The organism is Halanaerobium saccharolyticum (genome assembly GCF_003259895.1).
GTDB lineage: Bacteria > Bacillota > Halanaerobiia > Halanaerobiales > Halanaerobiaceae > Halanaerobium > Halanaerobium saccharolyticum_A.
In genome coordinates this window covers 276,490-334,160 of sequence record NZ_QLME01000001.1, presented here as the reverse complement: position 1 = coordinate 334,160, position 57,671 = coordinate 276,490, and the positions used below count along the sequence as shown (strand labels likewise).

General features: G+C 37.3%; 51 protein-coding genes and 1 pseudogene (2 of these 52 only partly in view). 51 read left to right on the top strand and 1 reads right to left on the bottom strand.

The features are described 5' to 3' along the window. The 27 genes from larA to C7958_RS01395 all read left to right on the top strand — a co-directional run. On the top strand, positions 1-1,020 hold the 3' portion of the coding sequence (gene larA, locus C7958_RS01520) for a nickel-dependent lactate racemase (protein ID WP_111570892.1). 231 nt of this gene lie to the left of the window's left edge; 1,020 of the gene's 1,251 nt are visible here — the last part of the coding sequence; the start codon falls outside the window, past its left edge; it ends in the stop codon at positions 1,018-1,020. Positions 1,021-1,105: 85 nt separating this feature from the next. After that, positions 1,106-2,044: an AAA family ATPase gene (locus C7958_RS01515; protein WP_220084768.1), complete on the top strand. Its 939-nt coding sequence runs from the start codon at positions 1,106-1,108 to the stop codon at positions 2,042-2,044. Further along, positions 2,037-3,383, top strand: a complete 1,347-nt coding sequence (locus C7958_RS01510) for a DUF58 domain-containing protein (protein WP_111570891.1) — start codon at positions 2,037-2,039, stop codon at positions 3,381-3,383. The genes C7958_RS01515 and C7958_RS01510 overlap by 8 nt, the downstream gene beginning before the upstream one ends. Beyond that, positions 3,364-4,197 carry a hypothetical protein gene (locus tag C7958_RS01505; protein ID WP_111570890.1) on the top strand — a complete coding sequence of 278 codons (834 nt, stop codon included), beginning with the start codon at positions 3,364-3,366 and terminating at the stop codon, positions 4,195-4,197. Before C7958_RS01510 ends, C7958_RS01505 begins: the two co-directional genes overlap by 20 nt. Before the next feature lie 9 nt (positions 4,198-4,206). Beyond that, positions 4,207-4,818, top strand: coding sequence for a DUF4129 domain-containing protein (locus C7958_RS01500; protein WP_111570889.1), 612 nt, complete (start codon positions 4,207-4,209; stop codon positions 4,816-4,818). 102 nt (positions 4,819-4,920) lie between these two features. Continuing rightward, entirely contained in the window at positions 4,921-5,439 is a 519-nt protein-coding gene (locus tag C7958_RS01495; protein WP_111570888.1) for an alpha/beta hydrolase family protein, read from the top strand. Positions 5,440-5,638: 199 nt separating this feature from the next. Further along, positions 5,639-6,571, top strand: a complete 933-nt coding sequence (locus C7958_RS01490) for an ArsR/SmtB family transcription factor (protein ID WP_111570887.1) — start codon at positions 5,639-5,641, stop codon at positions 6,569-6,571. 240 nt (positions 6,572-6,811) lie between these two features. Then, positions 6,812-8,053: an ABC transporter substrate-binding protein gene (locus C7958_RS01485; protein ID WP_111570886.1), complete on the top strand. Its 1,242-nt coding sequence runs from the start codon at positions 6,812-6,814 to the stop codon at positions 8,051-8,053. A gap of 86 nt (positions 8,054-8,139) precedes the next feature. After that, positions 8,140-8,553 carry a carbohydrate ABC transporter permease gene (locus C7958_RS15845; protein ID WP_243834252.1) on the top strand — a complete coding sequence of 138 codons (414 nt, stop codon included), beginning with the start codon at positions 8,140-8,142 and terminating at the stop codon, positions 8,551-8,553. Next, positions 8,442-9,026: a carbohydrate ABC transporter permease gene (locus C7958_RS01480; RefSeq protein ID WP_243835890.1), complete on the top strand. Its 585-nt coding sequence runs from the start codon at positions 8,442-8,444 to the stop codon at positions 9,024-9,026. Before C7958_RS15845 ends, C7958_RS01480 begins: the two co-directional genes overlap by 112 nt. A gap of 1 nt (position 9,027) precedes the next feature. Then, on the top strand, positions 9,028-9,858 hold the full coding sequence (locus C7958_RS01475) for a carbohydrate ABC transporter permease (RefSeq protein ID WP_111570885.1): 831 nt from the start codon (positions 9,028-9,030) through the stop codon (positions 9,856-9,858). A gap of 80 nt (positions 9,859-9,938) precedes the next feature. Next, a complete protein-coding gene (locus tag C7958_RS01470) occupies positions 9,939-11,720 on the top strand; it encodes a sugar-binding domain-containing protein (RefSeq protein ID WP_111570884.1) in 1,782 nt (593 codons plus the stop codon). A gap of 260 nt (positions 11,721-11,980) precedes the next feature. Beyond that, entirely contained in the window at positions 11,981-12,901 is a 921-nt protein-coding gene (locus tag C7958_RS01465; protein ID WP_111570883.1) for an ArsR/SmtB family transcription factor, read from the top strand. A gap of 226 nt (positions 12,902-13,127) precedes the next feature. Next, complete coding sequence (locus tag C7958_RS01460) at positions 13,128-14,408, top strand: ABC transporter substrate-binding protein (RefSeq protein WP_111570882.1); 1,281 nt, start codon at positions 13,128-13,130, stop codon at positions 14,406-14,408. Between the two features lie 63 nt (positions 14,409-14,471). Then, positions 14,472-15,362 carry a carbohydrate ABC transporter permease gene (locus C7958_RS01455; RefSeq protein ID WP_111570881.1) on the top strand — a complete coding sequence of 297 codons (891 nt, stop codon included), beginning with the start codon at positions 14,472-14,474 and terminating at the stop codon, positions 15,360-15,362. A 12-nt stretch (positions 15,363-15,374) separates the two neighbouring features. Beyond that, positions 15,375-16,208 carry a carbohydrate ABC transporter permease gene (locus C7958_RS01450; RefSeq protein ID WP_243834239.1) on the top strand — a complete coding sequence of 278 codons (834 nt, stop codon included), beginning with the start codon at positions 15,375-15,377 and terminating at the stop codon, positions 16,206-16,208. Positions 16,209-16,221: 13 nt separating this feature from the next. Then, entirely contained in the window at positions 16,222-18,912 is a 2,691-nt protein-coding gene (locus C7958_RS01445; protein WP_111570880.1) for a glycoside hydrolase family 2 protein, read from the top strand. Between the two features lie 64 nt (positions 18,913-18,976). Further along, the gene (locus C7958_RS01440; protein WP_111570928.1) at positions 18,977-19,912 is read left to right on the top strand and encodes a glycoside hydrolase family 43 protein; all 936 of its coding nucleotides are present in this window, start codon (positions 18,977-18,979) and stop codon (positions 19,910-19,912) included. 298 nt (positions 19,913-20,210) lie between these two features. Further along, on the top strand, positions 20,211-21,473 hold the full coding sequence (locus C7958_RS01435) for an ABC transporter substrate-binding protein (protein WP_111570879.1): 1,263 nt from the start codon (positions 20,211-20,213) through the stop codon (positions 21,471-21,473). An 84-nt stretch (positions 21,474-21,557) separates the two neighbouring features. Next, the gene (locus C7958_RS01430; protein WP_111570878.1) at positions 21,558-22,448 is read left to right on the top strand and encodes a carbohydrate ABC transporter permease; all 891 of its coding nucleotides are present in this window, start codon (positions 21,558-21,560) and stop codon (positions 22,446-22,448) included. Between the two features lie 3 nt (positions 22,449-22,451). Next, on the top strand, positions 22,452-23,285 hold the full coding sequence (locus C7958_RS01425; RefSeq protein WP_111570877.1) for a carbohydrate ABC transporter permease: 834 nt from the start codon (positions 22,452-22,454) through the stop codon (positions 23,283-23,285). A 215-nt stretch (positions 23,286-23,500) separates the two neighbouring features. Beyond that, positions 23,501-25,735: a beta-glucosidase gene (locus C7958_RS01420; protein WP_111570876.1), complete on the top strand. Its 2,235-nt coding sequence runs from the start codon at positions 23,501-23,503 to the stop codon at positions 25,733-25,735. 105 nt (positions 25,736-25,840) lie between these two features. After that, on the top strand, positions 25,841-28,915 hold the full coding sequence (locus C7958_RS01415) for a glycoside hydrolase family 2 TIM barrel-domain containing protein (protein WP_111570875.1): 3,075 nt from the start codon (positions 25,841-25,843) through the stop codon (positions 28,913-28,915). Between the two features lie 106 nt (positions 28,916-29,021). Continuing rightward, complete coding sequence (locus C7958_RS01410; RefSeq protein WP_111570874.1) at positions 29,022-30,026, top strand: LacI family DNA-binding transcriptional regulator; 1,005 nt, start codon at positions 29,022-29,024, stop codon at positions 30,024-30,026. A gap of 159 nt (positions 30,027-30,185) precedes the next feature. Further along, positions 30,186-31,316: an aminotransferase gene (locus C7958_RS01405; protein WP_111570873.1), complete on the top strand. Its 1,131-nt coding sequence runs from the start codon at positions 30,186-30,188 to the stop codon at positions 31,314-31,316. Continuing rightward, entirely contained in the window at positions 31,300-32,400 is a 1,101-nt protein-coding gene (locus C7958_RS01400; protein WP_111570872.1) for a Gfo/Idh/MocA family protein, read from the top strand. The genes C7958_RS01405 and C7958_RS01400 overlap by 17 nt, the downstream gene beginning before the upstream one ends. Before the next feature lie 61 nt (positions 32,401-32,461). Then, positions 32,462-33,562 carry a DUF362 domain-containing protein gene (locus C7958_RS01395; protein ID WP_111570871.1) on the top strand — a complete coding sequence of 367 codons (1,101 nt, stop codon included), beginning with the start codon at positions 32,462-32,464 and terminating at the stop codon, positions 33,560-33,562. Between the two features lie 73 nt (positions 33,563-33,635). On the opposite strand, the gene C7958_RS01390 is transcribed toward C7958_RS01395, so the two are convergent. Beyond that, positions 33,636-34,535, bottom strand: a complete 900-nt coding sequence (locus tag C7958_RS01390; RefSeq protein ID WP_208320718.1) for a prenyltransferase — start codon at positions 34,533-34,535, stop codon at positions 33,636-33,638. 240 nt (positions 34,536-34,775) lie between these two features. Between C7958_RS01390 and C7958_RS01385 the strand changes: the two genes are divergently transcribed. The 24 genes and pseudogenes from C7958_RS01385 to C7958_RS01275 all read left to right on the top strand — a co-directional run. Beyond that, on the top strand, positions 34,776-35,681 hold the full coding sequence (locus C7958_RS01385; protein WP_111570870.1) for an ABC transporter substrate-binding protein: 906 nt from the start codon (positions 34,776-34,778) through the stop codon (positions 35,679-35,681). Beyond that, positions 35,678-36,439, top strand: coding sequence for an ABC transporter ATP-binding protein (locus C7958_RS01380; RefSeq protein ID WP_111570869.1), 762 nt, complete (start codon positions 35,678-35,680; stop codon positions 36,437-36,439). Before C7958_RS01385 ends, C7958_RS01380 begins: the two co-directional genes overlap by 4 nt. Continuing rightward, on the top strand, positions 36,420-37,172 hold the full coding sequence (locus C7958_RS01375) for an ABC transporter permease (protein WP_111570868.1): 753 nt from the start codon (positions 36,420-36,422) through the stop codon (positions 37,170-37,172). The genes C7958_RS01380 and C7958_RS01375 overlap by 20 nt, the downstream gene beginning before the upstream one ends. Before the next feature lie 160 nt (positions 37,173-37,332). Next, positions 37,333-37,524, top strand: coding sequence for a YgaP family membrane protein (locus C7958_RS01370; RefSeq protein WP_111570867.1), 192 nt, complete (start codon positions 37,333-37,335; stop codon positions 37,522-37,524). Positions 37,525-37,689: 165 nt separating this feature from the next. After that, positions 37,690-38,316: an NAD(P)H:quinone oxidoreductase gene (gene wrbA / locus C7958_RS01365; protein WP_111570866.1), complete on the top strand. Its 627-nt coding sequence runs from the start codon at positions 37,690-37,692 to the stop codon at positions 38,314-38,316. A gap of 169 nt (positions 38,317-38,485) precedes the next feature. Beyond that, positions 38,486-39,085: a nitroreductase family protein gene (locus C7958_RS01360; protein ID WP_111570865.1), complete on the top strand. Its 600-nt coding sequence runs from the start codon at positions 38,486-38,488 to the stop codon at positions 39,083-39,085. A gap of 139 nt (positions 39,086-39,224) precedes the next feature. Then, a complete protein-coding gene (locus tag C7958_RS01355) occupies positions 39,225-39,458 on the top strand; it encodes an AbrB/MazE/SpoVT family DNA-binding domain-containing protein (protein ID WP_111570864.1) in 234 nt (77 codons plus the stop codon). Next, positions 39,442-39,912, top strand: coding sequence for a type II toxin-antitoxin system VapC family toxin (locus C7958_RS01350; RefSeq protein WP_111570863.1), 471 nt, complete (start codon positions 39,442-39,444; stop codon positions 39,910-39,912). Before C7958_RS01355 ends, C7958_RS01350 begins: the two co-directional genes overlap by 17 nt. A gap of 151 nt (positions 39,913-40,063) precedes the next feature. Then, positions 40,064-41,071 (top strand): LacI family DNA-binding transcriptional regulator, encoded by a 1,008-nt coding sequence (locus tag C7958_RS01345; protein WP_111570862.1) that lies wholly within the window; start codon positions 40,064-40,066, stop codon positions 41,069-41,071. Positions 41,072-41,324: 253 nt separating this feature from the next. Next, a complete protein-coding gene (locus tag C7958_RS01340; RefSeq protein ID WP_111570861.1) occupies positions 41,325-42,107 on the top strand; it encodes an IclR family transcriptional regulator in 783 nt (260 codons plus the stop codon). Between the two features lie 327 nt (positions 42,108-42,434). Continuing rightward, the gene (locus tag C7958_RS15565; RefSeq protein WP_166668449.1) at positions 42,435-42,602 is read left to right on the top strand and encodes a hypothetical protein; all 168 of its coding nucleotides are present in this window, start codon (positions 42,435-42,437) and stop codon (positions 42,600-42,602) included. A 12-nt stretch (positions 42,603-42,614) separates the two neighbouring features. Then, positions 42,615-43,424: pseudogene (locus tag C7958_RS01335) on the top strand (TRAP transporter substrate-binding protein); the annotation flags it as partial. A 75-nt stretch (positions 43,425-43,499) separates the two neighbouring features. Then, entirely contained in the window at positions 43,500-43,979 is a 480-nt protein-coding gene (locus tag C7958_RS01330) for a TRAP transporter small permease (protein ID WP_111570859.1), read from the top strand. A gap of 20 nt (positions 43,980-43,999) precedes the next feature. Next, entirely contained in the window at positions 44,000-45,280 is a 1,281-nt protein-coding gene (locus tag C7958_RS01325) for a TRAP transporter large permease (protein WP_111570858.1), read from the top strand. A gap of 27 nt (positions 45,281-45,307) precedes the next feature. Next, positions 45,308-46,138 carry a 5-dehydro-4-deoxy-D-glucuronate isomerase gene (gene kduI, locus C7958_RS01320; protein WP_111570857.1) on the top strand — a complete coding sequence of 277 codons (831 nt, stop codon included), beginning with the start codon at positions 45,308-45,310 and terminating at the stop codon, positions 46,136-46,138. 95 nt (positions 46,139-46,233) lie between these two features. Next, positions 46,234-46,998 carry a 2-dehydro-3-deoxy-D-gluconate 5-dehydrogenase KduD gene (gene kduD / locus C7958_RS01315; protein WP_111570856.1) on the top strand — a complete coding sequence of 255 codons (765 nt, stop codon included), beginning with the start codon at positions 46,234-46,236 and terminating at the stop codon, positions 46,996-46,998. A 154-nt stretch (positions 46,999-47,152) separates the two neighbouring features. After that, on the top strand, positions 47,153-48,046 hold the full coding sequence (locus C7958_RS01310; RefSeq protein WP_111570855.1) for a dihydrodipicolinate synthase family protein: 894 nt from the start codon (positions 47,153-47,155) through the stop codon (positions 48,044-48,046). A 25-nt stretch (positions 48,047-48,071) separates the two neighbouring features. Continuing rightward, entirely contained in the window at positions 48,072-49,058 is a 987-nt protein-coding gene (gene yiaK, locus C7958_RS01305) for a 3-dehydro-L-gulonate 2-dehydrogenase (RefSeq protein WP_111570854.1), read from the top strand. Positions 49,059-49,146: 88 nt separating this feature from the next. After that, positions 49,147-49,536: a type VII toxin-antitoxin system MntA family adenylyltransferase antitoxin gene (mntA, locus tag C7958_RS01300; protein WP_111570853.1), complete on the top strand. Its 390-nt coding sequence runs from the start codon at positions 49,147-49,149 to the stop codon at positions 49,534-49,536. After that, a complete protein-coding gene (hepT, locus tag C7958_RS01295; protein ID WP_111570852.1) occupies positions 49,536-49,943 on the top strand; it encodes a type VII toxin-antitoxin system HepT family RNase toxin in 408 nt (135 codons plus the stop codon). Before mntA ends, hepT begins: the two co-directional genes overlap by 1 nt. A 123-nt stretch (positions 49,944-50,066) precedes the next feature. Beyond that, positions 50,067-51,557, top strand: coding sequence for a hypothetical protein (locus C7958_RS01290; RefSeq protein WP_111570851.1), 1,491 nt, complete (start codon positions 50,067-50,069; stop codon positions 51,555-51,557). A gap of 1 nt (position 51,558) precedes the next feature. After that, positions 51,559-52,338, top strand: coding sequence for a DUF6063 family protein (locus C7958_RS01285; RefSeq protein ID WP_111570850.1), 780 nt, complete (start codon positions 51,559-51,561; stop codon positions 52,336-52,338). Further along, positions 52,322-56,800 (top strand): hypothetical protein, encoded by a 4,479-nt coding sequence (locus C7958_RS01280; protein ID WP_111570849.1) that lies wholly within the window; start codon positions 52,322-52,324, stop codon positions 56,798-56,800. The genes C7958_RS01285 and C7958_RS01280 overlap by 17 nt, the downstream gene beginning before the upstream one ends. After that, on the top strand, positions 56,775-57,671 hold the 5' portion of the coding sequence (locus C7958_RS01275) for a Wadjet anti-phage system protein JetD domain-containing protein (protein ID WP_166668450.1). Its footprint extends 216 nt past the window's final position; 897 of the gene's 1,113 nt are visible here — the first part of the coding sequence; its start codon is at positions 56,775-56,777; its stop codon lies beyond the right edge, outside the window. The genes C7958_RS01280 and C7958_RS01275 overlap by 26 nt, the downstream gene beginning before the upstream one ends.

Genomic DNA, 57,671 nt, shown 5'->3' with positions numbered 1-57,671 from the left:
TATCTGCTGCCACCACTGCTAAAAACTATTTCTGAGGCCGGGATTAAAAATGAGCAGGTAACATTCATTGTTGCCACCGGGGTGCACAGTCCCCATTCTGATGAGCAGAACAGAGAAATTTTTGGGGAAGAGATAGATGACAATTATAATTTTATTCATCATGACTGTGATCAGGACTTAGTTGACTTAGGCCAACTGAGTACCGGCAATCAGCTTCAGATTAATAAAAAAGTGGCAGATGCAGATTTTTTAATTACTACTGGGGTTATTTTACCCCATTATATGGCCGGGTTTTCTGGAGGCAGGAAATCAATTTTGCCGGGAGTTGCCGGCAGGGAAAGTATTGAAAACAATCATGCAATGATGGTTGAGGTAACAGAAGAACAGCCTGCTTTAGAGGCCAACCCAATCAGCAGAGAAATGTTTGAGGCGGCAGAAAAAGTTGGAGTAGACTTTATTCTCAATGTAGTCACCAACAGCAGCCGGGAAATAGTTCAGGTTGTCGCCGGTGATTACCGACAGGCCTGGGAGGCCAGAATTGCTCAATCTGCAGAAATGTATCATCTACCTCTGGCAGAAAAAGCTGAGGCAGCAGTAGTTAGCTCAGGAGGATTTCCCCGGGATATCAATCTTTATCAGGCCCAGAAAGCGCTGGACCATGCAGATCATGCTGTCAAAAAAGGTGGGACAATTATCTGGGTTGCAGAATGTTCAGAAGGCTATGGAGAAGAACGTTTTCAAAACTGGATGGACGAGGCTCAAAAACCTGAGGACAATATAACTCGAATTAAAAAGAAATTTTTAATCGGCGGCCATAAAGCTTTTGCGATTTCTAAAGTAGCTGCCGAAAAGGAAATTATTTTAATTTCAAGTTTAAGTCAGGAACAGACAGAAAATATATTTGCAAAGAAAAAAGACACTATTCAGGCGGCAGTTGATTATCTGGAAGAAAAATATCAGGGGGATTATTCAGCCTATATAATGCCCCAGGGTAGTTTAACAGTTCCGGTTGTAAAATAATTCACTTGTACCAGGTACCATAAAACGTTTTAGGTACCTGGTACCTATAATGGTGCCTATAAATAAAACATAAGAGGTGTATTAATTGCAGAATATCGAAAAAGTGCAGAAAATCATTGACAATGTGGAAGAAGTAATTTTAGGTAAAAATCGGGTGATTAAGCTTGCGCTGGCAGCAATGATGGCTGAGGGACATATTCTATTTGAAGATGTACCGGGAGTTGGAAAAACAATTCTGGTGCGTTCTCTGGCCCAATCAATTGGCTGTTCATTTAAACGAGTCCAGTTTACTCCTGATCTTTTACCTTCAGATATTACAGGTGTTTCAATTTATAATCAAAAGAACAATGAATTTGAATTTAGAGAGGGTCCGATTTTATCACAGGTTGTGCTGGCAGATGAGATAAATAGAGCTACACCCAGAACTCAGTCAGCACTTTTAGAGAGTATGGCTGAAAAACAGATTACTGTGGAAGGAATAAGCCGCCGACTTGCTGATCCTTTTATAGTAATGGCCACTCAAAATCCAATTGAGTATGATGGAACCTTTCCCCTGCCGGAAGCACAGCTTGACCGCTTTTTAATCAGGCTGGAAATTGGTTATCCGGAATCAGTAGATGAACAGCAGATTTTAGAAAATTTACAGCTGCAGCACCCGGTGGAAACACTGGAGGCAGTGATGACTGACCAGGAATTTATTGAGCTGCAGGATGATGTTAAAAAAGTCCATGTTGATCAGAAGCTGAGAAAATATATAGTAGAACTGGTTAATCAGAGCCGTAATCATAGTGATCTGGAACTGGGAGCCAGCCCCAGAGGAAGTATTGCCTTAATGAAGATGGCTCAGGCCTGGGCGGTAGTTAATGAGCGGGACTATATTATTCCGGATGACATTAAAGAAATTGCCCCTGCTGTTCTGGCTCACCGCTTAATTATTAAGTCCAAAAGTCGTTTGAGGGGTGCGGATAAAGAAAAAATCATTGATGAGATTGTTAGAAGAACAGAGGTGCCGGTAATTGATTAATTTTTTAGCACTGGGTTTAGTAACCTATCTGGGAGGAGCAGTTTTACAGCGCACAATTTTATTTAAGCTGGCCTATTTTTTCCTCCTCTTTCATTTTATAATTAAATATTATCATTATAATATTTCTAAAAACTTAAAAATTTCTCATCAGCTTAAAAATGATCATCTATTTTTCAATGAACAGATTGAGACAATCATTGAGGTTGAAAACAACAGTTTTCTGCCCATTCTCTGGTTAAAATTAGAAGAATTTCTTCCCGGGGAGCTGAGCACTTTAGAAGAACAGCACTTAAGTTATTTTAAAGCAGGTGAAAAAAAGGAATGGCGTTTTCAGCTGAGGGCAAAAAAGAGGGGCCTTTATAAGATTGGTCCTTTGAGATGGGAAATGGGAGATTTTCTGGGATATGAGCTGACAAAAGGCGAGCTGGAGGAACTTGAAGTTTATATTTATCCAAAAATTATGGATTTAGAAGAGCTGGGACTTGCCTCCAGAATACCATTTGGTAATTCTAAGTGGCCACAGCCTATCTACAAGGATCCCTATCGCAATGCAGGGATTAGAGAATATCAGCCTTCTGATCGGTTAAACAAAATCCACTGGAAGGCTACAGCAAAAACCGGTGAGCTTAAATCACGCAAAAATGAATCAACTGTTTCAATTGATACTGCTCTGGTTTTAAATATGTCACAGAATGACTATGGACTTAAATTTTTAGAAAGAAAAACGGAGCTGGCTGTAACTGCAGCTGCTTCGATGGCTTATTATTTAAACCGGGCCGGCCACAGCTATAAATTTTTGAGCAATGCAGTTATCGAAGGCAGAGATAAGCAAGAGTTTAATGCCTACCAGGCTCAGATTGCAGAAAATGAAGCCGCTGAAGGTAAGCAGGATTCTACTGCCAAAGCTGAGGCCAACTCTAAGCTTGAGCTGGATAAAAGCGATCAGGAGCAGCAGGATCAGCAAAATTCAGCTGCAGAGATAAGTGCTGATTTTGAAAGTTATTTAAAACTACCTTCTGGAAGTGGGGATGCTCACCTGCAGGAACTTTTAGAACTGCTGGCCAGAGCTGAAATTTCAAAAGCTGATAATTTTCTCAATCTGCTGACAGAAGAGCTCGATCTGGGCTGGGGTGGAACCCTAATTATTTTTACAGAAAAAGATGACCAGGAATTAATGCAGGTTGTGCAAAATCTGCTGCGTCGGGGATATAACATCAAAATAATGATTATGGGTGATGAGCTGGTTCACAGAGAATATCAGCACAAACCATATACAGCGCCACTTTCTATCCATCACCTCAGGCGGGAGCGTGACCTCAATGAAAGCAAAAGAATATAATTTTAAATACAGATATCTCTATCCGATGCTGGGAGTTCTGCTGTATTTTATACTTTCACTAATGTCTTTTTATTTAATCGAAGTTGAATTCGAATTGATGCAGCTGAACAATTCTTTATATCTGCTGTTTTTTCTATTTTTAGTTGAAGCTGTTTTGCATTCTAATGCAGCCCTGGAAGTTAAAATCCCGGCTTTAACCTTTGTGGTAGAATTTGCAGTTTATCTGCTGGCTGTAATTATTTTTAGTGGGCGTTATCAGGGGCTTACTGCTATTTTTACCCTTGCCAATCTTGATCTATTTTTATTCTGGCTGTTTAGCATTTTCATCTGGTATCAGGCAGCAGAATTGTGCCGGATTTTTGAATATTTTCGTAAAGATTTTGATAAAATTTATGACCGTTCAAGTGAAAATTGGAATCTGGAAGAATTTCGCCGCTTACTTGACTATCCAATAATCTGGCCCAGGCTGACCCGTAAGATAAGCTGGCTTAATCTACCGCTTTTTATAATCTGGGCTGCTGTAGGAGAAATGAATTCGACTATTATTTTTCTCACAATTATTTTTTTAGTAATTGAAGTTTTTCTGCTGGCACTGACCTATCTGGATAAAAAAACAGTTGACTGGCGGGTTAACCGGATTAAAGAACCGGCTGCAATCAAAAGCGGCTGGCGGAAGTTTCTATTACTTTTTATTATTTCTGCTCTCCTGTTAGCTTTTCTGCTGCCGGCAAATTATCAGCCACTGCCGATGGATCGGATCAACAGCTTTATAGTTCAGAGGCTGGCTTTAACAGAAATGCCGGAAATAAATTAGGGAGCAAATTTGTCGGAAAATTTGAATTCCGGTGAAGTGCCGGCTGAAGTAGAAGAGGAAGAATCGCCCCTGATAGAAATCTTATTTATTCTAATTCAGATTGCACTGGCTCTGCTTCTGGGTTTTGTTTTGCTGGCTTTAACCCTATTTTTAATCAAATCTGAACTGACAAAAATTAAAAACTTGCCTCAGTTTTTTAAGGCCTTTTACAGTTTTTTAATTGGAGCAATTAAAGATATTTTTACAACAGTTAAGGAAATAAACTTTAATTTAAGTTCCAGCTGGAAGAAGAGACGAGAGAAAAAGAAGGATAAAAAATCGAATAAAAAAGAAGTAAAAGACATAAAAAATATTGACTTAAGTGGAGAGAGTAACTCAATTATTATTAGAATTTACAATTCACTTTTAAAACTCCTCTCACTTAAAGGTATGGGCAAAGATCCTGCGGCAACCCCCTATGAGTACAGTTCTTATCTGCAGGATAAATATCAGGATTTAAAAGAGGAAATTAATAATCTGACCGATATTTTTGTAGAAAGTGCCTACAGTAATCATTCTCTGGGGGAAAATGCGGTCAAGGCAGCAAAATCAATCTGGAAAATCTTGAAAAAGAAGATTTAAACAGTCGGTTTTAAATACTCCAGAAAAAGTGATATTAATCTAGTAATTATGATCTGCTAATTAGATATTTTTTCAAAGATTAAGAAGTTAGGTAGTGCTTGGATGTATAAATATAGAGAAAAAGAAGATCTTGGTGCAATAATTGATCATTTTCAGGGCAGGGAAAATATAAATACAAATAATATATTTCTCTTTGGAGCAAGTCAGGGTGGTCTGGTTTCTGCTCTGACAGCTGAAGAGCGTCGAGAAGATATCAAAGGACTCCTGCTCTTATTTCCGGCATTCTGTATAGCGGATAACTGGAATCAAAAATTTCCGGACTCTGAAGATATTCCCGAAACTCATGAATTCTGGGGAATGAGACTGGGGAGAAATTTTTTTGAGACAATTCAGGGTTATGATGTTTATAAAAATATAGGTAAATACAATAAAAATGTGCAGATATTTGTAGGAGATCAGGATTCGATTGCCACAGCTGCTTCCTGTAAAAAGGCGGAAAAATTGTATTCAAATGTCGAACTTGAAATATTTGCAGGTGAAGGACATGGATTTTCGGAGGCAGCTAACAGAAAAGTTGCAGAGATGACTTATCAATTTGTGCAGCGCAATAAAGACAGCTAAAACAGACTAAAATTAGTGATTTCTAGTCAGTGAAATAAAATATTATAGTATTTCTAAATTCTCCCTGGTATTAATTTATTGGGGAGTTATTTTATTTATAATAAAAAACAGAATTATAGATTTAGATTTTATAATTGCTTTTTACTTTAATAATTGTTAAAATAAAGACAGAAAATGTAAGATGAGTGGAGGTATCAATATGAAGGGTAATATAATGGAACTAAAAGATGAGGAACAGATAATTGAGGTTCTGAAAGCTCTGGGATCAGAATCCAGAATGAAAATTATTGAAGTTTTACAGAATGAAGATATGAATTTAAATCAGATTTCTGAATTTATAAATATGCCGGCTTCCTCAGTCACAGTAAATATTAAAAAGCTGGAAGAGGCAGGTTTAATTGAAACTGAATATAAGCCGGGAAATCATGGTTCGCAAAAAATATGCAGTTTAAACTATGATAAGATATTAATTAATCTACCCGGAAATAGAGAATTAAAAGATAAAAATTTAATTGAAACATCGATGCCGATTGGTAATTATAAGGATTTTGATGTCAGCCCAACCTGTGGTCTGGCCTCCGAAAAAGCAGTAATTGGAGAATTAGATGATGTTAAGTCTTTTCTGCATCCAGAACATATCCATGCTCAGATTCTCTGGTTTGGCAAAGGTTATGTCAAATATGTTTTTCCAAATAATCTGCCTAAAAACTCTCAGGCAACAAAACTGGAATTGAGTATGGAAATCTGCTCAGAAACTTCGGATTATAATGAAGACTGGCCCTCTGATATTTCTCTCTGGATTAATGGTGTGGAAATTGGTGTCTGGACTTCTCCAGGAGATTTTGGTGAGAATAGAGGAATTTTAAATCCGGACTGGTGGTATTTTGATCAGACTCAGCATGGATTATTAAAAATCTGGAAAGTTACAGAAGAAGGTACTTATGTAGATGGCAATAAAATTTCGAATGTGACTTTAAATGAGCTAAATCTTGAAAAAGAGGATTTTATCGATGTAAAGATTGGTGTAAAAGAAGACGCTCGCAATGTAGGTGGAGTCAATCTTTTCGGCCGCAAATTTGGTAATTATAGACAGGATATTATGCTCAGATATCGATATAAATTCAATGATTAATGAATTAAATCAAAAAAATATAAAATAAAAGCAGGAATTTCAGATTTTGTGTTGAATAGTAATAATAGAGCCAAATAGTCAGGTAAATTTTTTATGTGCTTTAATTCAACTTTTATTAAACTAAAGCAGTAATACATGAATTAAAAAAGGAGGGGGGTATTTTTTTAGCAGTTAATATTCGCAATATTGTTAATTGAAAAAGTAGTTGGGCAATCTTAAAATTCTTAAGGGGGATTTATAATGAAGAAAAAGATTTTGTTTTTAGTTTTAGCTGCTGTATTGGTTGGATTTACTTCAAATGCTCTGGCTGAAACAGTAACTGTTGAGTACTGGAATCTCTTTGGTGGTGGAGATGCTGAATTTATGGATGCAATTGTAGAAGAATTTAATGCCGCTCATCAAAACATAGAAGTAGATGTAACCAGATTGGAATGGGAAGAATATTATACTAAATTGAAAACTGCAACTGCCAGTGGTAATGGACCTGATATTGCAATCAGTCATGTTACCAGAGTTAAAGAACTGGCAGATGAGGGCTTAATTGTTTCTTTAAATGAGCTGGGGAAAAATGTTGGAATTAATTGGAATGAGTATAATGAGAATATTTTGAGTGGAGCCGAAATTGATGGTCAGATTTATGCAGTTCCACTGGATACCCACCCCCTAGTTTTATATTATAATAAAGAATTATTAGCAGAGGCAGATTTGCTGACTGAAGATGGAAAGCCAGAGATGGACGGTACATTTAAGGATTTTCTGGCAAAATTGAAGTCTGATTCTTCTGCAAAATATCCGATGACCAACTGGACAAAATTAACTGCAGAAGGTCACTACAGAGTCTGGTGGAGTCTTTACAATCAGCTCGGAGGAAGTCCGGTAGTAACAGAGGGTACACTGACCTTAGATAAAGCAAAAGCTGTAGAAGCAATTGAATATATGCAGGATCTATATGATAAGGAATATTCACCACTTCATTCTGAGTATATGGAAAATGTAAATTTATTTAGAAATGGAGAAGCAGCTTCCTTATTAACTGGTGTCTGGATCACCGGGACTTTAGAAGCCACAGAAGACTTAGATTTTGGTGTTATTCCGATGCCGCAGATTTTTGATAATAGATCTGTCTGGGGTGATTCTCATACTTTAGTTCTTCCTTTTGCCAGAAATGTTGATGAAACAAAAAGAGAAGCAGCTTTAACTTTTGCTAAGTGGGCTACTGATAATGGAGAACTCTGGGCAAAAGCCGGTCATATACCAAGTAAAAAGACTATTACAGAAAAAGAATCATTTAGAAATATGCCTTATAGAATGGATTATGTTAAGGCAGCAGATTATGTAACTTTTGATAGTGCTGGTTCTGACACCTGGGGAATTAGAACTGAAATGACTACAGCTTTAAGTAAAGTATGGAATGGTCAAATAACTCCAGCAGAAGCGGTAGAAGAGGCAGGTCAGGGAATCGAAAGGTTATTGAGTAGATAAGAACCCAGAAATAAAGACTTAATTGTGCACAGGTGCTGTAGCTGCACCTGTGCCTGATTAAGTATATTATACGAGGAGGTATTATTTTGAAAAGTTATAATCAGTTATCAGATAGCTATCCATTTTTAAAGGCCTTACCTTTTATGCTGCCCTTTGCTCTAGTTTATGCGATATTTTTAATTTATCCAATTTTCAGAGGGTTTTGGATGAGTTTACACCGCTGGACTATGGTTCGTAATATGGGTTTTGTGGGACTTGATAATTATCTTTATATGATTAAGGATCCCGCATTCTGGGGATCTCTGGGGAACACTCTACTTTTTGTAATTATTTCGACGCCGACAATTGTTATCGGAGGTTTGTCTTGGCATTACTGGCAAATCAAAAAATTAGAGGGCAATTATTTATCAAAATTTCTTTTTTCCTTCCTTATGTTTTATCAGTGGCAGTTATTTCTTCAATCATGGTTTATTTTTTTCAGCCCCACAGTGGACTTTTAAATGGGATTTTAGCAAATTTTGGGGTAGAGGAAACTATTTTCTGGCTGGGAGAAACCAGACTTGCCTGGTTTGTAATTGTTTTTGCAACTCTCTGGTGGACAGTCGGTTTTAATATGGTCTTATATCTGGCAGCACTGCAGGATATACCGGAGTCTTTTTATGAAGCAGCAGAAGTTGATGGGGCAACCAAGTTTCAGCAGCTTTTATATATTACTCTGCCTTCATTAAAACCAATAACCTGGGTAGTAACTTTACTGCAGATTATATTTTCATTTAAGATTTTTTCACAGGTCTGGTTAATCACCGGTGGTGGTCCGGGCACAGATACCCGTCCCATAGTTCAGTATATTTATGAAACAAGTTTTAAACAAAATAGTATGGGTTATGGTGCAGCAATGGCCTTTGCCTTTTTTATCATTTTAGTCTTAGTCTCTATGGCACAGATTTACTTACGTAAAAGAAAGGAAGGATAATATGGAAAATAAAACTTCACCAACCGCTAAAGTTTTAAAATATTCATTTTCATATCTGCTGGCGATATTATTTATTTTTCCTATTTTATGGATGCTTTTTGCTTCTCTTAAACCGTCTGGCTATCATGTTTCACAGATTATTGAGTGGTTTTTACCACCTTATTCTTTTGCTAATTATTTTGAAGTAATTGCGAGTGCGCCTGTACTAAAATGGATGTTAAACAGTTTTATAGTTTCCGCAAGTGTAACATTTATTGTGATTATTTTTGATTCACTGGCAGCTTTTGCTTTATCTGTCATTGACTTTAAACATAAAAATTTAGTCTTTATCTTATTTACAATTGGTTTAATGGTCCCTACAGAAGCGAATATAGTAGCCCTGTTTGATATTATTCAAAAATTAGGTTTAGTCAACAGCTATCCGGGACTTATTCTACCGCGAATAGCGATTCCACTGGGGATAATAATCTTAAAAGAATTTTTTGATGCTATACCTAGAGACTTAATTGACAGTGCCCGGATTGATGGCTGCGGTTTATTTAGAATCTACTTTTCTATTTTTATGCCGCTGTCTAAGGCAGCAATTGCTTCTATTGGAATTTTTACTTTTATTCAGGCCTGGAATGCTTTCTTATGGCCCTTTATAGCGATTATGTCCAAAGAAATGTTTACTTTACCGGTTGGAGTTCCAACTTTTACAGACGCCTATACCCCTGATTATTCAATACCGATGACAGTTAACATGATTGCTTCTCTACCGGCAATAGCAGCCTTCCTGTTATTTCAGAAACAAATTATTCAGGGGATTAAATTTACAGGAATTAAGGGATAAGGCTTTTAGAAAAGTTATAAACAGGATAATTTTCGCCTAGATATTTTTTAAATTGAACGAATTATTTTAGGAGGTAGCATATGGAGAATAAAATACCCAGGCCCGAACATCCGAACCCCCAGTTTAAAAGGGAAAACTGGCAGAGTCTAAATGGTGAATGGAATTTTGCTTTTGATGACCAGAATCAGGGAGAAAAAAATAAATGGTATCAAAAAAAGAAACTTGAAAATAAAATAATCGTTCCCTTTACCTTCGAAACTGAAGCAAGCGGAATTGCTGACAGGAGAGAACATAATTATATCTGGTATCAGAGGAGTTTTGATATTGAGGCAGAAGCCAGGCAAAAAGTAATTTTGAATTTCGGTGCTGTAGATTATCTGACTAAAGTCTGGATTAACGGTAGTTTTGTCGGCAGTCATATCGGAGGCTATGATTCTTTCAGTTTTGACATCAGTGACTTTGTCAGTTATCAGGGGAAAAATAAGATTATAGTTAAAGTTGAAGATTCACGCTCAAAAACTCAGCCCAGAGGTAAACAGACTTACAAAAAAGATAATTTTCTCTGCTGGTATACCAGAACTACAGGGATCTGGCAGACTGTCTGGCTGGAATTTATGGATCAGAAGCTTCAATTTGAAAAGATTAAAATCACACCAGATATAGATCAAAAAGAAGTTGAGCTGGAATATAATTTTAAAGCAGCTGACTTTAAAACCGGAGAATATAAACTTTTGACAGAAATAAAATTTGAGGGTAAGCTGATCAATAAATTTGAGTTTAAAATAAATAAAAATAATCATAAATATAAGGTCAATCTTGATGATGATAATCAGATGAAACTCTGGTCTCCGGAGCAGCCAGACTTATATGATCTGAAAATGACTCTTTACAAGGGGATGAAAGCAGTAGACCAGGTTAATTCCTATTTTGGAATGAGAAAAATTTCAATTGAGAAAGATAAAATATATTTGAATAATCAACCACTTTATCAAAAATTAATACTCGATCAGGGTTACTGGCCGGAAAGTTTAATGACCCCTCCTTCTGATCAGGCCTTAAAAAAAGACGTGGAATTAATTAAAAAAATGGGCTTTAATGGAGCCCGTAAACATCAAAAAATAGAAGCTGATCGCTTTTATTACTGGGCTGATAAATTAGGGATTTTAGTCTGGGCAGAAATTGGATCAACATATGAGTATAATGATCAGGCTGTAGAAAATTTCAGCACTCAGTGGCTTAAGGTTGTCCAGGAATTATATAATCATCCTTCAATAATCACCTGGGTCCCCTTTAATGAATCCTGGGGAATTGAAGATGTTGCCAGAGATAAAAAACAGCAGAGTTTTACCGAGAGTATCTATTATCTAACCAGAAGTATTGATCCTCATAGGCCAATTATTGCCAATGATGGCTGGGAACATACTATTTCTGATATAATTACCTTTCATGATTATGTTGAAAATACAGATAAGCTCAGAAAGACTTATGTTGAGAGTATAGATCAACTGCTTCAGAATAAAGAAGTTTTTAATGACCAGAAATATATTGAAGGTGGTAAGTTTATAATGGCTGATAATTATTGCTATCAGGGGCAGCCGATTATTTTCAGTGAGTTTGGTGGTATAGCTTTCCAGAACAAAGAAGGCTGGGGCTATGGTGAGCAGGTTGAAAGCAAAGAAGAACTGAGCCGGAAAATGAAGAAGCTGATGGAAATAATTAAAGAGGCTGATTATTTTAAAGGTTACTGTTATACTCAATTGACCGATGTTGAGCAGGAGAAAAATGGTCTCTTAGATGAAAACCGAGAATTCAAACTCGATTTAGAAAAAATTATTGAGTTTAATCAAATTGTTGAGCGGTAAAGCTCTTTCCCCAAACAAGAATCTTAACTGGAGTTTATTTAATACTTTCGGTAAAAGAATAAAATAGTGTAGTTACTTAACCCTTCTAAACTCAGGTTGTTTGCTTGAGTTTGGAGGGGGTTTTAATTATTTTTGTAGAAAAAGCGGCATAAGTTTTCCGGGTTAATCGTTTTAGATGAGAAATAATATTGCATTTCAATTTAATAATTGTTAAAATAAAATAAATAATGTTAATAAAAGTTGATTAAGAGGTGTAAATTATGTACGGTAAAATTTTTGAAATAGATAGTAATGAAAGTGTAGAAATAATGAAAGCTTTAGCTTCAGAGCCGAGAATGATGATTCTTGATTTATTAAATAGTTCAGAAATGACTTTAACTGAAATTTCTGAAGTTCTTGATATGCCGGCACCTTCAGTAACGGTTAATATCAAAAAATTAGAAGAGGCCGGTTTGATTGAAACTGAATATGAATCAGGCAGCCATGGTTCCCGCAAAATATGCCGTCGAACCTATGACAGTATAGTTGTTAAGTTTCCCGGTGCTAATATTGATTTTGATAATAATTTAGTTGAGATATCTATGCCGATTGGTAATTATAAAGAGTTTGAAGTTGAGCCAACCTGTGGTCTGGCAACTGAAAAAGATTACATAGGTATTTTAGATGATGAGAGAGCATTTTTAGAACCTGAGCATATCTATGCCCAATTATTATGGTTTAAAAAAGGTTATGTTAAATATAAATTTCCAAATAATCTTGCCAGCAATTCTAAACTGACATCTTTAGAAATTAGTATGGAAATCTGTTCTGAAGCTCCTCATTATAATAAGGAATTTCCTTCAGATATAACAGTCTGGATTAATGGGACAGAGATTGGAACCTGGACTTCACCTGGAGATTTTGGCGGACAGCAGGGTAAACTTAATCCAGAGTGGTGGAATCCTGATCAGACCCAGTATGGACTTTTAAAGCTGTGGAGTGTCCGGAGTGACGGTTCTTATATTGATGGCAAAAAGATATCAGAAATTAATTTAGATGATTTAGATGTTATGAATCAAAAGTTTATTGATCTTAAAATAGGAATTAAAGACGATGCCAAAAATGTAGGTGGACTCAATCTTTTTGGGAAAAAATTTGGTAATTATGAGCAGGATTTACTGCTGAGGCTGCGGCATGAATAAAAATTACAGCTTAAAATAAAAAAACTTAAATTAAAAGAAGGAATTTTAAACTGAATGACGAAATAGACTAATAACAGCATAATAAAATCAGTTAATAAGCCTGTTGATAAGTTTATTTTTATATTTATTCGGCCGAAGTAATTTTTTTAAGCGCTAGTTTAATAATTCTTTTTTTAATATAAGATTTATTAAACTAAGTCTCAAACAAAACTAGAGGAGGAAAAAAATGAGAAAACGTGTCAAAGTTTCAGTTTTTCTGGTGGTTATATTACTTTTAACAACAGGTAGTGTTTTGGCAGAAGAAATCACTCTTGATTTTTGGAATGGCTTTACCGGACCTGATGGAACAGGTATGGGAAAAATGGTAGAAGAATTTAACAAAGAAAATGAGGGTGAAATTGAAGTCGAAATGCAGGTTATGCAGTGGGGAACATATTATCAAAAGGTAGTTACTGCTTTAAGTACCCGCAGTGATTCTTCTCCTGATATCGGAATTATGCATGTTGACCGGGTACCGGAATTTGCTTCTAAAGGTGTTTTATTGGATCTGGATCAGGTTGTTGCTGATTTGGGCTGGAGTAAAGACGATTTTTCAAATTCAGTCTGGGATGCAGGTATTTACGAAGGAAATAGATATGGAATTCCTTTAGATGTCCATCCACTTACAATGTATATTAATAAAGATCTATTTGAAGAAGCGGGATTAGATCCCGAAGATCCTCCTAAAACTCCAGCAGAATTTATGGATGCAGCTGCAAAAATGACTAAAGATACTGATGGTGATGGAGAGATTGATCAGTGGGGAACAGCATTTCCACCACTCTGGCCTGGACCAGAATTTATTTTACCAACATTACTTAGACAATTTGGTGGATCATTCTTAAATGAAGATGGAACCGAGGTTGTTGTTGATAGTGAAGAGTCTATTGCAGCTTTAGAATATGCTGTGGATTTAGTTCATAACAAAGGTTATTCTCCAACAGATATTCAGCAGGATGGTGAGGTAACATTATTCAGACAGGGAAGACTTGGTATGCATTTAAATGGTATCTGGATGATCAGCGGTTTTAAAGATCAGGAAGGTTTAAACTTTATGTCATATCCGGTACCGAGAATGGGACAAGAGCTGGCTATTGCCGGGAACTCACATAATTTTGTTTTCTTCCGCAAAGCTGGAAATTCAGAAGCAGAATTTGAGGCAGCTGCTAAATTTGTAAAATATATTTCAAATAACAGTGATAAGTGGGCTACCTTTGGTCAAATTCCTGCCAGAAATTCAGTTCGCGATACTCAGGCCTTTAAATCATTAGAACATCAAGCTTCTATTGCTCAGGAAGTTGACAGTGTGGTTTTCCCACCTAAACATCCAATTGCAAGCAGTATTTTAACTCCGTACTACGAAGCGGTTAATCTAGCTATTTTAGGTCAGGAAGAACCTGCAGCAGCATTAAAAGATGCAGCAGAAGCTGGACAAATGGCCCTGGATGAATATTTACAGACTCAGTAAAAGCAATTAAATGGGCGGGGATTTACCCCGCCTTTTATAAACCTTTTGTAAAGGAGCATAAAAATGTTTAAAAAGTATTTAAGAAAGTTAACTCCTTATTTATTTATAACCCCACATTTAATTTTTTTCACTGCTTTTTTGGCTTTCCCTGCTTTCTATGGTATTTATATCAGTCTACATAAATGGGAACCCTTAAGTTTTAATAAGCCTTTTATTGGTCTGGCAAACTATCAAAAATTATTTACCTCAGGTACTTTACAGAACCGTTATTTCTGGAATGCTTTAGTTAATACCTTACAGTTTGTAATTTTTAGTGTACCGGCACTTGTTTTAATCGGTTTATTACTTGCAATTTTAGTTGATAGTAAAATTAAATATAAAGGTCTTTTTAGAAGTATTTTCTACACTCCAGTAATTCTTTCGGTTACAAGTGTTACGCTGATCTGGATGTGGATGCTTGACAGCCAGACCGGTTTAATAAATTATTTCTTTAATCAGCTGGGGCTTGAGTCTGTAGCCTGGCTTTCCCGGGAAACACCAGCCTGGATTTCACTGGTGGTGACAACTGTCTGGTGGACTGCAGGTCATAATATGCTTCTTTTTTTAGCCGGTTTACAGGATATACCACAGCATTTATACGAAGCAGCTAAAATTGATGGAGCCAGTATATTTGAACAGTTCTGGTATATAACTCTCCCATCATTAAAACCAACTACACTTTTTGTGACAGTTATGACCACAGTTGCTTCTTTTAATGTTTTTGGTCAGCCTTTTATGATGACCCAGGGAGGTCCCGGTCGTTCAACCCAGGTAGCAATAATGTATATCCAGCAGGAGGCATTTACTAATTATAAGATGGGAAGTGCAGCAGCAATGGCAATTGTTGTCTCTTTATTTATTATTATAATTGGAATTTTTCAATTTAAAATCATGTCATCAGATGTTAAATATTAGGAGTTGGTTTAAGTGCAAAGAGAAAAGAATCTAAGAATATTAACCTATATTATTGTTATTTCTTTCGCGGCTATCTGGATTTTACCCTTATTATGGATGCTGAGTACTGCTTTAAAACCAGAATCACAGGTTATTGCCTGGCCGATTGAAATAATTCCAAAAGAAGTAACCTTTGATAATTTTTATGATATAATTTTTGATTCACCGCGAACACCAATTTTACGCTGGTTTTTTAATAGTTTTTTTGTTTCAACAGCGACAACTTTTTTAGTTCTGGCAGTTGATTCATTAGCAGCTTATGCCTATGCCCGCCTCGAATTTAAAGGCAAAAATGTTTTATTCTGGCTTCTAATGGCGACAATGATGGTGCCACCGGTTACCAATCTAATTCCAAATTATTTAATCATGGATCGGCTGGGCTGGATTGACAGCTATCAGGCGCTGATTTTTCCTCAGGTAGCAGCAGTTTTTGGAGTCTTTTTAATGCGTCAATTTTTTATCGGCCTACCTTCTGAATTAGAGGATGCTGCCTATATTGACGGCTGTAATAGGTTCCAGATTTTCTATATCATTGCTCTGCCAATGGCAAAACCGGCTCTGATAGCCCTCGGCTTATTTACTTTTAGAGCTTCCTGGAATGCATTTTTGTGGCCCTTAATTATTACAAATTCAGCCAAAATGCGTCCGCTGACACCAGGACTAAGACTGCTGCAGTCAAATTTCATGACCGAATTTGGAAAATTGATGGCAGGTGCATTTATCTCTGCTGTTCCAGTAATTATAATTTTTATAATCGCCCAAAAATATTTTGTTAAGGGAATTGCCCTGACAGGTATGAAGGGCTGATGGAGGTTTAATAATGAAAAAAAATATAATAAATTTAAATGGAGAATGGTTTTTCAAAAAAGATAAAAATAATGTTGGGGAGCAAGAAGAATGGTACTCCCATCAATTCAAATCAAAAAAAGCAACTGTACCTGCAGCCTGGCAGAGCTACAGTCAGGAGCTCTATAGCTACTGTGGTTATGCCTGGTATAATAAGAATTTCAAATTAGAAAAAGAAGAAAACAAAAGATATTTTATCGAATTTAAAGCAGTAGATTATCAGGCAGAGCTTTATTGTAATGGCAGCTATATTGGTTCTCATACCGGTGGCTATACTCCTTTTAGCTTTGAGCTGACAGATGATTTATTAACTGGGCAAAATATGATCCACTTAAAAGTCCATGACCCCGAGGATAATGATGAGATACCCCATGGGAAACAGGGGAGCTGGTACAGCCGGGTCAGTGGAATCTGGCAGGATGTTGAGCTGATAGAAGCACCGCAATCTTTTATAAAAAATGTAGAATATCAGACAGATTATAAGCAAAAAATTGTGAAATTTAAAGCAGAAGTAGATAATTTGACAGAGCTGCAGAGCCCAATGTTGGAAGTCGAAATCTTTTCACCTGAAAATAAATCTAATAAAATTAGAGAAAAGACTTTTGCTTTAAAAGATGATCTGAAATTTCAACTCGAGGAAATCCAGAGCTGGTCACCAGAATCTCCATCTTTATATGATTTCAAGATTACTTTAAAAGAAGGAGCCAAAATAATAGATCAGCACAGAGATTATTTTGCCTTCAGGAAAATTGAAATTAGAGGGGATAAGTTTTATTTAAATGATCAGCCGCTATATATTAGAGGAGCACTTGATCAGGCGTTCTGGACTCACTCTCGCTATAAACTGGATAATTATGAGCAGATTGAAGCAGAAATAAAAAAGGTTAAAGAACTTGGCTTTAATCTGCTGCGAAAACATATAAAAATTGCAGACCCCGACTATTTAGAGGCAGCAGATAGAATGGGACTTTTAATCTGGGAAGAACCACCTAATTATGCAAAGTGGACAAAAGAAGCCCGAAATTTATTTAAAGATGAATATACGGAAATGATAAAAAGGGATAAAAAGCATCCTTCAATTATTATCTGGAGTATTTATAATGAAGAGTGGGGATTAGAATGGGATCTGGCAGAGGATGAAGCAAAACAGCAGTGGTTGGCTGAATTTTACGATTATGCGAAAAAGTTAGATCCAACTCGTCCGATCTGTGATAACTCTGGCTGGGCTCATGTAAAAACCGATATTAATGATATCCACCGCTATTTTGCTGTGCCCGAAGATGCTTCAAGCTGGCAGGATGATCTGGATAATTATGTGGTTGGAAATCCTGAAAAAAATTATGTTAACCCTGAGTATCACAATGATGAAATCAAAGTGCTTTCCGAATTTGGAATGTGGGGGCTGCCCGAACCTTCTAAAATTAAAGATCGTTACCAAAAAATACCGCAGTGGTATAATAATAGTTCTAAATTATTTGACGAAGAATTTAAAGTCCCTGTTACAGCAGAAATTAATTTCGAAAAATATCAACTTGATAAAATCTTTTCCAGCCTTGATGATCTGGCTCTGGCAACACAAAAAAGAGAGTCAGAAGGGATGAAATTTTTAATTGAAGAAATAAGAAAAAGAGAAGAAATTGGTGGATATGTTGTTACAGAATTGAGTGATATTGAGTGGGAAACAAATGGTTTTTTAGATTTCTTTAGAGAAGAAAAACCCAACTTTGATTATGAACTGAGTTATAACCAGGCAGTTTTGCTCAGTCTCAATCTTAAAAAAAGAAATCTTTATGCAGGAGAAAAATTGAGAATTGAACCACTGATTATCAATAATACTTTAACTAAAATTGAGGGAGAATTATTCTATCAAATTGATAAAGGCAGAGAAATAAAAGTCGGTGAAATCAACGTTAGTGGCAGTTCTCAACTCAAATTGGGGGAAAAATTAATTGAGCTGGTCGAAGTTAATAAAGCTCAAAGCAGAGAGCTTAAATTAAAATTGTATTTAAATGGAAAAAACGAAAAGCCTGTTCTGGATAAGGCAGAAATCAGATTATATCCCGGCCTGCAGAAATCGGAAAAGTTAAGAAATAAAATTGAGCTTGATTTAAGAGTTAAGAAGCCGGAATTTAGAGATAATTTAGTTAAGAGGGGCTATAAATTAAGAAGTGAAGCAAGCCCCGGAAAGCAGGGCTTAATAGTTAGTGATTATCTGGATCAGGAAATAAAAGAAGCCGTTAAAAAGGGAGCCAGACTATTATTTCTGGCAGAGGCGGGTTCAGAAATAGCAGAGAAAAATCATTTAAACTTCATTAACCAGCCAGCCGGGGAAAGCTGGGATAAAGCTGCTTCTTTTAACTTTTTTGCTGCAGCAGATTATCCGGGACTCCCCTTTAATAGAATTACTGACTGGGAGCTTGATTTCATTTATCCCGAATATTATCTAAAGAACATTTCTGATCTCGGCAGTTATAATGTTAAGGCCGGTGTTTTTAAGGGCTGGCTTGGTGATTTTGCACTTTCACTGGTTGAAATCGAGTCCGGGCAGGGGAAAATCCTGGTCAACACTTTCAAAGTAATTGAGAATTATGGGAATAAAGTTCAGGCTGATTTCTTATTTGATTCCCTGGTCAGAGATTTAGCTGCGGCTGGTCAGCATGATTAAAAAGATATTCTTATTAACAATACTAATTCTAATCTTAATAGTTAATCCGGGGGGAGCGGAAGAAATGAAATATACAAATCCGGTTGGAGATATAACTGACATTGGAGATCCTTTTGTTATTCTGGTTGATGATACTTATTATCTTTATGCTACCTCGATGCCCGGGCTAGGTTTTAAGGTCTGGGAGTCAAATGATTTAGTTGACTGGGAAGAAAAGGGGCTTGCTCTTGATTCTTCCAATCCTGAAAACCGCTGGGGTGAGGGAGATTTTTGGGCTCCGGAAGTCATTGAATATAATGAGCAGTTTTATATGACTTATAGTGCCAGAGATAGGGATGGCCACCTTAAAATTGCAGTAGCAAAAGCCGATAATCCTCTGGGACCATTTATCAATATAGCGGCACCACTTTTTGAGAGGGAGATGTCATTTATTGATGGACATATATTTATTGAGGATGACAAGAAATATCTATATTATGTTAAAGATTGCTCGGAAAATATTGTAGATGGTATCCATATGAGTCAGATTTATGTCCAGAAGATGAGTGATGATTTTAAATCACTTAAAGGTGAGCCTAAAAAAATCTTAGAACCCAGTCAGGAATGGGAAGGACTTGAAAATGACTGGCAGTGGAATGAAGGACCCTATGTATTAAAACATAAAAACAAATATTATCTGACATATTCGGCCAATGTTTACAGTTCTTCAGATTACTCGATTGGTTATGCGACCGCTGATAATCCTCTGGGACCCTGGACTAAGGCAGCTGAAAATCCGATTCTGGAAAAAGATCTGGATCGAGGAATTTCTGGCCCGGGTCACAATAGTTTTATCCACTCTAAAAATGGAGAAAGACTGTATATAGTTTATCATACTCACACCTATCCGGATTTTCCGGGTGGTAACAGAAATGTTAATCTTGATCGTGCCTATTTTGAAGCTGGAAAACTTAAAGTTGATGGACCCAGCAGAGAAAAACAACCATATCCCAATCAATAAATTTTAGCCTCCCTTATAAAACCTCTTAGAGTATTAGGGTTACTTACCTAATTTTTAAGAGGTTTTATTATCTCTTAATCATAATTTTGAGAATATTATTGAAAAGTCTAATAATTTATGCTAAACTATATTTGTAAGATATTTTTTTAAACTTATTTAAAACCTTTTAAAAGGTCTTAAATAAGAAAAATTTAATATTATTAAAACGTTTGAATTATATCCTTTTAAGGGGAGGTGAAGTCTAGCTCTACTGAGTCTGTTGATTTGAAAAAAATAAAAATATCAGGAGGGAATTATTTTGAAAAAAACTTTAGTAATAACTTTAACGTTGATTTTTGCTTTATCACTGACAATGGGTGCAGCTGCAGAAGAAATAACTGTCTGGGGCTGGGGAGTATATCCTGACACCTTAGAAAAACTTGCTGATCGCTATGAAGAAGACAATCCTGAGCACACAATTAATATTGAATTGATTGGTTGGGGAGATATGGTTCCAAGACTGCAGGCTGCAATGTCAGCTGGTAGTGGTGGACCAGATCTAGCAACTGTAAACTTAGGTACACATATTGCCAGTTTTGCTGAACTCGGTGGACTGACAGATATTTCCGAATATGTTGATCCAATGGCTGATCAGTTTACAGCAGCAGCTTATGCAGGGGCGAGATACAAAGATACCACATATGGTATTCCTGCAGATATTGGTCCTTACACAATGTTTTATCGGAAAGATATTTTCGAAGAAGCTGGAGTAGATCCAGAAAGTATTGAAACCTGGGAAGACTATATTGAAGCTGGTAAAACAATTATGGAAGAGACAGGAACTAAAATGCTGCCCTGGCCTACAACTCACTATGAGTTAGGAAACTGGAACTTTGAACCTGCTTTAAGAGCAGCAGGAGGTAACTTCTTTGACAAACAGGGTGATCCAATTGTAGATAAGCTTTCTATCAACTATAAAGTTATAGAAGTTATGCAGGAAATTACAGACTCGGGTATTGGATTAGAAGCAACTCCATGGACAACTCCCTGGAATGCTGCTATTCAGAATGGTGATGTAGCAACTATACTTGCAGGTGGCTGGTTTATTGGTAATATTACCGAAATCGCACCTGAAACTTCAGGTAACTGGAGAGTTATGCAGGCTCCTAACTTCACTCCTAAAGCAACAGGTTCAATGGGTGGAACAGCAATGGTTGTTCCTTCAAATTCAGAAAATGTAGAACTTGCTGTTGACTTTGCTAAATATGTATTAGCTACTGAAGAAGGTACAGAATTCTTATTCCAGGATGCTGGAGTAATGCCCGCTTATAGACCTATCTTCGAATCAGAAGCATTTAACAAAGAAGTAGAGTTCTTTGGTGGACAGCAGGTATGGAACAAACTTGCAGAAATCAGTGAGAAAGAGTTAGCTACCTGGAATGCCACTCCTTATTCTACCCAGGCTTTTGGTGCTGAAGGTGCTCCAGTTAACCTGCAGTTAACCAGAATTTTAACTGATAATGTAAGTCTGGAAAAAGGATTGGAAGAAGCACAAGACTCAATTGAAGATTTAATGGAATAACTAGATAACAGATTGAAGATAAATAAGTAATTATAGAGCAGGGTCAATTTGGCCCTGCTTTATTAAAAGGATGGTGAATAATCATTGAAAATTAAAGATACCTGGCAGGAGATGAAGGAGAATCGGCATTTTTATTATTTTTTAGTACCTTTTCTTTTATTTTTTTCTGTCTTTATGCTATTTCCAATTCTTTTTTCTTTTTATATGAGTTTACATCGTTGGGGAGGTCTGGGGGAGGCTACTTTTACTGGATTAAAAAATTACAGCCGGATACTGACCGATTCAACTTTCCACACTGCCTTATATAATACTACTTTTATGTGGCTGACAAGCACACCTTTAATTTTGGGTTTTGCCCTGATTTTAGCAGTTATGCTTAATAAAAAAGAGGTTAAATTTTTAAAATATTTTAGAGTCGGTTATTTTATGCCTTTTGTTACTTCTACAGTTGTAGTCGGCGTTATTTTTACAATTTTATTAGATGGAAGTTTTGGTCTGGTTAACTTTTTTATTGAAAGTATTGGCTTTGACAAAATAAGATTTTTGACAAGTACTACCTGGTCTAAAATTTCAATAGTGATCGTGCTTACCTGGCGCTGGGTTGGTTACAATACAATTATTATGCTGGCCGGGCTGCAGAACATACCTGAAGATTTATATGAAGCCGCAGAGATAGATGGGGGAAGCACCTTACAGAAATTTTTCTATATTACGGTTCCCATGATGCGTCCAATTATACTATTTACTTTTATCTTATCAACAATTGGCTCCTTCCAGATCTTTACCGAGCCCTACATTATGACCGGTGGAGGACCAATGCAGTCTTCTTTATCTGTTGTCCAGTATTTATATAATTCTGGTTTTCAGCAGTTTAGAATGGGCTATGCTTCAGCTTTATCCTATGTATTATTTGCTATTATTTTTGTAGCTTCATATTTTCAGATTAAAATTGGTTCTGGCGAGGAGGGAATTTAAGTAATGTTTAAAAAAGATAATATAACAACAATTGTGTTTTATATTTTACTGATCACAGGAGTTATCATCTCTTTATTCCCTTTTTTCTGGATGATTTCTTCGTCCTTTAAAACGCTGGCTGAAATCTCAGCCTATCCTCCCGGTTTATTTCCGGATAGCATAATGTGGAATAATTATGTAGATGTGTTTGACACTTTACCTTACGGCAGAAACCTCTTTAATTCATTTTTTGTTGCCTTTATGTATACTTTTTTTGGAGTCTTTATTTCGGCAACAGGTGGTTATGCTCTCTCAAAATACAGGGAAGCTCCGGGGAGAAAATTATTTTTTGCTCTAATTTTATCAACGATGATGATTCCGATGCAGGTGCTGGCAATTCCATTATATATTTTAATGGCCCAGGTTGGCTGGATTAACTCCTATCCGGCACTGATTTTGCCATTTGCTGCTCAGGGTTTTGGACTCTTTATGCTCAAACAGTATATTGACGGAATTCCGGATGATTTAATCGAAGCAGCCCGGATAGATGGCTGTGGAGAATTCAGGATTTTCTTTCAGATTATTTTACCTGTTATCAAACCGGCAGTGGCAGCACTGGGAACAATTTATTTTATGAACAATTATAACCTATTTTTCTGGCCTTTAATTGTCACCAACAAAACAATTATGTATACTGTTCCGGTGGCTATTGCTCAGCTGCAGGGCCAGCAGTTTGGAATACCTCTACATCACATTATGGCAGCTGCAACAATGTCAACTGTGCCTCTGATAATTATTTTCTTATATTTCCAGAAATATATTATTTCAGGTATTACAATGGGTGCTTTAAAAGGCTAAGAATTATGGCTTCAGCTGCAGAGTAAAATAGGCTGGAGCTTTAATTATCTAATCAGATAGTAATAATTTAATTAAGGAAACTGATTAATTAATAATTAGGACTCTCAAAAGATGATAAAAAGTTAAAAATATCATATAATAAGATTAGTGATTAAAAGCGCTTTCGAAAAAATATTACGATTAATTGAGTAGTGATCAGAGGAAGGAGTGTAAAAATGGAAAAAAATATAGATAAAATTCTAAAAGAACTAACTTTAAAAGAAAAAGCGTCCTTACTTTCCGGTGGAGACTTCTGGCAGACAGAAGCGGTTGAGCGGCTTGATATTCCCTCGATTTTTCTGGTTGACGGACCACATGGAGTCCGCTATGTTGCTGACCGTCATCATGCTGATCCGGCTAAAAAAGCTACCTGTTTTCCGACTGCGGTTAATCTGGCAGCAAGCTGGGATCTGGCTATTATCGAAAAAGTTGCAGCAGCCCTGGCAGAAGAAGCTAAAGCACTGGGAGTTGATGTACTCTTAGGTCCTGGAATTAACATCAAGCGTTCACCACTTGGGGGTAGAAATTTTGAATATTTTTCGGAAGATCCATTTTTAAGTGCCCGGCTGGCAGTAAAATTTATCAGGACTGTTCAGAAAAATGGAATTGGTACTTCACTCAAACACTATACGGCAAACAATCAGGAATACAAGCGTTTTTCTATTGATGCTCAGATAGATGAAAGACCCTTAAGAGAAATTTATCTGGCTGCCTTCGAAAAGGTAGTTAAGGAGGCTAATCCCTGGACAATAATGGCCGCCTATAATCAGATCAATGGCGATTTTGCGACAGAAAACGAGTATCTGCTCAAAGATATTTTAAGAGATGAGTGGGGACATGATAATTTAATTGTTTCTGACTGGTGGGCTGTTCATAATAGAGTAAAAGCCTTAAAGGCAGGGCTTGATCTTGAGATGCCCGGGCCGGATCCGGTAAATGACCAAAAAATTGTAGAAGCAGTTGAAGCGGGAGAGCTGGCAGAGGAGAAAGTTGATGAGTCAGTGACCAGAATTTTAGATCTTATTTTAAAAGCTCAGTCAACTACAAAAGAAAAAAATGAGCTTCCGGCTGCTGAACACCATCAGTTAGCCAGAGAGGTGGCAGCTGAGACTATTATTCTGCTTAAAAACCAGGGTGATTTGTTACCCCTGACTGAAGCAAAACTGGAGGAAAAAGAATCACTGCTGGTTGTCGGAGAGCTGGCAGAGGAAGTTCGCTATCAGGGGATCGGGAGTTCTCAGGTTAATCCCACCAGACTGGATACTCATTACCAGGCTTTAGAAGACAAGTTTTCCGAGCAATTAAAGCTGCATTATACTCCAGGCTACAGTTCTGAAGCAGAGAGAGAAGAAAATGAAAATTTAAAAGAAAAAGCTTTAAGAGAGGCAGAAAATAAAGATTATGTAATTATTTATGCCGGCTTACCGGACAAAGTAGAGGCAGAAGGTTATGACCGGGATGATATGCAGCTGCCGGAAGCACAGAACCAGCTGATTAAAGAAATAGCGGCAGCTAATCCCAATATCATTGTTGTTTTAAATAATGGGTCAGCTGTTGATCTGCGGGAATGGATTGATAATGTTTCTGCAGTTATTGAAGCCGGTTTACCGGGACAGGCAGGAGCTTTAGCCCTGGCAGATATTATTGCCGGTGAGGTTAATCCCTCGGCAAAACTGGCAGAGAGCTATCCCCTGCAGCTGGAAGATAATCCCTCCTACCTCAATTTTCCGGGCAGCAGTGGAACTGTTCGCTATGGTGAAGGTATTTATATCGGTTATCGTTATTATGACAAGAAAAATCAGGAGCTGCTTTTTCCTTTTGGCTACGGACTTTCTTATACAGAATTTGCCTATCGAGCTCTGGAAGCCCCTGATCACCTGGAAGCTGGAGAAAAATTGAAAGTAAAAGTTCTCATCGAAAATACAGGTCTTTTTAAAGGGAAAGAAATTGTTCAACTATATATTTCTCAGAATAATCCGGGTCTGGACCGGCCTCCAAAAGAACTTAAAGCCTTCGGCAAAATCGAATTAGATGCAGGGGAAAAACAATGGCTGGAGCTGGAAGTTGATCATCAAGATTTAGCATATTATCATCCGGATGCAGGCTGGATTGTAGAAGCTGATCAATTTAAAATTATGATTGGAGCTTCTTCCCGTGACATTAAATTTACAGAAGAAATTCAGGTTGAAAGCAGACAGCGGTTAAAAGCTTTAACGGCTGAGACCCCTCTGGAAGACTGGCTTGCAGATCCGCTGGGTAAAAAAGCTGTGACAGAGGTTTTAAGCTCTGAGCAGATTGAAGAAGCAGGATTTTTTAAGCCCTGGCCGATTTATAGACTGCATTTCTTTGCTGCAGATCAGGTCAGCCTGGAGGAGATTGAAGAAATACTTGATATTTATCGTGATTTATAGGTGAGAAAATTATCGGAACAGAAATAAATTAAGACAGAGCGGAGCTTAAAATAGATTTTTCCCGGCTCTGACTCTGTTGAAAAAATCTTAGAAGAGGTGAGTTAAATGAAAGAATGGGAAGATCCAACAATTTTTGCAGTTAATAAGCGTCTACCTCATGCAAATCGTATTTTCTTTTTAGACCAGCAGACATTAAAAGACTATAATTTTCAATCATTAAATGGAGAATGGGATTTTAAGTATCTCTCAAACCATAATACATATCAGCAGGACTTTTACAGAAAAGATTTTTCTACTGTCGATTGGGATACAATTACTGTCCCTTCTAACTGGCAGCTTCAGGGTTATGATAGACCACATTATACCAATGTAAATTATCCATTTCCCGTAGAACCACCTAAGGTACCATCAGAAAATCCGGCCGGCCTTTATCGTCGTAAATTTTATCTGAGTCCGGATCGAGAAGGTGAACAGAATCTTATTCGTTTTGAAGGAGTTGATTCGGCCTTTTATCTCTGGTTGAATGGGGAATATATTGGTTACAGCCAGGGAAGCAGACTGGCAGCAGAGTTTGATTTAACTAAACATTTAAATTATGGTGGCACCAATATAGTGGCGGTTAAAGTTATTAAGTGGTCAGATGGAAGCTACTTAGAGGATCAGGATATGTGGTGGTTGAGCGGAATTTTCCGGGATGTTTATCTCTATTCTCAGCCTTTTTTTCAGATTGAAGATTTTAAAATCGAAAGTGAATTTAAAAGAAACCAGGAAATTGGAATTCTTAACTGTGATTTTGAGGTGCTTTCCTATCAGGAATTTATTCCAGAGGGAGGTAAAATAAAAATTAGCCTTTATGATCAGGGAGTTAAGGCAGTCGAAAAGATACTCGAGCTGCCGGCTTTAAAAAAGACCAGGCTCAAAAAATTTAAAACTGAGTTAGAGATAGCAGAACCAAGACCCTGGTCAGCAGAAAATCCTTATCTTTATCAGCTGGAGGTTGAACTTTTAGATCCAGAAGGAGAAACAATACAGACGATCAGACAGAAAGCTGCTTTTAGAACCGTTGAAATTAAAGATGCCCAGCTGCTGGTTAATGGAGAGGCAGTAATGATCAGAGGAGTCAACAGACATGATTTTGATCCAGAGCTGGGACGGACTGTCAGCAGAGCCCAGATGGAAAAAGATGTACTGCTGATGAAACAGCATAATATCAATGCTGTTCGGACAGCCCATTATCCAAATCACCCCTATTTTTACGAGCTCTGTGATAAGTATGGACTCTATGTACTGGCAGAAACAGACATAGAATGTCACGGTATGGAACCGGTTGGCCGCTGGGATGAGCTGGCAGATTCCAGAGAGTGGACAGCTGCTTTTGTGGATCGGATGGATAGAATGGTCGAGCATTATAAAAACCATCCTTCCATAATAATCTGGTCTTTAGGTAATGAATCAGGTTTTGGTGACAATCACCGCAAAATGACGGAGCTGACCCGCAGACTTGATCCAACTCGTCCTATCCATTATGAGGGTGACCGCCAGCAGGAAGTTGTTGATATTATTGGACCAATGTATCCCACAATCGAGCAGACTGCAGAACTTGCTAAAAAACAGGAAAAGCCGGTTATTCTCTGCGAATACGCTCATGCAATGGGTAATGGTCCGGGTGAACTTAAAGAATACTGGGATGTTTTTTATGAGCACCCTTCAGCTCAGGGAGGATTTATCTGGGACTGGCTGGATCAGGGAATTGCAGTTGAGAACGCCGAGGGAAAGATCTGCTATACCTATGGTGGAGACTTTGGAGAAGAGCCTCATGATAAAAACTTTAATATTAATGGGCTTGTATTTCCAGACCGTACTCCTTCTCCCGGTTTAACAGAATATAAGTATGTGATGGCACCATTTAAGATTAAAGACTTTAATTTTAAAGAGGCTAAAGTAACAATAGAAAATCAATTTGACTTTATAGACAGCTCAGATTATCTGCTGAACTGGGAAGTTAAAACTGCCGGCAGAGTAATCGAAAGCGGCAGTCTGGATTTTGAGTTAAAAGCAGGAGAAGTTAAAGAATTTGGAGTCCGGGGCCTTCAACTTGATAATCTGGAGCTTCTGATTGAAGAAAAAGGGAGAGAAATCGAAGCTAATCTACCGGCTGACAGTTATCTTAATTTCAGGATTAAATTAAAAAATAAGAAAAACTGGGCAGAACCCGGACATGAGATTACATTTAGACAGTTCAAATTACCATTTATTTTTGACCGTCTCTATCATCCAGCTGAAAATCATTCACAAAATAAGGAGTTAACTATCCAGGAAAGTGATCTCTATTTAAAAATTGAGGGCCGTGATTTTAAGATTTACTTTAATAAAGCCGGTGGTCAGCTCAGTGATTATAATTATAGAGGCAAAAGAATTATCGAAAAAGGACCTGAACTTAGTTTCTGGAGAGCGCCAATAGACAATGATAATACAGAAGTCACCTATAATTATACAGCTGCCTGGAAAGAAGAAGGTATTGATCAGTTAAGACAGCGGCTGGAACTGCTTAAAGTTGCAGAAGTTAAATCCAGCTATATACTAATTAAAAGTAAATATACACTTGCTCCAGCAGCTAAGGATTTAATTATCAGAGCAAGTCTTGAATATAAGATTTACAATAATGGGGAAATTGAAGTCACAGCTGCCGGTGGATTTGCAGATCAAAAAGAGCATTCACTACCAAGAATTGCTCTAGAACTGGAGTTAAGTCAGGATTTAGAGCAGCTTAGCTGGTTTGGTAAAGGACCGGGAGAATCATATCCGGATAGTAAAAGAGCAGCTTATGTTGATTTCTTTACTAAAAATATAGGAGAACTGCATACACCTTATGTCTATCCTCAGGATAATGGCAATCGATCTGAGACTAAATGGCTGCGGCTAAAAAACAGAGTTGGAGCCGGAATTGAATTCTATAATTCCAATAAATTTGATTTTACTGCTCACTGTTACAGCAAAAAAGATCTGGAACTGGCAGATCACGACTGTGAACTTCCCTATAGAGATGAAATTTATCTGGAATTAATTCATCAAAATAGAGGTCTGGGAAGTACTTCCTGTGGACCGAAAGCCTTAGAGAAATATGCGCTGAAAGTAAAAGAGTTTGAATTCCAGATTAAGTTTAAAGGAATAGATTATTAAGATCTGATATATAAGTACCAGGTACAAAACAGCTGTTTTGTACCTGGTACCAAAGAAATGATATGGAATGAAAATGAACTTAAACGTTTTAAAAGAGGGCGATTATATGGCTGTAACTTTAAATGATATTGCCAAAAAAGCAGGTGTTTCTTTAGCAACAGTCTCACTTGCTCTAAATGGCAGCAATAAAGTAAATAAGGATACTAAAAATCGCATCAAAAAAATTGCAGAAGAACTTAACTATGTACCCAATGCGAGAGCCCGGGCTTTAGTCAAAAAGTCAACTAAAACTATTGGGCTGGTAATTCCGGAGGTAGTTAATCCCTTTTTTGCAGAACTGGCTCAGTCAATTAAGGATTATGTTCGCAGTCAGGACTTTAATGTTATTTTATGCAGTACTGATTATCAGAGTGAAGAAGAATTGAGATATATCAATATGTTTCGCTCCGGTCAGGTTGATGGTGCAATTTTTGCCTGTGCTGGAGATTTAATGGCAGAACATAATGACTTGATAATTAAATTAGTTAAAGAAAATATACCAGTAGTTTATGTTGATCGTGATGGTTTAAATCACGATCTAATACCAATTGTAAAAAGTGATATTTATCATGCAGCGTATCAGGCTGCTGACTATTTAATTTCTCTGGGACATAAAAATTTGGGTTTTATTGGTCAGAGTGTAGAAAGATTAAGTGGAGTTAAAAGTGCTTTAAAAAACCAGGGTTTAGAGATTAAAGAGAAAAATATTTATTATGATTACTTAAAAATGGAAGGTGGCTATGCAGCTGGCGAGAAAATAGCTGCCAGAGATGAGAAGCCAGAGGCTGTAGTCTGTTTAAATGATGAGATGGCGATTGGTGTAATTCAGGCCTTAATTGCTAAAGATGTTAAAGTTCCAGAGGAGATATCAGTTGTAGGAATTGATAATATCAAGATGGCAAATTTTTATAACCCATCTTTAACTACAGTAAATATACCCGTAAGTAAAATGGGAGAAAAGGCTGCTGAAATTCTGATGAAGAAAATAACAGGAAAAACTTTAAGTCCTAAAGAAAAATTCTTCATCTTTCCTACCAAGCTTGTTATTAGAGACTCAACTAGAAAAATATAAATTGTACTTCCCTTATCAGAAAGACTTTACTGGATTGCAATCCGGTAGAGTTTTTCTATTTTTTCTGATAGAATAACGTTAGGTACCAGGTACAAATAAGCTTATTTGTACCTGGTACAAAAGAAACAATTCACAAATAAGTAAAATTGGAGGCCAAAAATGAAAATAGCACCATTTAAAGTAGAAGAGTGGATGAACGAGTATGAGATGGATGCTGAATACAATATTGCAGAAACCTGTGTCGAATCACTGACAGTAGAAGAATTATTAAATTTTAGTGATGACCCGGCTGCCAGGCTGGAAGAAATTAAAAAGCTGCAGCTTACCTATGGAGATATCAAAGGTTCAAAAGAATTTAAAGCAGGAGTTAGCAGTCTCTATGAGAGTGTGAAGCCGGAAAATATTTTACCATCACATGGAGCAATTGGAGCCAACTTTCTTCTGTTATACTCTCTGGTCGAGGCTGGAGATGAAGTTGTTTCTGTTTTTCCCACTTACCAGCAGCTTTATTCCATTCCTGAATCTTTTGGAGCTGAGGTTAAAAAGCTGGACTTAAAATATGAAGATGGCTTTTTGCCGGATTTAGAAAAATTAAAATCGCTGGTCAATCAAAAAACAAAGCTGATTGCAATCAACAATCCTAATAATCCCTCTGGAGTAGTAATGAAGAGGGAGATCTTAGAAGAGATAGTAGAAATAGCTAGAGCGGCTGATGCCTATATTCTGGCTGATGAGGTATATCGGGGCTTTAATCTGGAAGCAGAAATTCCCTCAATAGCTGATCTTTACGAAAAGGGAATCAGTGTGGGCAGTATGTCCAAAGTCTTTTCGCTGGCCGGACTGAGGATGGGCTGGATTGCTGGCCCGGAGGAGATAATTGAGCTCTGTCAGCTGCACAGGGATTACACAACTATTTCTAATGGTATGATATCTGACTATCTTTCTACAATTGCCCTGGAGAATAAGGATAAAATTATAAAGAGAAACCTCGCCAAAGTAAAAAAACAGCTGCAGATTCTGGATGACTGGGTACAGAGTCAGGAATTAATTGAATATGTTAAGCCAAATGGAGGGACTACTGCCTTTTTAAAATACCGACTGGATTTGGATTCTGAAAGCTTTGCCAAAAAATTATTTAAAGAAAAAGGTGTTCTGGTAGTACCCGGTACTGCTTTTGGTAGAGAAGGATTTTTAAGAATTGGTTTTGCCGGCAGTGAACCGGTGTTAAAAAAAGGTTTAGCTTTATTAGAAGAATTTCTGGAGGAAAATAATAATGGAAAAAAATTCTAAGTACCCGGTACCAAAAATAAATTTTGCAGTTATCGGAATTGGCTGGCGGGCTGAATTTTTCTTGAGAATTGCCAGAGCCCTGCCAGAACAGTTTGAAGTCTTAGGTGTTGTCAGCAGTAGAACCAGTAAACGAGAAGAGATTAGAAATAAGTGGGGACTTAGGGCCTATCAATCAGCTGAAGAACTACTTGCAAATGAGAAGCCAGATTTTGTAGTGCTTTCTATCAGTAAAGAGGCAGCTGCTGAAGTGATTTTGCAGCTGGCAGAATCCGGGATTCCAATTTTAGCAGAGACTCCACCGGCAGCCAATTTGTCAGAACTGATTAAGTTGAATAAAAAACTGGGGGAAGATTATCCGATTCAGATTGCCGAACAGTATCATCTCCAGCCATTACATCAGGCTATTTTTAAACTTGTTAATTCCGGACGCCTGGGAGAAGTTAATTATGCTCGAGTTTCAATCAGCCACGGCTATCATGCAGTAAGTCTGCTGCGTAAGGCTCTGGGAATTGAATTTGAAAATGCAGAAATTGAAGCCAGAAGTTTTGAAAAACCGATAGTAAAAGGACCTGATCGTTCTGGAGCGCCCGGGAAAAGGGAAATTGTCAGCAAAAGGCATGAGTTTGCATTTTTAGATTTTGATGGCAAATTGGGAGTCTATGATTTTGAGCGGGATCAGCATCGGTCCTGGATTAGATCCCAGGAGATTTTGATTAGAGGCAGTGAAGGTGAAATAAAAAATTCAACTTTAAAATATTTAAAAGACTATCAGACTCCAATTGAATTAGAGTTAAAAAGAGTAGAAGCTGGAATTAATCAGAATCTGGAAGGTTTTTATCTAAAGGGAATAACCTGTGGTGAAGAGTGGCTTTATCAAAATCCATTTCTTCCCGCACGATTTTCCGATGATGAGATTGCTGTAGCTGAAGCTTTAGTCAAAATGAAAGATTTTTTAGAGACAGGAGACAGTTTTTATTCATTAGCCGAAGCTTCTCAGGATCAATATTTAGCTTTAATGATCGAAGAATCTTTTCAGAAAAAGGAAAAAATCGAAACTCAAAAACAGATCTGGAGTTCCTATTAGAAAATGATTTTGAAAAAAATTTCTAAGTACCCGGTAGCAAAAAAATGAGAAGGTGATTCTGATGGAAAAAAATCAAATTTTTATAAATTATGGTGATCAGGGTAAAGTAATGGTCAAAGAACTGCTGCAGAAACTAAAAATTGAAGCGGAGCTGCAGCCAGATGATCTGATTGCCCTAAAGCCAAATTTAGTTAATGCTACAAAATCAGAAAAAGGAGCTACAACTGATCCAGAAATTGTAAAGGGAGTGATTGAATATCTGCAGGCCAGGGGTTTAAATAATTTAATGATTATTGAGGGTTCCTGGGTGGGAGCAGACACGAATAATGCTTTTGAGGTTTGCGGTTATCAGAAGCTGGCCCGGGACTATGAGATTTCATTATATAACTTAAAAAATGATAATTTTATCAAAAAGTCCTATCAGGGGCTGGAAATTGAGATAGCTGAGAAAGCACTTCAGGCTGACTATTTAATCAATCTGCCGGTCCTGAAGGGCCACTGTCAGACCAATATCACCTGTGCCCTTAAAAATCTTAAAGGCTGTATTTCCGATTCTGAAAAAAGGAAGTTCCACCGCCAGGGGCTGCAGCAGCCAATTGCCTATTTAAATAAGCTATTAAAACAGGATTTGATTATTGTAGATGGAATTTACGGGGACCTCGATTTTGAAGAAGGTGGAAATCCGGTTAAAATGAATAGAATTATTGCCGCTCAGGATCCTGTTCTAGTAGACAGCTATGCAGCTGAACTGCTGGGCTATTCCACGGCAGAAGTCGAGTATATAGAAATAGCAGCTCAAATTGGAGTAGGCAGTAAAGATTTATCAGGGGCAGAGATAATTGAGCTAAATCAGGATCGAGCAGCAGTAATTGAATATTCTTCCCGCAAAATTAAAAAGCTGGCAGCCAAAGTTAAAGTAAAAGATGCCTGTTCAGCCTGCTATGGGAGTCTGATCCATGCTTTAAAAAGAATAGAGAAAACAGGTCAGCTGGATAAAATTGCCGGAAAGATCAAAATCGGTCAGGGTTATCAGGGAGAGAAAATCTCCGGAATTGGAATCGGAAGCTGCTGCAGTGGAGCTGACAGCTTTGTTAAAGGCTGTCCACCTTCAGCCAGAGCAATCTTAGATTTTCTGGAAGAAAAGTATCAGATCAGAGTGTAAATTTTTAAGTACCAGGTTATAGTGAAATATTTCTTTTAAACCAGGTACAAAAAGGCCTTTTTGTACCTGGTACCTAAAAGAGAAACAATGCCAGCAGCTGGATTAGACCAAAGGTTAAATGAAGCTGATTGGTTACAGGAACTCCTTTTTTCTCTGCTTTGGCCACATTTTGATAAGCTTTAACAGCAAGCGGCAGAGTCAGCAGTGACAGAAGTGTGGCAGCTGGATAAAGATTTAAGCCAACAAAAAGAATTGTTAAAAGATAGGAACTGCTCAAAAGAGATAGATAGAGCATTTTGCTTTTTTTAAAACCGATCCGGACAGTTAAAGTTTTGATGCCCAGTGATTTATCCCGCTCAAAGTCTCTCAGCTCATTGCTCAGCATTAAAACCGGGATTAAAAGACTGATCGGCAGACCCAGGATTATCGGTCGCCAGGAATAATGCTGGCTAAAAGCAAGATGGGTTCCCATAACCATTAATGGTCCCATCAGCAGAAAAGAAAGGGGAGTCCCTAATCCCCGCTTTTTATATACAATTGGCTCTCCAGTATAGGCATAACCACCGATAATGCCTAAAACTCCAACCAAAATTAATTTTCTGGTGGTGATTGAGATTATATAAAGTCCTAGTAAAGCTGTAATTAGAAAAGAGAGCATTCCCAGCAGAAAAATCAGGATATCAAAAGCTTTTCTTTTTTTACCGAGAAAAGAATATTTTTTTCCTTTTTTAAAATGGAGATTCTTATACTCACATTCAAAATAATCATTGATAAAATTGGTACCTGTCTGTACAAAAAGACCGGCCAGGGTGACCAAAATTATTAGTTTTAGATCAAATCCTAAGTCGCCGCTGAGCAAAGTTCCTTCCAGGTGGGCGACAGCCATTCCCAGAGTAGTAGAATATAAGGCCAGAGTTAAAGAAAGCGGACGTGAAGCCTTCCAAATTTCTTTTAAAAATCTAATTTTTTTCAATTCAAAACTTCCTTTCGTTACTTTTTTAACATATACATTGTTTCATATTTATGGGGAAAATGCAAAATAAACTACAGCACCAGAACATAGTGAAAAAAATAACTTTAACCAGGTACAAAAAAGCTTTTTTGTACCTGGTACCTAAAATATATCAAATATTACTTTAAAAGTTGAGTGAAAAGCTATATAATTAACTATAAAGATTATAATTAGTAAGAATATTTTAGGAGGAATTATAAAATGAAAGAGAAAAAAGTCTTTTTATCACTACTAATGTTAATATTTTCACTTGTCTTTTTAGCAGGGAGTGTCGCGGCATCTGATATGACACTGGAAATCGGAATTATGCCGGCTGTAGATTCAGCCCCAATTTTGCTGGCCCAGGAAAAGGGATATTTTGCCGAAGAAAATCTGAAGATCCAGATTGGTGTTTACACAAATGCAGTGAACAGACAGACTGCTCTCCAGACCAATAAACTTGATGGAGCAATGACTGATTTGATTGCTTTTGTTAATAATGTTAATAACGGTTTTCCGGTTAAGATAACTACCAGTACTGACGGCAGCTTTCCTATTTTAGTCAGTAAGGATTTTGAAGAAAAAGAAGAGGTTAAGATCGGAATGATGGAAGTTAGTGTCTCCAATTTTTTATCAGAGCAGTTTCTGGGAGAGCAGTATAAATTGAGTAAAGTTTTTGTGCCTGCGATTCCCGCTCGTCTGGAGATGGTTAAATCCGGACAGCTGGAGATGGCAGTAATTCCTGAGCCCCTTGCTTCTACAGCAGAACTCGCTGGATTAGAAAAAAGAGTATATAAAAATGAATATGACTTTATGCCGGAAGCGATGATTTTTACCGAAAAAACACTTACAGAAAAAGATGAAGCAGTTGCAGCCTTCCACAGAGCCTATGATAGAGCGGTTGAAGAAATTCAGCAGGATGATTCTGAAGCCAGAGAAATTTTAATTAATAAATTAGATTTACCGATGGCGATCAAAGATTTAATTGCAATGCCGGAATACCACTTAAGCAGAGTCCCGACCGAAGCATATTTAAATCGAGTTATCGAGTGGATAGAAAAAACCGATGGCAGTCAGATTGACATCGATTATAATCAGGTTATAGAAGGGAAGTACAGCAGTCAATGATTGAGGTAAAAGAATTAGATTTTGCTTATCAAAAAGAAAAGGTTTTAAAAAATATAAATTTAGAGGTAAAAAAAGGAGAGAGTCTTGCCGTAATCGGTCCTTCCGGCTGTGGTAAGACTACACTGCTTTATCTGCTGGCAGGACTTGAACAGGCGGATCAGGGAACAATTAAAATTAACTCTCAGCTTTTAACCGGAATTCGAGATAGAAGTGGGGTTATTCTCCAGGATTATGGACTTTTCCCCTGGAAAACTGTTTATAATAATCTGGCTCTAGGCCTCAAAATTAGAGGAGCTGCCGGTGGGGAAATCAAAGAAAAGGTTAATTCAGCTTTGAAGCGGCTTAAAATATCTGAGCTTAAAGATAAATATCCGGCAGAATTAAGCGGCGGCCAGAAGCAGCGGGTAGCTGTCGGCCGCTCCCTTGTTCTGGCTCCGGACTTATTATTAATGGATGAACCTTTTTCTGCTCTGGACGCCCTGACCAGAGAAGAAATGCAGAATTTGATTCTGGAAATTCACGCCCGGGAAAACTTTACTTATGTGCTGGTAACCCATGATATTGCAGAAGCTGCTTTTTTAGGCCACAAAATTGCAGTAATCAAAAAAGGGAAAATTGCAGCAGTCCTGGAAAACCCTCATTTTGGAGAAAAAGCTCTGCGGGAAAAAGAAGAATTTTTTGAGCTGCAGAAAAAGCTGAGGAATTTAATGTCTTTAGAGGCTGAAGGAGAGGATAAAGATGAAAAAACAGAAATTTGACAGCTTATATGCACTGCTGTTAATTGTGGCTGTCTGGTATTTACTTTATTTTAGCATTGATTCAGCAATTATCAGCTCTCCGACAGCAGTTATTAAAGTCTTTTCTGCAAATTTCAGCAGCGAAATCCTGCCTCATCTCCTAATGAGTTTTTATCGGATTACAGCTGCGGTATTGGTGTCACTGATTTTTGGTGTCAGCATTGGTCTGCTGACAGGGATGCATCCTAAAATTGATAGATATCTGGCTCCTCTAATTTATCTTTTGTATCCAATTCCCAAAATTGCTTTTCTGCCGGTCTTTATGCTTTTGTTTGGGCTGGGAGATCTCTCCAAAATAATTTTGCTGATTGTAATAGTGATTTTTCAGATAATAGTTACCACTCGAGATGGAGTGCGCAGTATTGACAGCAAATATTTTGCTTCTGCCCGCTCCCTGGGAATGGACAGACTTGATATTTATCAACATCTGGTGCTTCCGGCTGTTTTTCCGGGGATACTTACAGCTTTAAGAATCACTATTGGAACCAGTATTGCGGTCTTATTTTTTGCGGAAAATTTTGCAGTTAGATATGGAATTGGCTATTATATAATGAACAGCTGGTCGATGGTTAATTACCTAAAAATGTACAGCGGTATAATTGCAGTCAGCCTGCTTGGTTATTTCTTATTTAAAGGAATTGATCTGCTGGAAGCTAAATTCTGCAGCTGGCAGAAACTTTCTGATAAAAATTAATAACCATTGGTTTAAATAAATCGAATTGCACTCAATTTAATTCTTAATATGTAATCAATGATACAGAAAGTTTTCAGCTTAGATGTTAATTTATAATTAGTAAATAAAAATAACTATTAAAATTTCGAAATTTGAATCTAAAAATGAAGGGGGAAAAATAATGAAAAACGTTGGTCAAACTGATAAGTGGATCAGGATAATAATCGGTATTGTTCTGCTGTCGATGTTTTTCTTTGTCGAAGGAAACGCCAGATATTTTGGTATTTTGGGAATCATCCCTCTCTACACGGGATTGTCAGGTAACTGCATGCTGTACAAACTTTTGGGAATTAATACCCGGAAGGATAAATAGTTAATTTATTATCCCCGGTTAAATGGGGATAATTAATATAAATTTTTTTGAGCTGAATCCGGAGTAAAAAGCTCGGATATGGAACTAATGAATCGAATCTGGAACCAATGAAAATGAATCATTTTACTTAAAATTAAGCAAGATATTTTTGGGGAGGTATTATTAATGACTAAATTATTAATCACATATTACAGTTCTTATGGACACATGTATCAGATGGCAAAGGCAGCTCGAGATGCTGCAGCAGAAAACAATGATTATCAAGTAAAGCTGCGCAAAATTCCGGAACTGGAAGCAGCTAAAAAGGCAATGTCCGGTCAGGATCCTTATCTTCAGGCACAGGAAGTTCAATCAGATGTAGCAGAAGTTACTTTAGCAGATCTGGAATGGGCAGATGGTATTGTCTGGGGTATTCCAACTAGATTTGGTAATATGCCGGCTCAGGTTAAGCAGTTTATTGATACTGCTGGTGGACTCTGGGCAGAAGGTAAGTTGGAAGATAAAGCAACCGGTATTATGAGCAGTTCTAATACACTTCATGGTGGTCAGGAAAGTACTATTTTAAGCTCCATGATACCACTTATTCACTTTGGCATGATCTTTGTAGGTTCAACTTATGGACAGAACCCGGAATTAAGTGCAGATGATTTCCATGGTGGTTCACCATATGGTCCATCTACAGTTGCCGGCAGTGATGGCAGTATGCAGCCAACAGAGGGCGACCTGAAAATGGCAGGCAGACTTGCCAAAAGAGTAGCCAGAGTTGCTAAAGGAATTAAATCTACTAAATAATAAATTTTAGTGTCAAAAACTCAGTTTAAGATTAATAAAGAAAGCTAACTTAAATTGCAATGTTAAATTGAATTTAAGCAAATAGATTTCCAATATATTCTCAAAAGCCCTGGCCCTAAAAGCCGGGGTTTTTACATAAAAACTTAAATAATAAATGGAGGTTTTAAAAATGGCAAAAGATATTTATCAGGCAACAAAAGAAAGAAGAAGCTATTATAATATAAATGACAAAAAGATAGTACCGGAAAAAAAGGTCGAAGAAGTTGTTGAACATGCGCTTAAATACACACCGACTTCTTTTAATTCTCAGACAGGACGGGTGATTCTTCTATTTGATGAGGAGCATAATAAGTTCTGGAATATAGTTGAATCCAATTTACGCCCTGTGGTGCCGGAAGAAGATTTTGACTCAACTAAAGATAAAATTGATGGATTCCGGAGCGGTTATGGGACGGTTCTCTTTTTTGAAGATATGGAAATAGTGGAAGATCTGCAGCAGCGTTTTCCCCTCTACAGCGAAAATTTTCCGAAGTGGTCCCAGCACTCCAGTGGAATGCTGCAGTATAATGTCTGGACAATGCTGGAGACAGAAGGACTTGGTGCATCTCTTCAGCATTATACAGAATTAATAGTTGAAGATGTGAAGGCTGAATGGGAGGTGTCGGAAGAGTGGCGCCTTGTGGCTCAAATGCCATTTGGCAACCCGGTAGAAGAGCCAGACGAAAAGGAATTTGAACCCTTAGCAGAGAGAATTGAAGTTTATAAATAAATAGTTTTATTCAAATCGGCAGCAGATCAGTTAAGTTTAATCCTGGTTGCTGCCGATTTTTTATTGCATTTTTTACTCAAATAGTAGTATAATAAAAGTAAGGAATATTATTCTTACTCAAAAATAAGAGGGTGAGCTTATGTATCAGGTTAAAATCTCTTCCAAAGGCCAGATTACAATCCCCAAAAAATTACGGGAAAAACTGAATTTGAATAAAGGTGATCAGTTAATAATTAAAGAGAGTAAACAGGGCTATTATTTTGAAAAAAAAGTTGATCAGAATAAAATCAAAAACTATGTAGGAATTTTAAATGAGAATAAGAGAAGTGATCAATTAGTTGAGGAGTTGAGGGGTAATGCAGATTGCGGTTGATACAAACATTCTATTTGATATTTTATTAGCTGATCCCGACTATAAAGACAGTTCCCTAAAATTAATTTTAAACTACAGTTCACAGAATTTAATTATTTCTCAAATAGTTTATGCAGAACTTGCTGCTCACTTTAACAATCCAGCTTTATTGGATAGTTTTCTGAAAGATTCAAATATACAGCTTAAATCTATTGGTAAAAAAGGACTGCAGTTTGCCGCGGCTGCCTGGAAAGAATATAATCAAAATCGAGATAGTCAATTAGAATGCAGTAAGTGTGGTTCAAAAAACACTTTTTATTGTTCAGATTGCGGCAGTAAAATAACTTCCAGACAGCATATAATGGCAGATTTTATTATAGCAGCTCATGCAGTAGAAAATGCAGATCTACTATTGAGCCGAGACCGGGGTTTTTATCGAAATCACTTTAAAGAATTGGAAATTAAATCTTCATAATTGATTATAGCTTAAGAATTTACTAAATCAATTTAGTTTGTTTTTCGACAAAAAAGTCAAAATGCTTGTAAGTAGCAGTAAATTAATGATAAAATAGAAGACAGGATAATAATAGGGGAAATATATGTAATAAAAAAAAGGGTTGATTTGAATGCTGACAATTAAGGATATTGCCAGAAAGGCAGGGGTTTCAGTAGCAACTGTCTCCAAGGTAATGAATGGTTATGACGATATTGGGGAAGTCACAAAGGCAAAGGTTTTAAAAATTATTGAAGAAAATAACTATCGACCAAATGCCAATGCACAATCTTTAAGAACAAATAAATCTTTTCTGGTCGGTCTCTTTTTTAAGGATCACCAGGATAGTGGAGTTAAGCATCCGTTTTTTAGAGGTATTATATCGGGGTTGGAAGAAAAGCTGCTGGAAAATAATTATGATATGATCTTATTTTCTGCTAACTGGGAGGATCAGTTTAGTTATTTAGAAAAGTGTCAGTTCCGTAATGTTGATGGGGCTATTTTAATGGGGATGCCCAAAGACGATCCTAAATTAGCGGAACTTTTGAATGCGAAAATTCCTTCAGTTTTTATTGATCTTGATATGTCTGCTGAGCGCGCCTCTTATATTATTTCGGATAACGAAGAAGGTGCTCGCAAAGCTGTCAGGCATCTGACAGAACTGGGACATCAAAAGATTGCTACTATTGAGGGTGAAGAAATAACTGTTCCAACTCAAAAAAGACTGGCCGGTTATAAAGCTGAAATGAAAGCTCAGAACTTAGAAATCAGAGATGAATGGGTAATTCAGGGTCGGTTTAGTGTGGATGGTGGCTATCAGGCGATGAAAGAAATTTTGCGATTAGAAGATAAACCAACAGCAATTTTCTGTCAGGGTGATGAAATAGCAGTTGGAGCAATGCAGGCGATCAAAGAAGCTGGTCTCAAAGTGCCGGACGATTTTTCTATTGTTGGTTTTGACGACATTGAAATTAGCCAGTATTTAAACCCAGCACTGACTACAGTCTGTCAGAAAAAGGAAGAGATGGGGATAGAAGCAGCTAATATGGTTATCGAGCTGATTAATAATCAGGAAGAGAAGGTCGAGCCCGAAATAATTGATACAGAACTGATAGTCAGGAATTCGACCAGGAAACTGTAATAATTATTAGAGAATATTTTTTTAAAATAAAATAAGAAATTTAAGAGCAGCTTTCTTAATTGAGAGCTGTTTTTCTTTTAAGATTAATCAAATTTCGTTATAATTCCTGTATCCAGCCATATAAAGCCTAAAATGATTGAACTTCAGCATGAAATTAAAATATTCAAAAAACTTCTTGACAAATTTAATGCTGCGGGTCATAATTAATTTGCTGAAAAACATTTTATATATATGAAAAGTATTTCAAAATGAGGTGATTTTAATTCCAAACAATGCTAAGAGCAAAGAATCTACACTTGAAAGATCAATTAAGGTCCTTGAATATTTAGCAGAGACAAAAGAGAAAAAGAATATGTCTGATATTGCTAAAGATCTTAAAATTCCAAATGGAACTTCCCATAAGATTTTAAAAACATTAGAGGATTATCAGTTGATTGAAAGAGATGAGTCAACAAAAAGATACAGCCTTGGCTTTAAATTATTTAAACTGGGTAATAATGTTAAGTACATTCGTGATTTAAGAGATATTTCTATGCAGTACATGCGGGAACTTACCAGAGAAACCGGTGAGACTTCTCAGTTAGGAATTATCTTTGAAGAAAATTTATATTTTCTGGAAATAATAGAAACCCCTAATAATAAAAAAACAAGGGGAACTGTGGGCTTAAGTCTTCCGTTATATGCTCCAGCAGCCGGTAAAGTATTGCTTGCCTTTCAGCCGGAAGCGAAAAGAAAAAAATTGTTAGATAATATTAAATTAAAGCCATTTAACTTAAATACAATAACTGAGCGAGATCAACTAGAAGCTGAATTAGAAGATATCAGGAATAATGGTTATGCTGTTGACCGAGAAGAAGTTTTTCTGGGGACAACCTGTCTGGCGGTTCCTGTTTATAATGCAGAAAAGAATGTGGTTGCTGCCCTGGGAATAACCGGTGATACTGAAAGGGTTAAAAAGAATAGGGATAATTTAGTTAACACGATCCATCATGAGGCCTTAAATATTTCTTTTAAACTTGGCTATCAATTATCTTAAAAAAAAAACAAATTTTTTTAGCCAGCTTATTGAAAAGTTTTTCATATATATGAAAAATGTAATTCTGTTCGGTAAAATTATTATGATAAATGAAATACAGAAGAGAATTATTTAACCTGTAAATTTTCAGAAAATTATTTTATATACAAATATTTTCTCATTTTTACAATTACCTAAAATGAGCACCGGGTATCTGCCCTTATCTTCAGGGCCTGACATATAGTTGAGATAGGAACTAATAAGATTAGAGAAAGGAGGGTGAGAGATCAGGATTTAAAAGGCACTAAGATTAAACTAATTAGAATAATAAAACCTAGGAGGAATAAAATGAAATTTAAGAAATTATTTTTGATCAGCATTTTTGTTTTTGTCCTATTAATGGCCAACACTGTGATGACTTTTGCTGCAACTTATGAGTGGTCTCTAGCATCAGTTTTACCAGAATCTCATCCAGTTCATAGTTCTTTAGAATTTTTTGCAAAAAGAGTAAATTAGAATACAGATGGCGAAGTAGAAATTACCATTTTTGCCGGTGGCCAGCTGGGAGAAGAACAGGATTATATAGAAGGATTACAGCTGGGAACAGTTGATATGGCTAAGGTTTCTTCTGCTCCTCTGGGACAATTTTCCGAAAGCCTGCAGGTTTTAAGTTTGCCATTTATATTTAGAGATATTGAACATCAGCATGCAGTATTAAGAGGTCCGATTGGGGAAGAATTAATGACTGATTTAGAAGCAGAAGGATTTAAAGGCTTAAGTTTCTTCGACGCTGGATTTAGAAGTGTTACCAATGCTGTTCGTCCGATTAGAAAGCCCGAAGATTTAGAAGGTTTACAGATTAGAGTTATGGGAAGTCAGCCTTTAATTGAAACCATAAATGCTTTTGGAGCAACAGCAGTTCCAATGGGTCAGGGCGAAGTTTATGTAGCTTTACAGCAGGGAGTAATTGACGGCTGGGAAAATAATGAGCCTACAGTTATTACCTTTAATATGCAGGAAGTAGCTGAATATTATTCTTATACCCGTCATGTTTCCATACCTGATATTTTAATTATGAGAAATGATCTCTTTGCAGACTTAGATGAAGAAACAAAAGAGGCAATAATGGATGCTGCAGAAGCAACTGCAATTTATCAGTCAAGTATCTGGGGAGATTATGTAGGTCAGGCTAAAAAAGAATTAAAAGAAGAAGGCATGATCTTTAATGAAGTAGATAATATTGAGGATTTCCAGGAAGTTGTAACTCCGATTTATGAGAAATACGGCCAGCAGATTCCTAATGGAGAAGAGTTAATAGAGTCAATTGTAAATTATTAATAATAATCTTAATATTAATACGGTTATGATCTGGGAGGATCATAGCCGTATTACTCAAAGGAAAGGATTATTAAAATGGATAGATTAGTTTTAGTGATAGATAAAATTGAAAGATATCTTACTTATTTTACTTCGGTAATGATAATTTTATTAACAACTGTGATTAGCTGTCAGATATTTTTTAGATATGTTTTAAACACAGGAGTGTTTTGGCTGCAGGAATTATCGGTTATTATGATGATGTTGATAGTCTTTTTGGGAGCAAGTGGAGCTGTCTGGGATAATCGTCATATTGGCTTGAATTTTGTAGTAGAGAGTTTGCCTGCAGGAATAACAATCTGGGTTAGAGTATTAAGTGATTTGATTATTGCTATTTTCTCTATTCTATTTTTTAACTATGGATTAACTATGACACTCAATACTGGGGGAACTCTGTCTGCTCTCAGAATTCCAATAGGTTTTACATATGCAATTATACCTGTGACAGCAGTCCTGATGGCTTTATTTGCTATTATAAAATTAATAAATCGAATTAGACTTTATTATTTTAAATGAAAAATAGGAGGTAGTAATTTATGGAACCAATCTGGGTTTTAGTTTCTACATTCTCATTTTTTCTGGTAATTGGTCTTCCTATAGCTTTTTGTCTGGCAACATCCTCTTTGTTAACAGCCATAGCTATGGGGATTCCCCCCTTAATCGTAGCCCAGAGAATTGCACGAGGAGTTCAATCTGTTCCTTTGATAGCAATTCCCCTGTTTGTCCTGGCCGGTTCAATAATGGCTAAAGGGGGAATAGCAAAAAGAATAGTTGATTTTGCTTATATTTTAGTTGGACCGTTTAAAGGTGGACTGGCTATGGTAAATTGTGTGCAGTCAATGTTTTTTGGTGGAGTTTCTGGATCTGCAATTGCAGATATTTCTTCCACCGGACCAATTATGATTCCCATGATGGTAGAAAAAGGTTATGATCGCGAATTTGCTACTGCGATTACTGTTGCCTCTTCAACTCAGGGCATTATTATTCCGCCCAGCCATAATATGATAATTTTTGCAATGGCAGCAGGGGGAGTTTCGATCGCAGATTTATTTTTGGCTGGTTATATTCCGGGGATTATGGTGGGTTTATCCCTGATGATCACCAGTTATTTTATTGCAATCAAAAGAGATTATCCGCGTGAAAAAAGACCGTCATTTAAGGAATCTATACAGATAACCAAAGATGGTTTGCTAAGTTTATTGGCCGCTGTCATAATTGTGGGGGGAATTGCTTTTGGTATTTTTACTGCAACTGAGGCCTCAGCGATTGCGGTTTTATATGCTGCATTTTTAGGAATTTTCATTTATAAAGAAATTACTTTTAAAGATCTATTCCCAATAGTAGTAGAAAGTGTAAAAACTATCTGTACTGTTTTATTTCTGATTGGTGCTGCTTCTGCATTTGGCTGGATCATTACCTACCTGCAGGTGCCGGCTCTGGTAACCAATTTCTTTTTATCACTGACTACAAATAGAATAATTATTTTTCTATTAATTAACATTCTGCTTATTCTACTGGGAATGGTAATGGATGTTGCACCTCTAATAGTTATTGTGACCCCTGTTTTATTACCTGTGGTCCAGTCTCTGGGAATGAGTTCTATAACCTTTGCTGTGGTTCTATTACTTAATTTAGGAATCGGTTTAACCACACCTCCGGTTGGAACAGGATTGTTTGTCGGCTGTTCTGTAGGTAAAACTACAATGGAAAAAACGGCTAAATCAACCATGATCTTATGGCCGGGTATGATTTTAGTAGTGCTTTTAGTTACCTTTATCCCAGCATTAACAACTTTTTTACCAAATTTGTTTAATTAAATCTCAAAAAATAATAGGAGGAATATTATGGACGTTAGATATCCGGTACATGCAAGAAACTTTAAGAGAATGACCACAGCTGAACTCAGAAATGATTTTTTAGTCGATGACCTTTTTAAGGAAGATGAGATTAAACTTGTTTACAGCCATATTGATAGAATAGTAGTTGGCTCTGCAGTTCCTAAAACTAAAGAACTTAAGATCGAGCTTGATAAAGAGATTGGAGCTAATTACTTTTTGGAAAGAAGAGAAATGGGTATAATTAATATTGGCGGCACAGGTCAGGTGATAGTTGATGGAGAAAAATACAGCCTTGAATCTGGAGAAGGTCTATATTTAGGTAAGGGAAGTAAAGAAATTTCTTTTACAAGTGAAAACGGGGAAAAGGCAGCTAATTTTTATTTTAACAGTACTCCGGCTCACAAAAAATATCCAGATAAGAAAATAGCTTTAAGCGATATTCAGGCAGAGCATTTAGGAGAAGCAGAAAAATGTAATTTAAGAGATCTCTATAAATATATTCATCCCGAAGGAGTTCAGAGCTGTCAGTTAGTAATGGGGATGACCAAAATAAAAGAAAATAATAATTGGAATACAATGCCCTGCCATACTCATGACCGCAGGATGGAAGTTTATTTTTATTTTGATATTGAAGCTGATAATGTACTATTCCATTTGTTTGGGGAACCAGATGAAACCAGACATATTGTGGTCAGAAATAAAGAAGCCGTAATTAGTCCCAGCTATTCGATTCATTCCGGTGTAGGTACCAAAAATTACACCTTTATCTGGGGAATGGCTGGAGAGAACCAGACCTTTACTGATATGGACCATGTGCCGATGGATGTTTTAAAGTAAAAAAATTATTCTGGCTTTAAATATTTCCTGAGTCCTGGTAATTCTAAACATTACTTATATTCAAGAAACTCAAAAAATCTAAAGGGAGAGATATTATGGATTTATTTAATTTAGAAGGTAAAGTAGCTATTGTTACCGGCTGCTCTAGTAAAAAGGGGATTGGCTATGCAGTTGCCGAAGGTCTGGCAGAAGCAGGTGCTGATATAGCTGGAGTTGCCCGCAGTGATTTAAGTGAGATAAAAAAAGCTGTAGAAAGCAAAACCGGTCAGAAGTTTCTGGGAATTCAGGCCGATTTAATGGAAGAAAAGAATTTAGATAAAATAATAGAAGCAGCTCTAGCTGAATACGGCAGAATTGATATCCTGGTTAACAATGCTGGTATAATTAGACGCGATCCTATCCTAGAATTTTCGGCTGCCGACTGGGATGCTGTAATGACAGTTAATTTAAGAAATCTATTTTTACTGACTCAAAAAACAGCAAATTATTTTGTAGAAAATGAAATTAAAGGTAAGGTAATTAATACAGCTTCTATGTTATCCTACCAGGGTGGTAAATTTGTTCCATCCTATACTGCCAGCAAGCATGCGGTAGCAGGAATTACAAAATCGTTCTGTAATGAACTGGCGGCAAAAGGGATTAATGTAAATGCCATTGCTCCCGGTTATATAGCCACCAATAATACCGCTCCCCTGCGGGAAGATGAAGAAAGAAATGCCGGTATTTTAAGCAGGATTCCGGCCGGACGCTGGGGCCAGAATGATGATTTAAAAGGGGCAGCTATTTTCTTAGCTTCTAAAGCTTCTGATTATGTACATGGAAGTATTGTTCCGGTTGATGGAGGCTGGCTGTCCAGTTAAGACTTAAAATAATTTGAAATATAAGCATATTTAACGAAAGGAAGGGGAGGTGTTCATATCTCCTTCCTTTTTATGTTATAATGAGCTTAAAGTGAATAAATTACATTATATTAGAGAACATTTTCAACTAAAAATTTCAGAAGGAAGTGTTAAAATGAAGAGACTAAAAGGAATTGTACCAGCTTTAATGACACCGTTTAAAAAAAATGGAGAGATTGATTTTGAATTTCTAAAAGAACATCTTGACTTTTTAATTGAAAGCGGAGTTGATTCACTTTACATACTGGGAACAGCTGCAGAAGTATTTTTAATGGATTTAGAAGAGAGAAAAGCGGTGGCCCGGACTGTTGTTGAGCATACTGCCGGCCGGATTCCAGTTTTTATGCATGTTGGAGATTTAAGAATGGATGATGCAGAGCAGATGATTGACTTTGCTAAAAACATAGATATTGCCGGCCTGGGAGCGGTAACTCCATTTTATTATCATTTTTCTCAGCAGCAGATGGTAGATTACTATCAGAAGCTTGCTGAGATGGCAGCTCCGGAATTGAATTTGTATCTCTATAATTTACCATCTTATACGACCAATGATCTGCTGCCAGATTCTGTGGCAGCACTGAGTCAGACAAAAAATATTATTGGAATCAAAAACAGCATGGGAGATCTGGAGCGATTATATTCCTTAATCGATCAGAGTCAGGATGATTTCGATATTATAATGGGTAATGATTTACTGGCCTACCCAGCCTTTTTGTATGGAGCTAAGGCTGTAGTTTCCGGGCATTCTAATGTTTACCCCGAGATTTTTGTTAAACTTTATCAGGCACTGCAGGAAGGAGACTTAAAAACAGCCCGTAAAATGCAGGAAGCTACCACTATAATTGGCAGGGTCTTAAAAGGCGGCAGTAATCTGGCTTATTATAAGAAAGCTGTGGAGTTTAGAGGTTTTAAGCCAGTTTACAGCCGGGAACCGATAGGAAAGTTAAAGGAGCGCGAAATTGAAAAACTGAAATCTGAGCTTAAAATGATTGAAGGAAAATATCTATAAAAGCTCAGGTAAGGGAGGCTTCAAAATGAGAATTCAATATCAAAAATTATATGATAAATTTTTAGAAGTTCTGCTGGACAGAGGTTTTACAGAAGCAAAAGCGGAACTTGCTGCTAAAATCTTTGCAGACAGCAGTCTGGACGGTTTTCAGTCACATGGGATTAACAGGTTTCCCGAGTTTATAATGATGATTGATGAGGGCTATGTCGATATCGAAGCAGAGCCGGAAAAAGTTGAGAGCAACGGTAATCTTGAAATTTATGATGGCAATCTGGGTCCAGGAGCTTTAAATGCCCACCAGATAATGGAAAAAGCAATTGCTAAAGCAAAAAAAGAGGGTGTAGCAGTAATGGCTCTGCGCAACACAAATCACTGGATGCGGGGCGGCACCTACGGCTGGCAGGCAGCAGAGGCAGGCTGTGGTGCAATCTGTTTTACCAATACCCTGCCAAATTTACCACCCTGGGGAGCTAAGGAGTCAAAACTGGGGAATAATCCACTGGTGATGGCAATTCCGCGCCAGGAAAAACATATTGTTTTAGACATGGCGGTTTCTCAGTATGCCTATGGAACTCTGGGCGAATATGAAATGAAAAATAAAGAGCTGCCTTATCCCGGTGGTTATAATCAAGAAGGAGAATTGACCACTGATCCGGGCGAAATTCTGGAGACAATGCGGCCCCTGCCTGCCGGTTACTGGAAGGGTTCCGGCCTCTCAATGATGCTTGATCTATTTTCTGCCCTACTTTCCGGAGGCTTAAATACTTTTTTAATTGGTAAAAAAGAAAAAGAACATGCTGTTTCTCAGCTTTTTCTGGTCTTTGATATGGAGAATAAAATAAATGAGGAGACAATCGAACAGACTGTTGAGTCGGTTCATTCGGCAGAGAGAGTTGATCCCGAAAAAAAACCAACTTATCCGGGCGAAGGAACCTATCTGCGGAGAAAAGAAAATCTCAAAAAAGGAATTCCAGTTCAAAAAGAAGCCTGGGAAAAAATCAATAATTTATAATTAAAAACAAGCAGCTTTCTTAATTGAGAGCTGTTTTTCTTTTTAAATTACTTTAAATGATGTATAATTTAATAAATGGGGTGATGCTATGGATTTAGAAGTGCCAGCAGCTATTATTGAAAAATATAATATTGAATTGTTTGTTGTCTTTGGTTCCTATGCTGAAAACATAAATAAGCCGGGAAGTGACCTGGATTTGGCTTTTAAAAGCTCAGATAATTTAGAACAGCAGCAGGAAATGAAACTTTTAAACGAATTATCTAAGTTTTATCAGCGTGGTGACATTGATTTAGTTAACTTAAGCAAAGCTGAACCAGTCTTAAAAGTAGAGATTGCCAAAAAGGGTAGATTATTATATGGTTCTCAAAAGAAATTTGAAGAGTTCAGTATTTATGCTGCTGCTATCTATGCAGATACAAAGTTTCTTCGCGATGATCGCAGAAAAACTCTGAAAAAAAAGCTTGAGGTGAGGAATTAATGAGCGAAATAATAGTAAATAAACTAATTAAAATGGAAGAATACATTAGTGAATTAGAAGAATTTAAACCTGAAACATATAAGGAATATAAGAATGATCAACTTAAGCGATATGCGATTGAGCGTTTAATTCAGCTAATTATTGATTTAGCTCTGGATGTTAATAATGTTTTGATAAAAAGATCAGATCACTATCCAGCCCAGGATTATTATTCTTCATTTCTTGAATTAGTTGAACTGGAGATTTTACCAGAAGAATTTGCCAGAGATATTGCTCCAAGCACAGGTATTAGAAACCGCCTGGTCCATGAATATGAGAAAGTAAATGATAAAGTGGTTTATCAAAATCTTGATAAGTTAGTTAAATATTATCTGGATTATATTAAATATGTAAATAAGAATATCTAAGTTTTAGAAGCAGCTTTCTTAATTGAGAGCTGTTTTTGCAATAATTTTGCTTAAAAAGCAGGAAGAAGTCAGTCAAAATAGAATAAATATTAATGAAAGATTATTATTCTGGAGAGGATTTTTATGGATAGAGCCAATACAGGTTTACATGAGCGTTTAAAAAAGACAACTGCGATTTCACAGCTGGGGCAGGGGATGGATGTGGGAGCTTTAAATGACTACTCCCATCAGATTGCACTTTATCTGCTGCTTAAAGTTTTTAAGCGGGAAATTAATAATAACAGTCAGCGGCAGAGACGTGATCTAATTTCAATGACTACCTCAATTGTCAAAGAGATGCAGCTGCCGCTTAATTTAGAAGAAATTGAAAGACTGGTGGATGGAGTTCTCTACTCTGGAGATCCAAAACAGCAGTCTTACTTTACTGCCCGGATTTATGATGAAAAAGCCGGGGAGATCAGAGAATTTAAATACCGGTATTTAATACCCGACCGTGAGGCCTCTAACTGGCAGGAAGGTGGGAGCACAGTCTATATGATCTCCGAAACTGCTCAGGAGATTATTTTTATCACCAGAGAAATTTTAGAGGAATTTGGTTTTGATTTAGAGCAGTTTTATACCCTGCAGCTGATTAAAAATGGTAACTTTACCGAAGCCAAAAGTAGTGTCAGCAACTTAATTGCCCGGGTCCGCAATTTAATTAAAAAAGAAAAAGACTGGCGGGAGGATATTTTGCGCAATCCGGGGCTCATATTTTCGGCCTATAAGGAGCGTAAACGGCGAACAGAAGCTGAAGTTAGAGAACAGTTTAAAGACGAGAAAAAAGTTTTTAATGATATTTTTGTCTGGCGGGACAGGCTGGATACTTTTGAGAATGTAAATCGAAAAGAAGGAGAGCTCCTTTTTGAAGAGCTGGAACGGGCCCGATCTTTACACGACAGGCTGGCTGAGCTTACAATATCCAATCTTTCTTTAGAACTGCAGATTCGCAGAGATAATCCCGATATTTTCTGGAAGACTTCCCGGCTCAGTTTCAAAAAAGATTTCTGGCAGAATACCATCTTACAGGAGGGGCTGCCCCGGATGGAGCTTCTGGAAGAAATGCTAAATCCCTTATTTTCTCCGGCTCAGGACTTTATCTTTCCTTTAGATTGGGCCTGGTCAGAACAGCAGCTCTACAGTTATTTAGAAGAATCTGAAGCAGAGCTGGAAGAATTTGAGGTAGAAGCAGCACCCAAACGGGAATTTGACTGGGAGCTGATTTTAGATCTCTGGCAGGATGTTTTTAGGGAGTTAAAAGAAGAGGGAGAGTTTAATTTAAATCAGCTTAATCAGCTGCCCCCTGCGGAAAAAGAACGCTGGCTGAGTCAGGAAATCAATCTGGAATTATTTATGATGTTCATTATCACTGAGATTAAATTAAGACTGGTTGAGGAATACCCGGGTTTAGATGAACGCCTGCTCTTATTTAAACGCCTGACAGAGAAAAATGAAGAATTTGCTGAACTGGCAGGGAAAAGAGTTAAAGCAGAACTAAATGCAGGCACAGAAAAATTGAATCTTTTAGATCAGTTTATCATTTCACCCTATAAAATATATCTGGAGGAAGAATAAAATGGCTTTTAATCAGGAACAGTTAGAAAAGGGAGCAGCTTTGTTTTTTAAACTACTAGATGAGCAGATAATTTCGGCTTCTGAACCGCTGGCGGAAAAGTACCGCAGTGACAGTGAAGTTCATAATATTGTAAACACCATGGCAGCTGAAGCTGGACTCAAGGTTTTTGCTACAGCCAGAAATGTCCATCTGATCTCAAAGGCCAGGGGTTCAAGTTTTGCCAACTCCTATACTCAAATGAAAAGTAAATATTCGGGTTTAAAGCGTAAAAGATATTTTTATCTGGCCAATATCATTATTTCAATTTTTCTGGCAGAGGTAGATAAAGAAAGCCATGTCCGGATCCGCTGGGAGGAAGAAGGAGTAAGCTACCACCGGCTTTCTGATCTGGTAACCTCGACCCTGGAGAGCTGGCAGCAGCGCAAAAAGGAAGATGATAGTTTTGCCGAGCAGTGGTCAATCGCAGTTGAAGAGGTGGCAGAACTCTGGCTGACAGAGTTTAACGAATATAAGTTAAGTCAGGTTGATGAGACAATAGATGTCACCAGAACCAGAGGTAACCGCCTTTCTTTTATCAATACTGCTCTAAAACCCTTAACTGAACAGGGATTGATCATTGATCAGAGTGATGAGCTGAAGATCATTCCCCGCCCCCAACTTTACGAGCGCCTGGACGAGATTTATCATGATCAGAAAAGGTACAACCAATTTATGGATTTAATCAGAGAAACCCGCAGTAAAATTGAGCAGGAGGAAAATAACGATGCCCAGACTGAGTAAAATAAGAATTACCGGAAATAAATATGATGGATTTCAAAAACAGCACCGCAATTCAATTTTTGATCTGGAGGCTGACCACACCCTTTTTACCCTGCAGAACGGCAGTGGTAAGGGAGTTATGCTGCAGCTGATTTCGCAGCTGATGCTGCCCGGAACAGCCTGGGGTAAAAGAAATGGTAACAAGCTGGAAGGAATGTTCTATGACCGCTACCAGGTTTTTCAGCCCTACACTTTCCACGTAGTTTTGGAGTGGAGGCTTGACGGCAACGAGGATAAAAAGCTGCTGGCCGGAATCTGTGTTTCAGCCCACAAGCAGCAGAGTACTAACGATCAGGAGGGGAAGGTCGGCTTAAAATACTTCCTTTATACCCACCAGTATCAGGGTCAGAGCCGTTTTGGACTGGAGAATCTGCCTCTGTATACTAAAAGCAGTGATCAGGTTTTAGAATATGATAGACTGGAAGAATTTATAGATCAGAACCGCAGTGATTTTATGAAGTTTTCGAAAACAGCAGTTTCCAGCCTTAACTCTGAATACTATCAGTACTTAAGCAGCCACGGAATTTACCGCTCCGAGTGGGAAATCATGAAAAATATCAACCGCAGTGAGGGTGGACTGGAGAAATATTTTTCTCAGGCCAGGGATAATAAAGCACTTTTTGAACAGCTGATTATTCCAGCAGTTAGTGAAAGTATTTCCTACCGGGGAGAATCAGAACAGAATTCTCTGATCAATATTTTTGTGGATAATATTAAGATTGCAGAAAACCTGCCGGAGTTGATTTCTCGAACTGAAGATCTGCAGAATTTAGATCAGATGGTTGAACCACTCTTAAATGATGCTGAACAGGGTCTGAGGCTGAAAAAAACGAAGACCATGATTAGAGAAAGAGGTAACAATTATCTCCGGGGAATAGCTGACCGCCAGACTTTTCTGGAAAATGAACTGCGCCGCAGTGAGAATGATCTGGAAGCAGCGGAAAAGAAGATTAAAGATTTAAATTTTGCCCGGGAAAATTTAAAATATGTAGATAAAGCCAGAGAGCTTAAAAAACTAAAAGAACTGCAGCAGCAGGAACAGGAACAGCTGCAGGAACTGCAGACAAAAGAAACTGAGTTAAAAGAGAGCAGGCTGCAGTATCAGCTCAATCTGGAATATCTAAAATATCAAAGGCTGCAGCAGGAAGCAGCAGAGACACAGCAGAAAATTTCTAACTTAAAAGAGCGCAGTGAGTTTAAGGAAGTAGAGGCTGAGATTGAAAAAATCAAATCGGAACTGAAAGAAGATTACCAGCAGTTAAAAAATGAACTGCAGGCCAGTGCAGCCGATTATTATTCTCATCAGAAGTATTTAAAATCAGAAGAAAAAACTCTGATTCAGCGGCAAAAAGATCTTAAAAATTTGCTCCGGGATCAGGAGAGAATTATTGCTGACTATGAATTTGAAAAAGAAAAATTTGAAAGTGAAGAAAAAAGACTGGCTCAGTTTTTTAATCCCCTGCAGCTGGAAAGTCCGCGCTATCTGTTAGAGGAATTAAAAAAGAAAAAGAACGAGCTGGAGAAAAAGCTGGCCGAACTCAACGAAAAACTGAAAGCAGAAACAGAAAAAGAAAAAGAATTAAAAAGCAAGCAGCAGGAGCTGGAAGTTAAGCTGGCAGAAGCGAGAAAAGATAGAGCCAATCTGACCGAACTTTATCAGCAGCAGAAACAGGAGGAAGAAAAGATTTTTTCACTGCTGGTAAAGAATTTGGAGCTGGATAAGTTCGATAATTTCTACAGCAAAAAATGGCTGCAGCAGCAGAAAAATGAACTTTTAAAATTAATCACCGAAAAAAAAGAACGGCTGAAGCAGTTAAACAATCAGAGTTTTGAACTGCAGCTTGATTTAAATTTAAATGACCAGGAGTACTGGGTGGCCAATCACGAACAGCAGAAGTTATACCAGAAAATTAAGGGCTTAAATATCAGAGTTTACTATGGTAGTGAATTCCTATTTGAACTGAGAGATGATAAAGAAGAGCTGCTAAAGAAATATCCACAGCTGCCTTATGGCCTGGTTGTTGTTTATCAGTCAGACTGGGAGAAAATAAAGCAGAATCTCTCTTTAGAAGAGCTGATGCATTATGCAGTTCCAATTTTTATTAATCACCAGCTGGATCAGGAGGAAGTAAAGCTTCCCTTTCAGGTTCTGTCCGGAACTGAATTAAAATTTATTAAAGATAATCAAAATTTTAGCAGCTGGTACAGCGGTCTTAAAAATAAAGAAGCAGAAATTAGAGAAACTACTTCTATTGTGGAAACAAAGATAAATAAGCTGGAGGAGCTCAACTATCAGGCAGCCGAGATGCTGCAGAAAAAAGAAGCATCAGAGCTAAAAACTAAACTGGATAATCTGGATGCCAGCTTAGAAGAGCTGCAGAAGTCGCTGCAGAAAAATAATCGCAGGCTCAATAATACTGCCCAAAATATTAATTCTCTCAGCGGCAGAATAGAGAAAAAAGAGCAGCAGCTTAAAGAAAATGAAACTAATCTGGAGCAGATAGAAGAGTTTATAGAAGCTAAGGAAAATTTAGAACAGAAAGCTTCCCGTTATCAGCAGGCAAAAGCGGAAATTGAAAGTTTGGAATCCAGCCTGGAGGAAAACTCGGACAAACAGCGTCAAAATAATAAATTGAAGCTGCAGCTGGATAATGATTTTGATAACTGGCAGCAGCAGCTGAAAAACTTTCAAAATCAGCTGCAGGAAATATTGAGCGGGGTAGAGACTCTAAAAATAACTAAATCAGCCGCAGGTGATTATAAGGCCTCTAAAGACTATCCCCAGTTTATACGAATTGAGGAGACTGAAGCCTATCAGGATTTTCTAAAAATAACTGACCTGCAGAAAAAAGAAGCTGAGATAGAGAGTGAATTAAAATATCTGCGCCGAGATCTGCAGAAAACTCTGGCTGCTTTAAATGAGTCAGAATCAGAGCTCAATCAGCTGGCAGAGGACTGGGAAACAAGGGATTATGATTTCAAATCAAGTAGAAAACTGAAAATCAGTCTGGAAGAAGTAGAAAGCCAGCTCAAAAGTCTGGAAGCTGAGATTAAAGAATTAGAGGCTGAAATTAATATTAGAACCGGAGAAATCAATAATCAGAGCCGGGTTTTAAGTGAAAAAGCAGCCGAAATTAAAGATAGATTTCAGCGCTCGGTTCAGAGCTGGGAAAAAGTTGATTTAAAGGTCAAAGAGCTGGAAATAAAAAAAGAGCTGAGCGAAGCAAAGGATTTCAAGGCTAAATTAGAGGAAATGATTATCAATTATAAAGATAAAATTTCTCATTACAGCAATTTGAGCAACAAGCTCGAATACTATCAGCTTGAGGCAGCTAAAGGTGAACTTAATGCCGGTATTAAAGAGGAACTTAAAGAAGATCCGGCAGCTGTGGTTGACAGCTGGACTGCTGATTACGAAAATATTCGTTCCAAACTGCAGAAGTTAAGGGAGAGAACAGAGGAGAATTATTACCGCTTTAAAAATGAAGTGGCAGAGATTGTAGAAAATAAAACTTTACGCAGTCGAATTAACGAAAAACTGCTCAACAATTTTAGGATGAATGACTATCAGTATAATTTTGAAATGCTGAGCAGCTTTAAGGAATATTTAAACAATGAGCTAAATAGAATTGATGAAGATAAATCGGAGGCAGAAAGAGCCCGCAGTCAGTGGGCTGAGCGTTCGGCCCTGCATGTGATGCGCCTAATTACTTCGATGCAGGAAATGATCAACAATATGGTTTATCACAATCAGCGGGGTTATGCTTTTCCTTTAGTCCGTCTGCGCCGCAGTGATCTGCTGCCGGAGACTGAGGAAGAGATAATAGCTGAACTGAAAGAATATTTTCTGGAACTGCTGCAGAAGTTTAAGCAGCAGGAAATTGAGGTCGACCGTCTAACTGATTATCAGCTCAAAGAATACTGTGGAGATGCAGCTCTTTTCTCCCGGGCTCTGCGCGGACGTTATCCCGTTCTCCAGGTTTATAAGATGACTGAGAAAAACGAATTTCTGCATGCTAAACCTGAGGATTATTTCTATTCTGACTGGGAGGCTGTAATTCAGGGTAAGGGTAATGCACCGGAGGGCAGTGGTGGTCAGTCATTATCAATTAATGCTTTTATGATGATGATGCTTCTAAATTACAAAAAACAGCGTTTTGACCGTACTAATCCCTGGACAGTACTTTTTCTGGATAATCCCTTCGGTAAGGCTTCGGCAGCTCATGTGCTGGATCCAATTTTTAAAATTGCTGATAAGCTCAATTTTCAGCTGGTGGCCTTTGCAGCTCCGGAGATTATTAAAACAGAAATATCCGAACGCTTCCCTGTTTTCTGGGCCTTAGAGATTGCCGATGATCAGAAAAACAGAGGTGTTGTTAAAGGACAGGTGGTTTCAGGTGAGAGAAGAAGAAAAATGGAATAAGTTATTCAAAAAATTTAGGGATGAAGAGCTGGCCTCTAGGAAGCGTTTTGAGCTGTCTGAACTGGAGCAATATTTTAAAACAGAGCTGGGTGGAGTTTCTGCCTATCAGGCCGCTGGTGGTTATCAAAATCTTTATCAGCTGCTGCAGGAGCTGGAAGCCAATCATAAAATTAATAAAATTAAAAGTTCAGACTTTAATCAGCGCCAACCCCAGCTTAAAAAGCGCTGGCGTCTGGTCAAAAAAGAGCATCAATTCTGGTCAGATAAAGATATTTTGCAGCTCTCACGTTATCTTAATTTGAACTATTATTTAAAAAGACCTGACCAGCAGACTGAAGACTTGAAACAGAAACTCTTTCGACTCTGCAAGTTTTTAAGCAGTAAAGCTGAGCGGGAATGGGCCAGCCGGGAGGAGCGCTCCCTGGAATTATTTACTGATGAGAAATTTTTGAGTAGAGCGGAAGGAAAAAAACTTTTAAATAATTTAAAGTTAAATCTGGCTGATTTAAAAGCTCAGCAATATAACCACTTATTTGTTTATTGGACTCTAGATCCGGCTCAGATCAAAAATATTTTAATTCTGGAAAACCATTCAGCTTTTATTGGCGCCAAAAAAGCACTGGCTGCAGGAATTAATATTTTTAATCAGGATTTTGATACTGTAATTTATGGTCAGGGTAAAAAGATTATCAGCAGTTTTTCATTTTTAGAAGAACTGCTGGGTATTGATTTGCTGGCAGGTGAGCCGGAGCGGCTTGATAGGATTAAAAAGCTAAATATTTATTATGCTGGTGATCTGGACCCGGAGGGTTTTGCAATTTATAAATCTTTAAAAGAAAAATATCTGCAGTATGAGATTAAACTGCTGGCA

What these genes read in the sequence shown, in the direction of transcription:
- C7958_RS01505 (WP_111570890.1), top strand. Translation starts at nt 3,364, where the DNA reads ATGAAAGCAAAAGAATATAATTTTAAATACAGATATCTCTATCCGATG.
- C7958_RS01495 (WP_111570888.1), top strand. Translation starts at nt 4,921, where the DNA reads ATGTATAAATATAGAGAAAAAGAAGATCTTGGTGCAATAATTGATCAT.
- C7958_RS01490 (WP_111570887.1), top strand. Translation starts at nt 5,639, where the DNA reads ATGAAGGGTAATATAATGGAACTAAAAGATGAGGAACAGATAATTGAG.
- C7958_RS01485 (WP_111570886.1), top strand. Translation starts at nt 6,812, where the DNA reads ATGAAGAAAAAGATTTTGTTTTTAGTTTTAGCTGCTGTATTGGTTGGA.
- C7958_RS01475 (WP_111570885.1), top strand. Translation starts at nt 9,028, where the DNA reads ATGGAAAATAAAACTTCACCAACCGCTAAAGTTTTAAAATATTCATTT.
- C7958_RS01470 (WP_111570884.1), top strand. Translation starts at nt 9,939, where the DNA reads ATGGAGAATAAAATACCCAGGCCCGAACATCCGAACCCCCAGTTTAAA.
- C7958_RS01465 (WP_111570883.1), top strand. Translation starts at nt 11,981, where the DNA reads ATGTACGGTAAAATTTTTGAAATAGATAGTAATGAAAGTGTAGAAATA.
- C7958_RS01460 (WP_111570882.1), top strand. Translation starts at nt 13,128, where the DNA reads ATGAGAAAACGTGTCAAAGTTTCAGTTTTTCTGGTGGTTATATTACTT.
- C7958_RS01455 (WP_111570881.1), top strand. Translation starts at nt 14,472, where the DNA reads ATGTTTAAAAAGTATTTAAGAAAGTTAACTCCTTATTTATTTATAACC.
- C7958_RS01445 (WP_111570880.1), top strand. Translation starts at nt 16,222, where the DNA reads ATGAAAAAAAATATAATAAATTTAAATGGAGAATGGTTTTTCAAAAAA.
- C7958_RS01440 (WP_111570928.1), top strand. Translation starts at nt 18,977, where the DNA reads ATGAAATATACAAATCCGGTTGGAGATATAACTGACATTGGAGATCCT.
- C7958_RS01425 (WP_111570877.1), top strand. Translation starts at nt 22,452, where the DNA reads ATGTTTAAAAAAGATAATATAACAACAATTGTGTTTTATATTTTACTG.
- C7958_RS01420 (WP_111570876.1), top strand. Translation starts at nt 23,501, where the DNA reads ATGGAAAAAAATATAGATAAAATTCTAAAAGAACTAACTTTAAAAGAA.
- C7958_RS01415 (WP_111570875.1), top strand. Translation starts at nt 25,841, where the DNA reads ATGAAAGAATGGGAAGATCCAACAATTTTTGCAGTTAATAAGCGTCTA.
- C7958_RS01410 (WP_111570874.1), top strand. Translation starts at nt 29,022, where the DNA reads ATGGCTGTAACTTTAAATGATATTGCCAAAAAAGCAGGTGTTTCTTTA.
- C7958_RS01405 (WP_111570873.1), top strand. Translation starts at nt 30,186, where the DNA reads ATGAAAATAGCACCATTTAAAGTAGAAGAGTGGATGAACGAGTATGAG.
- C7958_RS01400 (WP_111570872.1), top strand. Translation starts at nt 31,300, where the DNA reads ATGGAAAAAAATTCTAAGTACCCGGTACCAAAAATAAATTTTGCAGTT.
- C7958_RS01395 (WP_111570871.1), top strand. Translation starts at nt 32,462, where the DNA reads ATGGAAAAAAATCAAATTTTTATAAATTATGGTGATCAGGGTAAAGTA.
- C7958_RS01385 (WP_111570870.1), top strand. Translation starts at nt 34,776, where the DNA reads ATGAAAGAGAAAAAAGTCTTTTTATCACTACTAATGTTAATATTTTCA.
- C7958_RS01380 (WP_111570869.1), top strand. Translation starts at nt 35,678, where the DNA reads ATGATTGAGGTAAAAGAATTAGATTTTGCTTATCAAAAAGAAAAGGTT.
- C7958_RS01375 (WP_111570868.1), top strand. Translation starts at nt 36,420, where the DNA reads ATGAAAAAACAGAAATTTGACAGCTTATATGCACTGCTGTTAATTGTG.
- C7958_RS01370 (WP_111570867.1), top strand. Translation starts at nt 37,333, where the DNA reads ATGAAAAACGTTGGTCAAACTGATAAGTGGATCAGGATAATAATCGGT.
- wrbA (WP_111570866.1), top strand. Translation starts at nt 37,690, where the DNA reads ATGACTAAATTATTAATCACATATTACAGTTCTTATGGACACATGTAT.
- C7958_RS01360 (WP_111570865.1), top strand. Translation starts at nt 38,486, where the DNA reads ATGGCAAAAGATATTTATCAGGCAACAAAAGAAAGAAGAAGCTATTAT.
- C7958_RS01355 (WP_111570864.1), top strand. Translation starts at nt 39,225, where the DNA reads ATGTATCAGGTTAAAATCTCTTCCAAAGGCCAGATTACAATCCCCAAA.
- C7958_RS01350 (WP_111570863.1), top strand. Translation starts at nt 39,442, where the DNA reads ATGCAGATTGCGGTTGATACAAACATTCTATTTGATATTTTATTAGCT.
- C7958_RS01345 (WP_111570862.1), top strand. Translation starts at nt 40,064, where the DNA reads ATGCTGACAATTAAGGATATTGCCAGAAAGGCAGGGGTTTCAGTAGCA.
- C7958_RS15565 (WP_166668449.1), top strand. Translation starts at nt 42,435, where the DNA reads ATGAAATTTAAGAAATTATTTTTGATCAGCATTTTTGTTTTTGTCCTA.
- C7958_RS01330 (WP_111570859.1), top strand. Translation starts at nt 43,500, where the DNA reads ATGGATAGATTAGTTTTAGTGATAGATAAAATTGAAAGATATCTTACT.
- C7958_RS01325 (WP_111570858.1), top strand. Translation starts at nt 44,000, where the DNA reads ATGGAACCAATCTGGGTTTTAGTTTCTACATTCTCATTTTTTCTGGTA.
- kduI (WP_111570857.1), top strand. Translation starts at nt 45,308, where the DNA reads ATGGACGTTAGATATCCGGTACATGCAAGAAACTTTAAGAGAATGACC.
- kduD (WP_111570856.1), top strand. Translation starts at nt 46,234, where the DNA reads ATGGATTTATTTAATTTAGAAGGTAAAGTAGCTATTGTTACCGGCTGC.
- C7958_RS01310 (WP_111570855.1), top strand. Translation starts at nt 47,153, where the DNA reads ATGAAGAGACTAAAAGGAATTGTACCAGCTTTAATGACACCGTTTAAA.
- yiaK (WP_111570854.1), top strand. Translation starts at nt 48,072, where the DNA reads ATGAGAATTCAATATCAAAAATTATATGATAAATTTTTAGAAGTTCTG.
- mntA (WP_111570853.1), top strand. Translation starts at nt 49,147, where the DNA reads ATGGATTTAGAAGTGCCAGCAGCTATTATTGAAAAATATAATATTGAA.
- hepT (WP_111570852.1), top strand. Translation starts at nt 49,536, where the DNA reads ATGAGCGAAATAATAGTAAATAAACTAATTAAAATGGAAGAATACATT.
- C7958_RS01290 (WP_111570851.1), top strand. Translation starts at nt 50,067, where the DNA reads ATGGATAGAGCCAATACAGGTTTACATGAGCGTTTAAAAAAGACAACT.
- C7958_RS01285 (WP_111570850.1), top strand. Translation starts at nt 51,559, where the DNA reads ATGGCTTTTAATCAGGAACAGTTAGAAAAGGGAGCAGCTTTGTTTTTT.
- C7958_RS01280 (WP_111570849.1), top strand. Translation starts at nt 52,322, where the DNA reads ATGCCCAGACTGAGTAAAATAAGAATTACCGGAAATAAATATGATGGA.